The 57,671-nt window shown below is 44.3% G+C and carries 47 protein-coding genes and 1 tRNA gene (1 of these 48 running past the window's edge); 35 read left to right on the top strand and 13 right to left on the bottom strand.

Features of this window, described 5'->3' with window-relative positions; genetic code table 11:
• Positions 1–298: 298 nt before the first annotated feature.
• Positions 299–382 (bottom strand) — tRNA-Leu (locus NCI00_RS15315).
• A gap of 84 nt (positions 383–466) precedes the next feature.
• The gene (locus NCI00_RS15320) at positions 467–1,711 is read right to left on the bottom strand and encodes an ABC transporter permease (protein WP_253528943.1); all 1,245 of its coding nucleotides are present in this window, start codon (positions 1,709–1,711) and stop codon (positions 467–469) included.
• Positions 1,712–1,871: 160 nt separating this feature from the next.
• On the opposite strand from NCI00_RS15320, the gene NCI00_RS15325 reads away from it, so the two are divergent.
• Positions 1,872–3,134, top strand: coding sequence for an asparagine synthetase B (locus tag NCI00_RS15325; RefSeq protein ID WP_114461277.1), 1,263 nt, complete (start codon positions 1,872–1,874; stop codon positions 3,132–3,134).
• A 98-nt stretch (positions 3,135–3,232) separates the two neighbouring features.
• Here NCI00_RS15325 and NCI00_RS15330 read toward each other — a convergent pair whose 3' ends face one another.
• Positions 3,233–4,048, bottom strand: coding sequence for a 3'-5' exonuclease (locus tag NCI00_RS15330; RefSeq protein ID WP_253528944.1), 816 nt, complete (start codon positions 4,046–4,048; stop codon positions 3,233–3,235).
• 316 nt (positions 4,049–4,364) lie between these two features.
• On the opposite strand from NCI00_RS15330, the gene NCI00_RS15335 reads away from it, so the two are divergent.
• The 7 genes from NCI00_RS15335 to NCI00_RS15365 all read left to right on the top strand — a co-directional run bounded on the left by NCI00_RS15335 (position 4,365) and on the right by NCI00_RS15365 (position 10,211).
• Positions 4,365–5,066: an ABC transporter ATP-binding protein gene (locus NCI00_RS15335; protein WP_253528946.1), complete on the top strand. Its 702-nt coding sequence runs from the start codon at positions 4,365–4,367 to the stop codon at positions 5,064–5,066.
• A gap of 5 nt (positions 5,067–5,071) precedes the next feature.
• Complete coding sequence (locus NCI00_RS15340; RefSeq protein ID WP_253528948.1) at positions 5,072–5,887, top strand: hypothetical protein; 816 nt, start codon at positions 5,072–5,074, stop codon at positions 5,885–5,887.
• 5 nt (positions 5,888–5,892) lie between these two features.
• The gene (locus NCI00_RS15345; RefSeq protein WP_253528951.1) at positions 5,893–6,702 is read left to right on the top strand and encodes a hypothetical protein; all 810 of its coding nucleotides are present in this window, start codon (positions 5,893–5,895) and stop codon (positions 6,700–6,702) included.
• A 5-nt stretch (positions 6,703–6,707) separates the two neighbouring features.
• On the top strand, positions 6,708–7,070 hold the full coding sequence (locus NCI00_RS15350) for a GntR family transcriptional regulator (RefSeq protein WP_114461282.1): 363 nt from the start codon (positions 6,708–6,710) through the stop codon (positions 7,068–7,070).
• A gap of 17 nt (positions 7,071–7,087) precedes the next feature.
• Positions 7,088–7,744 (top strand): hypothetical protein, encoded by a 657-nt coding sequence (locus NCI00_RS15355; RefSeq protein WP_253528953.1) that lies wholly within the window; start codon positions 7,088–7,090, stop codon positions 7,742–7,744.
• Between the two features lie 23 nt (positions 7,745–7,767).
• The gene (locus tag NCI00_RS15360; RefSeq protein ID WP_253528956.1) at positions 7,768–8,439 is read left to right on the top strand and encodes a hypothetical protein; all 672 of its coding nucleotides are present in this window, start codon (positions 7,768–7,770) and stop codon (positions 8,437–8,439) included.
• A 128-nt stretch (positions 8,440–8,567) separates the two neighbouring features.
• Entirely contained in the window at positions 8,568–10,211 is a 1,644-nt protein-coding gene (locus tag NCI00_RS15365) for a GMC family oxidoreductase (protein WP_253528959.1), read from the top strand.
• Positions 10,212–10,325: 114 nt separating this feature from the next.
• Here the strand turns inward: NCI00_RS15365 and NCI00_RS15370 are convergent, their stop codons facing one another.
• Positions 10,326–11,480, bottom strand: a complete 1,155-nt coding sequence (locus NCI00_RS15370; protein WP_253528960.1) for a 2-isopropylmalate synthase — start codon at positions 11,478–11,480, stop codon at positions 10,326–10,328.
• A gap of 414 nt (positions 11,481–11,894) precedes the next feature.
• Between NCI00_RS15370 and NCI00_RS15375 the strand changes: the two genes are divergently transcribed.
• From NCI00_RS15375 to NCI00_RS15400, 6 genes are all read left to right on the top strand, one after another.
• A complete protein-coding gene (locus NCI00_RS15375; protein ID WP_253529403.1) occupies positions 11,895–12,740 on the top strand; it encodes a glycerophosphodiester phosphodiesterase family protein in 846 nt (281 codons plus the stop codon).
• Between the two features lie 78 nt (positions 12,741–12,818).
• Positions 12,819–14,348 carry a GH3 auxin-responsive promoter family protein gene (locus tag NCI00_RS15380; RefSeq protein WP_510186810.1) on the top strand — a complete coding sequence of 510 codons (1,530 nt, stop codon included), beginning with the start codon at positions 12,819–12,821 and terminating at the stop codon, positions 14,346–14,348.
• Between the two features lie 378 nt (positions 14,349–14,726).
• Positions 14,727–15,308: a LemA family protein gene (locus NCI00_RS15385; RefSeq protein WP_114069078.1), complete on the top strand. Its 582-nt coding sequence runs from the start codon at positions 14,727–14,729 to the stop codon at positions 15,306–15,308.
• A 73-nt stretch (positions 15,309–15,381) separates the two neighbouring features.
• Positions 15,382–15,816, top strand: coding sequence for a TPM domain-containing protein (locus NCI00_RS15390; RefSeq protein WP_166560171.1), 435 nt, complete (start codon positions 15,382–15,384; stop codon positions 15,814–15,816).
• Between the two features lie 72 nt (positions 15,817–15,888).
• Positions 15,889–16,647 (top strand): TPM domain-containing protein, encoded by a 759-nt coding sequence (locus NCI00_RS15395; RefSeq protein ID WP_253528962.1) that lies wholly within the window; start codon positions 15,889–15,891, stop codon positions 16,645–16,647.
• Between the two features lie 140 nt (positions 16,648–16,787).
• Positions 16,788–17,213, top strand: coding sequence for an NUDIX hydrolase (locus tag NCI00_RS15400; protein ID WP_253528963.1), 426 nt, complete (start codon positions 16,788–16,790; stop codon positions 17,211–17,213).
• Here the strand turns inward: NCI00_RS15400 and NCI00_RS15405 are convergent.
• Positions 17,195–18,574 (bottom strand): high affinity choline transporter 1, encoded by a 1,380-nt coding sequence (locus NCI00_RS15405; protein WP_253528964.1) that lies wholly within the window; start codon positions 18,572–18,574, stop codon positions 17,195–17,197. The two genes, NCI00_RS15400 and NCI00_RS15405, sit on opposite strands and share 19 nt — an antisense overlap.
• Before the next feature lie 128 nt (positions 18,575–18,702).
• Between NCI00_RS15405 and NCI00_RS15410 the strand changes: the two genes are divergently transcribed.
• From NCI00_RS15410 to NCI00_RS15420, 3 genes are all read left to right on the top strand, one after another.
• Complete coding sequence (locus tag NCI00_RS15410) at positions 18,703–19,434, top strand: esterase family protein (RefSeq protein WP_253528965.1); 732 nt, start codon at positions 18,703–18,705, stop codon at positions 19,432–19,434.
• A gap of 111 nt (positions 19,435–19,545) precedes the next feature.
• Complete coding sequence (locus tag NCI00_RS15415; RefSeq protein ID WP_253528966.1) at positions 19,546–21,288, top strand: T9SS type B sorting domain-containing protein; 1,743 nt, start codon at positions 19,546–19,548, stop codon at positions 21,286–21,288.
• Entirely contained in the window at positions 21,285–22,313 is a 1,029-nt protein-coding gene (locus NCI00_RS15420) for an acyltransferase family protein (protein ID WP_253528968.1), read from the top strand. The genes NCI00_RS15415 and NCI00_RS15420 overlap by 4 nt, the downstream gene beginning before the upstream one ends.
• A gap of 45 nt (positions 22,314–22,358) precedes the next feature.
• Here NCI00_RS15420 and porU2 read toward each other — a convergent pair whose 3' ends face one another.
• Positions 22,359–27,296: a putative type IX secretion system sortase PorU2 gene (porU2, locus tag NCI00_RS15425; protein ID WP_253528971.1), complete on the bottom strand. Its 4,938-nt coding sequence runs from the start codon at positions 27,294–27,296 to the stop codon at positions 22,359–22,361.
• A gap of 914 nt (positions 27,297–28,210) precedes the next feature.
• On the opposite strand from porU2, the gene NCI00_RS15430 reads away from it, so the two are divergent.
• A complete protein-coding gene (locus NCI00_RS15430; protein WP_253528973.1) occupies positions 28,211–30,295 on the top strand; it encodes a LysM peptidoglycan-binding domain-containing protein in 2,085 nt (694 codons plus the stop codon).
• Positions 30,296–30,575: 280 nt separating this feature from the next.
• Positions 30,576–31,754, top strand: coding sequence for an acetyl-CoA C-acyltransferase (locus NCI00_RS15435; protein ID WP_166560163.1), 1,179 nt, complete (start codon positions 30,576–30,578; stop codon positions 31,752–31,754).
• Positions 31,755–31,833: 79 nt separating this feature from the next.
• On the opposite strand, the gene NCI00_RS15440 is transcribed toward NCI00_RS15435, so the two are convergent.
• Together NCI00_RS15440 and NCI00_RS15445 are read right to left on the bottom strand one after the other, a co-directional pair.
• Complete coding sequence (locus NCI00_RS15440; RefSeq protein ID WP_253528975.1) at positions 31,834–32,217, bottom strand: RidA family protein; 384 nt, start codon at positions 32,215–32,217, stop codon at positions 31,834–31,836.
• Between the two features lie 33 nt (positions 32,218–32,250).
• Positions 32,251–32,970 carry a pyridoxine 5'-phosphate synthase gene (locus tag NCI00_RS15445; RefSeq protein ID WP_253528977.1) on the bottom strand — a complete coding sequence of 240 codons (720 nt, stop codon included), beginning with the start codon at positions 32,968–32,970 and terminating at the stop codon, positions 32,251–32,253.
• Between the two features lie 220 nt (positions 32,971–33,190).
• On the opposite strand from NCI00_RS15445, the gene NCI00_RS15450 reads away from it, so the two are divergent.
• The 3 genes from NCI00_RS15450 (at position 33,191) to NCI00_RS15460 (ending at position 36,223) form a co-directional block, all read left to right on the top strand.
• Positions 33,191–33,901 carry an esterase family protein gene (locus tag NCI00_RS15450; RefSeq protein WP_253528979.1) on the top strand — a complete coding sequence of 237 codons (711 nt, stop codon included), beginning with the start codon at positions 33,191–33,193 and terminating at the stop codon, positions 33,899–33,901.
• 72 nt (positions 33,902–33,973) lie between these two features.
• Entirely contained in the window at positions 33,974–35,044 is a 1,071-nt protein-coding gene (locus NCI00_RS15455) for an ATP-grasp domain-containing protein (protein WP_253528980.1), read from the top strand.
• Between the two features lie 81 nt (positions 35,045–35,125).
• Positions 35,126–36,223 (top strand): carboxylate-amine ligase, encoded by a 1,098-nt coding sequence (locus NCI00_RS15460; protein ID WP_114069089.1) that lies wholly within the window; start codon positions 35,126–35,128, stop codon positions 36,221–36,223.
• Between the two features lie 86 nt (positions 36,224–36,309).
• On the opposite strand, the gene NCI00_RS15465 is transcribed toward NCI00_RS15460, so the two are convergent.
• A complete protein-coding gene (locus tag NCI00_RS15465; RefSeq protein ID WP_253528982.1) occupies positions 36,310–37,332 on the bottom strand; it encodes an acyl-CoA reductase in 1,023 nt (340 codons plus the stop codon).
• Between the two features lie 133 nt (positions 37,333–37,465).
• Here NCI00_RS15465 and NCI00_RS15470 point away from each other — a divergent pair, with 133 nt between their 5' ends.
• From NCI00_RS15470 to NCI00_RS15505, 8 genes are all read left to right on the top strand, one after another.
• A complete protein-coding gene (locus tag NCI00_RS15470) occupies positions 37,466–37,813 on the top strand; it encodes a 4Fe-4S binding protein (protein WP_166560157.1) in 348 nt (115 codons plus the stop codon).
• Positions 37,814–38,224: 411 nt separating this feature from the next.
• Positions 38,225–39,466: a porin gene (locus NCI00_RS15475; protein ID WP_253528985.1), complete on the top strand. Its 1,242-nt coding sequence runs from the start codon at positions 38,225–38,227 to the stop codon at positions 39,464–39,466.
• A gap of 114 nt (positions 39,467–39,580) precedes the next feature.
• Positions 39,581–40,903: an ammonium transporter gene (locus NCI00_RS15480; protein WP_114461303.1), complete on the top strand. Its 1,323-nt coding sequence runs from the start codon at positions 39,581–39,583 to the stop codon at positions 40,901–40,903.
• A gap of 422 nt (positions 40,904–41,325) precedes the next feature.
• Positions 41,326–43,695, top strand: coding sequence for a DUF11 domain-containing protein (locus NCI00_RS15485; RefSeq protein ID WP_253528988.1), 2,370 nt, complete (start codon positions 41,326–41,328; stop codon positions 43,693–43,695).
• A gap of 191 nt (positions 43,696–43,886) precedes the next feature.
• Complete coding sequence (locus NCI00_RS15490) at positions 43,887–45,044, top strand: helix-turn-helix domain-containing protein (protein ID WP_253528990.1); 1,158 nt, start codon at positions 43,887–43,889, stop codon at positions 45,042–45,044.
• Between the two features lie 155 nt (positions 45,045–45,199).
• The gene (locus tag NCI00_RS15495) at positions 45,200–46,162 is read left to right on the top strand and encodes a helix-turn-helix domain-containing protein (RefSeq protein ID WP_253528992.1); all 963 of its coding nucleotides are present in this window, start codon (positions 45,200–45,202) and stop codon (positions 46,160–46,162) included.
• 44 nt (positions 46,163–46,206) lie between these two features.
• A complete protein-coding gene (locus NCI00_RS15500) occupies positions 46,207–46,644 on the top strand; it encodes a transposase family protein (RefSeq protein ID WP_166560151.1) in 438 nt (145 codons plus the stop codon).
• 122 nt (positions 46,645–46,766) lie between these two features.
• The gene (locus NCI00_RS15505; RefSeq protein WP_253528994.1) at positions 46,767–48,149 is read left to right on the top strand and encodes an L-serine ammonia-lyase; all 1,383 of its coding nucleotides are present in this window, start codon (positions 46,767–46,769) and stop codon (positions 48,147–48,149) included.
• A gap of 13 nt (positions 48,150–48,162) precedes the next feature.
• Here the strand turns inward: NCI00_RS15505 and NCI00_RS15510 are convergent, their stop codons facing one another.
• A complete protein-coding gene (locus tag NCI00_RS15510) occupies positions 48,163–49,608 on the bottom strand; it encodes a hypothetical protein (protein WP_253528997.1) in 1,446 nt (481 codons plus the stop codon).
• A gap of 106 nt (positions 49,609–49,714) precedes the next feature.
• Positions 49,715–51,241, bottom strand: coding sequence for a glutamine-hydrolyzing GMP synthase (gene guaA / locus NCI00_RS15515; RefSeq protein ID WP_253528999.1), 1,527 nt, complete (start codon positions 51,239–51,241; stop codon positions 49,715–49,717).
• Between the two features lie 93 nt (positions 51,242–51,334).
• Between guaA and NCI00_RS15520 the strand changes: the two genes are divergently transcribed.
• Entirely contained in the window at positions 51,335–51,895 is a 561-nt protein-coding gene (locus tag NCI00_RS15520) for a Uma2 family endonuclease (protein ID WP_253529001.1), read from the top strand.
• Here NCI00_RS15520 and NCI00_RS15525 read toward each other — a convergent pair.
• Both NCI00_RS15525 and NCI00_RS15530 read right to left on the bottom strand, forming a co-directional pair.
• Positions 51,892–52,653: a LytR/AlgR family response regulator transcription factor gene (locus tag NCI00_RS15525; protein ID WP_253529002.1), complete on the bottom strand. Its 762-nt coding sequence runs from the start codon at positions 52,651–52,653 to the stop codon at positions 51,892–51,894. The genes NCI00_RS15520 and NCI00_RS15525 overlap by 4 nt on opposite strands.
• Before the next feature lie 3 nt (positions 52,654–52,656).
• Positions 52,657–54,651 (bottom strand): histidine kinase, encoded by a 1,995-nt coding sequence (locus tag NCI00_RS15530; RefSeq protein WP_253529003.1) that lies wholly within the window; start codon positions 54,649–54,651, stop codon positions 52,657–52,659.
• A gap of 273 nt (positions 54,652–54,924) precedes the next feature.
• Here NCI00_RS15530 and NCI00_RS15535 point away from each other — a divergent pair, with 273 nt between their 5' ends.
• The 4 genes in view from NCI00_RS15535 to NCI00_RS15550 are tightly spaced (at most 55 nt apart) and all read left to right on the top strand, a layout consistent with a single transcriptional unit that may run on beyond the window.
• A complete protein-coding gene (locus tag NCI00_RS15535; protein ID WP_253529004.1) occupies positions 54,925–56,301 on the top strand; it encodes an OmpA family protein in 1,377 nt (458 codons plus the stop codon).
• A 12-nt stretch (positions 56,302–56,313) separates the two neighbouring features.
• Entirely contained in the window at positions 56,314–56,577 is a 264-nt protein-coding gene (locus NCI00_RS15540) for a hypothetical protein (RefSeq protein ID WP_166560143.1), read from the top strand.
• Between the two features lie 15 nt (positions 56,578–56,592).
• Entirely contained in the window at positions 56,593–57,303 is a 711-nt protein-coding gene (locus NCI00_RS15545) for a hypothetical protein (RefSeq protein ID WP_253529005.1), read from the top strand.
• Between the two features lie 55 nt (positions 57,304–57,358).
• Positions 57,359–57,671, top strand: partial view of a hypothetical protein gene (locus NCI00_RS15550; RefSeq protein WP_253529006.1) — the start only. Its footprint extends 362 nt past the window's final position; only the first 313 of its 675 coding nucleotides appear in the window; the start codon lies at positions 57,359–57,361; its stop codon lies off the right edge, out of view.

The following is a 57,671-nucleotide window of genomic DNA, read 5'->3' on the forward strand; positions in this document are numbered from 1 at the left end:
GAGTAATTCGTAGTAGGATACGATAAAATCAGGTAAGAGGTACTCTAATAAAGGCAGAAAACTTTCCAAAACAGATAGGGTTGATTAAAACACAAACCTAAAAAAATCCAACGCTCTCCACAACTTTTGGTTTTGATCCCTTTTGGTTTTGATCCAAAAAAATCCAACGCTCTCCACAACTTTTGGTTTTGATCCTAATAAAGCAATTTGAAAAAAGGAATAATCCGAACTATTTCGGTCCGATTTTGGTGGAAAATCAAAAAAGGCTTGCAAGTTTTCACTTACAAGCCTTTAAGAGTACCCAGGGCCGGAGTCGAACCGGCACGGGTGTGACCCCATTGGTGTTTGAGACCAACGCGTCTACCGATTCCGCCACCTGGGCATCTGATTGGAAACGGGACTGCAAAAGTAGCGTCTACAGATTAATATGCAAATTTTTGGATGATTTTTTTTGATAAAAATATCGTTACTCATAACGTAATGCTTCTATAGGGTCTAAGCGTGAGGCTTTTATGGCTGGATAAATTCCTGAAATAATTCCTACAATGATGCAGACCAAAATGCCCATGAGCATCCAAAACCACGGAACAATAAAACTTGCATTGGCACTGATTAGCTTCGCAATCAGGTTTCCGATGCCGATTCCGAGGATTAAGCCGCCGATTCCGCCCAAAATACATACCACAATGGCTTCAATCAAAAATTGAATCCTGATGAGGCGCGGTGTGGCTCCCAGTGATTTCCGAATCCCTATTTCGCGCGTACGCTCCGTAACCGATACTAGCATGATGTTCATTAAAGCAATGGCGGCACCCAATAACGTGATGATGCCGATGCCAAACCCTCCCATGCGTAAATAGCCCGAAATATCAGCGAAATTCTTGGCGATGGCATCAGCGCTTTCAATTTCAAACGAATCAGCTTTACCAATACGGTCTTTTCGGATACGGCGCATAATACCGCGCGCTTCTTCAATGATGAGCTCTTGTGCTTCGCCGCTGTTGACGGAGGTAGTGATGTCGAAGGTGAGCTGCTGATTGGCGGCCAGTGCCCTTCCGTTTTCTAGTGGTATTAAAAGGATGCGGTCGTCGCCGCCGCCAGTGAGCGAGCCTTTTTTGTCAAGAACACCCACCACGCGGTATTGATTGCCCCGTACAACCACCTCCTGATTGATGGGGTCAATTTTGCCTTCAAATAATTTTTGCGCAATTTCTGAGCCGAGAATAACCACGTTGAGCCCATTGTCTAAGTCGGTTTGCGAGAGGTTACGACCTCCGATTAACTTATAGCCTTTGATGGTCAAATAATTTTCATCAATGCCTACAATGCGGGTATTGGGATTGGTTTTTTGGGAGCGGAACTTTACCTGCGCTGCTCCCCCCACGTTGGAAGAAATGGAAACGGTGGCGTTGTAGGTATCCCTAATTTCTTTTTTGTACTGAAGCGCTTGCCGGTAGTTGATAGCGGGAAAATCTTTTTCGCTACGCCCAGCAGAACGTCGGCGGAAGGGCCGAGGCCCCATGATGTCAAAGGTATTGGCCCCCAAATCTGCGAAACTGTTGTTAACTGAGCTTTGCATGCCATCAATAGCGGTCAAAATGCCCACCAAAGAGGTGATTCCAATGGCGATGATAAGGGCAGTCAGGACGGTTCGAAGCATGTTGGATTGAATCGAACGGAGGCCTTCGCGGATGTTTTCGAGGAGGTTCATTTTTTATAAGTCAAAAGTAGCAACGAGCACTAAAAAGCCAGCGGCAAAAAATATTTTCATGCAGGCTTCCGAATTAAGGCTGCTCTCCACTTTTCTGCACGTTTTTTGTAGTATATTCGTTTATACAAAAGTCAACATCAAAAAGTAAATCCACAAACCGATGAAACGGTGCATCCTACCACTTATCATTTTTTTTGGCTTAGTTCAGGGAGCATGGGCTTCTAAAGTCTTTATTCCGATGGATGAAGCCCAAAAAAATCACTTGAAAGCTTACGGATTGGCTTATTGGGTACTCCGTTCGTACGATACAGAAATCGATTGGCTGCTCAATTACCGGGGCGGGAGTTTTATGCTGGATTGGAATCAGCGCGTAGTCAATGAGCTGGTCATCAGGGGCATAAGTTACGATGTTATCTCTGATGCACAAAGTGCGGCCATTTTGAACGAAGTGGCGCAGCCCGATGCTAATATGGACAACGTAAAACTCCATAAAGCACCCAAAGTGGCGGTCTATTCGCCCAAAACAAAACAACCTTGGGACGATGCCGTAACGCTCGTGATGACCTACGCCGAAATTCCCTACGAAATCGTGTACGATGACGATGTAATGCAGGGCAAACTGGCCGAATATGACTGGCTTCACCTCCATCACGAAGATTTTACGGGCCAATACGGAAAGTTTTTTCATTTCAGGGATTATCCTTGGTATCGTGCCCAAAAACGCGAAGCCGAAGATATTGCGGCCAAATGGGGCTTCTCAAAAGTGTCTAAACTCAAATTGGCGGTGGCCAAAAAAGTGCAAGAGTATGTAGCAGGAGGAGGGTATATGTTTGCCATGTGCAATGCCACTGATACTTACGATGTGGCCTTGGCCGCCCAAAATACTGACATCGCCGACGTACTTTACGACGGAGATGGGACTGACCCAGGAGCGCAGAAAAAACTGGATTTTACGCAAACATTTGCCTTCCAGAACTTTCAAGTGGTGACTAATCCGTACGAAATTGAATTTTCGACCGTCGACAGCCAACCCAATGACCGGGGCTTGACCGAGGCCAATGATTATTTTACGTTGTTTCAATTTTCGGCAAAGTGGGACCCCGTACCTACCATGCTAACCCAAAACCACCAGCAAATTATTAAAGGGTTTATGGGACAAACAACGGCCTTTAAAAAGCAATTTATCAAGCCCGAAGTCATTATTTTGGCGGAAAATCGCGCGGCAAGTGAGGCCAGATACATTCACAGTACGTTTGGCAAAGGTTTTTTCACCTTTTACGGTGGTCATGACCCCGAAGATTATCGTCACGAAATCAATGAGGAGCCGACTGACTTAAACCTTCACCCCAATTCGGCGGGCTATCGGTTGATTCTGAATAATATTCTGTTCCCAGCGGCCAAGAAGAAAAAGCTGAAAACTTAGTTTGCAACAATTAGTTTACAGTAGGCAGTTTACAGTTATCAAAATTAAATTTTGCTGTAAGTTGCCTACTGTTTTTTTTACTGCTTACTGCCAACTGTTTACTTTTTTCCAAAAGCCATGCGCATTTTGATTTCGGTAAGTTTGCGCTTGGTGTCCAACGGAAAATCGCTTTTCATCATCCAATCATAATAAGCGGGTTCTTGCGTGAGCACGTCCACCACACGTTTACCGCTGTGTTTTCCGAAATTGATAATCTCTTCTCCTTTGGCATTATAGGCCATTCGGTTGGCAAAATCAACGATTTTAGACGCCGTCAGATTGTGGAGGGCTTCCATATCGTTCTGAATAGGCTCATATAATTCACCGTTTTCATTCTTAATCTTAACGCCTTCGTAGCGGGCGACTTGCGCGCACAGTACCTCAAATGTGGCCATGGTATCGGCATAAGCGCTGTGGGCGTTTTGCAAATCTTTGTTACAATAAAATTTATAGGCAGCCGCCAGATTGCGCGGCTCCATCATGTGAAAAATCCGTTGGGCATCCACGAGTTTCCGGTTCTTGATGTCGAAGTCTACGTCGGCCCGCAGAAATTCCTCCACCAGCATCGGCACATCAAAACGGTTGGAGTTGAATCCAGCCAAGTCGCAGCCCGTCAGAAATTGCGCCAGCGTTTTGGCAAAGTTCTTGAATGTAGGGCAATCCTTTACATCTTCATCATAAATGCCATGAATCAGACTTGATTCAATCGGAATCGGAATGCCTGGATTCACGCGAAAGGTCTTGCTTTCTATCTCACCGTTGAGCAAGGCTTTGACCACGCTGATTTCTACAATGCGGTCTTTTTGGATATTGATACCGGTGGTTTCTAAGTCGAAAACCGCCAGAGGCTTTTTGAGTTTGAGGTTGTGTGCCATTCAAGAATTGGAATTGAACCGCAAAATTAGCATTTATTCCACTGGAATGTCCTCTTTTTCTGAGTAAGACGGAATATTGAACGATATTCCGTCAAAGATTTCAATGTCTTTGTATTCATAAATGACCTTGACTACAATCATCCTTTATCCATCAACCACTGAGAAACGGAGGTGCACAGAGTAAGTAAATTGCCTCCGTGTCTCTCCCTTTCTCTGTAGTTAAAAAAATGTTGCCTCAAAACTTGGTTTTTATTTTTCTTTCTCCCACTTTTGTAGTGTACTATTTGTCTAGTACACTAATAAAAACAATATAGCCATGATACAATTCAATCATGTTCATTTTGGATACGGGTCTCAAAAGTTGTTTACTGAACTCTCATTGAACCTCGAAGCGGGGCATATTTATGGGCTTTTGGGCGAGAACGGCGCTGGCAAAACCACGCTTTTAAAAATGATTGCGGGTCTGGTTTTTCCTAAAGGCGGGACGGTAGTTACGCTTGGCCACGAGCCGCGCAAACGGCAGCCTTCGCTGATGCAGCAGTTGTATTTTGTGGCCGAAGATGCGTTTGTGCCCGACACTACAGCCCGCCGGTTGGCGGATACCTACGGGGTATTCTATCCCTTGTTTAACGATGCACAGTTTTTTAATTATCTCCAACAATTTGGGGTGAATCCCGACCAAAAACTGGAAAAGGTATCTTTTGGGCAACGAAAAAAAGCCCTCATCAGCTTTGCCTTGGCTACCAATGTGCCGCTGCTGTTGATGGACGAGCCGACCAACGGCTTAGACATCCCGTCAAAAAGCACCTTTCGGAAGTTGGTGGCAGGGGCGGCTTCAGATGAGCGCTGTATCATCATTTCTACGCATCAAGTACGCGATTTAGAAAGTTTGATTGATACGGTATTGGTGTTGCACAATGGCAAAATTAAGTACCGAGAAGACCTCAATGTACTCGCCGAAGAGAGTACTTCTCAGCCTGATTTAGAAGCATTGTTTCAGGATATAATTCAAAAATAACAGCCATGAACAACACATTTGACATTCGTCGTTTTGGGTGGTATGCCCGCAAGGAATTCCGTGAAAATTGGAAAGCGTATGCGTTGGGTTTAGTAGCAGTGTTGGCTGTACTTGGGTATTTTATTTATCAGGAATGGGGGTATTTGCACAGCCCCTTTTTCGACAAAGGCGATTATAAAGTAAATATATTTCGTTCTTTGGCAATCATGATTGGGTTAATGACTTGGTTTGCGGGGAGTTATACTTTAAAAGCCTTTGCTGAACAAAAGCGGGCGCTTGCGACTTTGACATTACCCGTTTCTTCCTTTGAGCAATTACTATATGCGTGGACAATGACTGTCCCCTTTTCGATAGGAGTCTGTTATGTTCTTTGGAAAACTGTTTGGTCAATGGCATTGCCTTATTTTCTGAAGGATACCCCAGGCTTGGTGTTTGAAAAGGATTCTGTGTTTTTGGTCACAAATCCCTACTTTTCGGTTTTCTATTTGGGTGGTTCAGCTGCCTTTATGTGGGGTGCAGTTAGCCTTGGGCGGTTAAATTTTTTGAAAACATTGGGCATTTTAATTGGTATCATCCTTTTGATATTTGAGTGGGGGCAAGGCAGGTTTTTTAAAGCCATTTTTCCAAATGCTTACGGGTTTCGCACCTTTGGCCCAGTCCCTTGGGTAAGACCTATCTTAACGATAGAGTCGACGAAAGGTGTTTTTACCAACGATATTCATTCTTCATTTGAGGGTATACATCAATTTTGGTGGATAGGGTGCGTCCCCTTGTTGCTCTACGTGATTGTCTTCCTAAAAATCAAAGAAAAAGAAGTTTAACAGCCATGAACAACACATTTAACATTCATCGTTTTGGGTGGTATGCCCGTGTAGAATTCCGTGAAAATTGGAAAGCGTATGCGCTTTTTCCGCTTGTTATTTTAGTTATACAATTGGGGGCTATTTATCAGTTATGTGGGCCTTTACGTGATTACGCCTACTATAAACAACTCACAGGATATATGTTGCGTCCATATCCGTCGCTCTTATTTTCGGCGGGTATAACACTTTGGTTAGTAGGTAGTTTTAGCTTTCGATACCTTGCTACTCCTCAGAAATCTTTGTTTGCACTTACCTTGCCTGTTTCCGCATTTGAGCGTTTTTGCTTTGCATGGATTGTTACCGTCCCTGTCAGCTTATTGTTGGTGTATTTATTTTGGCATTTCAGTTGGGGAATAGCGACTCCGATTATCAAAGTGATATATCCAAAAGCATTTGTGGAATACAATAAATATTACGGCGTAGGTATTTATAGCTCGGTTTTTATTTTTGTTTATACCGCCGCTTTTATGCTTGGGGCAGTGGTTTTCGGACGATTTAGTTTACTTAAAACCTTGAGTTTCGTACTTGGAATAAGCGTGGTATTGTATTTTATAAAACTCAATTTATTACAGATACTTATTCCCGATACAACGAAAATGTTTTTTTCACCAGCTCCGTATTGGGGTACATTTTTAAATATTGAGACTGCTTCTGGGTTAAATCTTTGGCCCCGGTCCACGATGCAACTTCCGTATTTTGTTTGGTGGGTATACTGTTTGCCGATGGTATTGTGGGTAATTACGTTTTTGAAACTCAAAGAAAAAGAAATTTAAGTATCATGAATTTTCATAATCAAACTGCCATCTATTTGCAAATCGCCGAGTACATAGGTGAGCAAATACTGGTGCAAAACTGGAAGCCTGATGATAAAGTGCCTTCAATCAGGGAGTTGGCGGTGCAGTTGGAGGTAAACCCCAATACTGTTCAGCGTACCTATGATTTTCTACAAACCCGTGAAGTGATTTATACGAAGCGTGGCCTTGGTTACTTCGTTACGCCAGCCGCCGAACAGAACTATTTGGATTGGCGACGAGAGACTTTTATTCAAAACGAATTGCCGATTTTTTTCAAGCAAATGCGCTTGCTCAGAATGGATTTTGACGAACTCGAAAAACGATACGAAGCTCTTTTGGCCCAATAATATAAAACGCTGAAAACATGAAACTTTCCAACGGAATTCTCATCACTGCCCTCGTCGTTACGATTCTTTTACAGGTATTGCTTGCCTTTGGGTATGGTGAAGCGTATAAACTTGAATTACTGAATCAATATCGTATTCAGCCCTTTGGAGCTAATTTTGCCAACAATTTTTTTACAACAATTGTGACAGACAGAGTTGAATTTACGCTCCAAAATCACCCAACGCAGCAGGGATACAAAGTACGGTACAGCGACGAGGATGATATGAAGCTCATTGAATTCAGAGCGCAGAATGACACACTCTATATTACCAATCTGAAACGGACGATGAATGTTTCGTTTGACTTGTATTTTGTAAAAACTCCCAATATTATTTGCCGAAACAGTTCTGTAGTCATGAAGTCTGTTACTGCTGATACGTTAGATATAATGATTCGATCGCTAAGCTTTCTTTTTATGGAAGGATGCAACATACAGCAGCTTAAAGCAGAAGCACGTAACAAATCTAACCTTATGATCAAATCTAGATCAACAATCAAGAATCTGGACCTAACGTTGAAAGATGAGGCAACACTCTATGAAGAAGAATCCCAGATTAATAATGTCAACTACGGTGAAATTGGCGATAAAACACATGTCAGCTTTAACGCAAGACCCTATAAATTGCGGAAATAAAAATTTACTTCACCTATTTTATCATGAAATTATCTAATATTCTGTTTGCAATTTTTTGCGCTGGTACATTGGCTGTGCAGGTACTAGTCAACTTGGGTTTCAAAAAAGGCTACGAAGAACACCTTTTGTTTGTAAAAAATCAGGTGTTTCCCATCAACGATTTTCCTCTTGAAAACATCAAAGTTGTCATTGCCAAAGGGGTTCGTTTTACCCTGTATGTTACTCCAAATCAGCAAGGGTTCAAACAGGATGTTCGGCCTGAGGGGATTACTTTTAAGGCCCAAGGGGATACACTTTTTATTTCTTCAAAAGATGGGAAACACCATAAGCGAAACTACTTTGAAACCTACTTTCACAGGGTTCCAACCCTTATTCTTGTGAATGCCAATGCAAATATTATTGCCAATACTGAGGAAGAGCTAAACACCCGTATTGAAAAAAACAGTCAGCTTTTGATAGAACAAAGCAGTTTTAGAAAAATCAATGCCGAAGTGAATGATAAATCTATGTTGAGTTTCAACGCTGATGCTACGGTAAATTTACTTGAAGTAAAACTGAACGACAGCGCTGTTTTACGGGATAATAATGCCAAAATTACCAAGATTGTCCCAACCTATATTTCTGATAAAGCATCCTTGTCTCTTTCTGGAAAAGCGCTAAGAGCTTTGGATTCTCTGCCGTCCAACGCCTTTTGATTTACGCAAAGGCGCAGGGGCGCAAAGAACTAATCTGTACGGTCTTTTCCCCTTAACGCCTTTGCGTGATTACTATATAATTTGCTGAAAAAATAGTACATTTCCTGCAAAATAAACCCTTGACGGAAATGACCTTCGATTACATCATCATCGGTGCGGGCTCGGCGGGATGCGTGCTGGCCAATCGCCTTTCCGAAGACCCCGACAATCACGTATTGTTGCTGGAAGCGGGCGGCCCCGATAAAAAAATGGAAATCCATATTCCAGCCGCTTACTCCAAACTCAACCGCACGAATGTGGATTGGGGCTTTGAGACGGAACCCCAGCCGCAGGTATTGAACCGTAAGATGTACCTTCCAAGGGGCAAAACGCTGGGAGGGAGCAGTTCAACCAATGCCATGGCCTACGTGCGCGGCAACCGCGCTGATTATGACGAATGGGCGGCGCTGGGCAACCAAGGTTGGGACTATGACTCGTTGTTGCCTTATTTTAAAAAGTCAGAACACAACGAACAAATTGATAATCAATATCATGGCAAAGGTGGTTTACTCAACGTGACCTACGCGCAGGTGTTTCGTACGCCCGTTGCTGATGCGTTTGTGAAAGCCTGTGGTGAAAAAGGTATTCCCGAAAATCACGATTGCAACGGGGCCGAACAAACAGGGGCGGGGTTGCTTCAGTTTACCATCAAAAATCAAAAACGATGCAGTACGGCAGTAGCGTTTCTGCGGCCCATTTTGCACCGCCCTAACCTGAAAATCATTACGCAAGCGCACACCCAACGGATTTTGATTGAAAATGACCGCGCAGTAGGGGTCGAATTTCTGACTGCCAAAAACACAACCGAAAAAGCCTATGCCGACAAAGAGGTTATTCTCTCGGCAGGGGCTTTTCAGTCGCCGCAACTGTTGATGCTTTCTGGAATAGGCGAAAGCGAGGCCTTGAAGCGCCACAGGATTGAGGTGAAAAAGAACCTGCCGGGTGTGGGCAAAAACCTTCAGGATCATTTGTTTACGGGCGTAAGTGCGCTTTCGACCGTACCTACCGCCAACGATGCCCTCAAGCCCCTAAACCAAATCAAAGGTTTAATCAACTATTTGTTGTTTAAAAAAGGGCCGTTGACCATCAGCCCACTTGAAGCGGCTGCATTTATGAAAATCAATGAGGGCACCGACCCTGTCGACTTACAACTTCATTTTGCCCCCGTCCATTTTGGCAATGATGGAAAAGCGGATTTTTATAACCCTGATACGTTTCCGCACGTAAGCGGTTATACGGTATTGCCAACGCTCCTAAAACCCAAAAGTATAGGATACGTAGGGCTGCGTTCGGCCAATCCCCTTGATGCACCGCTCATTGATCCACGTTTTTTGACCGCAGAAGAGGACTTGCATACGCTGTTGAAAGGAACCAAAAAAGCGCTTGAAATCATGGAGGCCACGGCCTTTGCGGGGTGTCGGAAGGAAATAATTCTGCCGCTTCATCGTAGTTCAGATGATGAGTTGATATTGCACATCAAAACCGTTTTGGAAACCGTATACCATCCCGTCGGTACCTGTAAAATGGGCACGGACGAAATGGCCGTGGTAGACCCTCAGTTGCGGGTCAAAGGAATTGAAGGGCTTCGCGTGGCTGATGCGTCTATTATGCCGCGCATCATTGCGGGAAATACCAACGCGACTTGCATCATGATTGGGGAAAAAGCTGCCGATATGATTCTGGGAACAAATGCCGTAAAAGGACGAACAATTATCGGAGAATTAAGGGATTAATTATTGAGACTTTCGCCAACTCGTTGTTTTCAACAGTCCTAAAAAAACAAAACCGCAAAGTTCTTTTGCGGTTTTTCTGTTTAATATTTTAGATTTTTCGGTTGAGAATGAAGGCTATGCCACGACAGCTTCGCGGGCCAATTCAACCAAATCTTTATCGTTTACTTCTTTTTTGATGTCTGCCACGTCAAGGAATCGCTTGTACAGCTCGTCCAATACGGGTTTTTCAAAGACAAAGCCCAACAATTCCAAACGGTGCTTGAGGGCATGACGACCGCTGCGAGCGGTCAATACAATCATCGATTTGTCGACACCGACGTCGGTGGGGCTCATGATTTCGTAGTTGAGCGTATGTTTAAGGAAGCCATCTTGGTGAATACCCGACGAGTGTGCAAAAGCATTACGGCCCACAATCGCTTTGTTTGCCTGCACGGGCATCCGCATCATTTTTGATACCATTTGGCTGGTAGGGTACAGCAATTGGGTGTTGATGCCCGTTTCGTAGCCCAATTCCTTGTGCACTCTAAGCGCCATAACTACTTCTTCGAGTGACGTGTTGCCGGCGCGTTCTCCGATACCGTTCATGGTTACTTCTACCTGACGAGCACCGTTCATTACACCAGCGAGGGTGTTGGCGGTGGCTAGACCAAGGTCATTGTGGCAGTGAATGGAGATGGTAGCTTGGTGGGCGTTGGAGGCGTGCTCAAAAATATATTTGATGCGCTCACCGTATTGATGAGGCAGGCAATACCCCGTTGTATCAGGAATATTGACCACCGTAGCGCCCGCTTTAATGACCGATTCTACCAGATGAGCCAAAAACGCCAAATCGGCGCGGCCGGCATCTTCGCAGTAGAATTCTACGTCTTCTACGTAGCTCTTGGCGTGCTTTACGGCGGCAATTGCCTGCTCTACGATTTTTTCGCGGGTACTGTTAAATTTATGTTGAATGTGAATATCCGAAGAGCCGAGTCCGGTGTGGATACGTTTGTACTTTGCGTAGGCGAGTGCTTCCCCAGCGGCGTCAATATCACCTTTTACGGCGCGGGATAAGGCACAAATAACGGGTCCGCGAACGGCCTTTGAAATTTCTACGACTGAGCGAAAATCACCGGGGCTCGAAATCGGAAAACCCGCTTCGATTACGTCAACACCCAGCTTTTCGAGTTCCTTGGCGACAACAATCTTTTCATCGGTGGTCAATTGGCAACCCGGCACTTGCTCGCCGTCGCGCAATGTAGTGTCGAAAATTTGAACTCTCTGGCTCATTGTTAGTAAAGAGGGATTGATTATTGAGTTGTACTTTTTGGGTTAAACTTCGCCAAAATTAATGTAATTTCATAAAAAACCCTTTCTCGGAGGAGAAAGGGTTTGTATTTCACAAAATATCCCCTTCTCACACCGTTTTGGTGAGTGGAAGTCGATTGAGTGAAATAGTATATTTTATGGTCATTTTGTGTTGCGAATTTTCGCTGAACGCGTATTTCTTCTACAAAAGTAGCGGAATAATTTTTTCATCCAAAAAGTTTTTGAAAAAAATCTCCACTTGATTTATGGAAAAAAATACCCAGAAGTACTGTTTTACTTTTCGATAGATTTATGATAAATAATTAGCTTTGCAGAGCACATGAAAAAAATCAGATGAAAAATCATTTTTTGGGAATCCTTTATTTTGTGTTATGTATGCAAACTTCTTTTGCCCAAACAGCTGATTTTAATTGGCAAGGCCACCGTGGTAGCCGGGGACTGATGCCCGAAAACACCATCCCTGCGTTTTTGAAAGCCCTTGATTTAAAGGTGAATACGCTTGAGTTAGACGTTGTTGTCTCCAAAGACCGCCAAGTAGTAGTCTCGCATGATCCGTACTTTCACCCCGATTTTTCTATTGACCCCTATGGAAAGCCCGTCCCGAAAGGGGAGAAAATAAATCTGTACGAGCTGAGTTATGATGAAATAAAACGGTACGATGTGGGAAGCAACGGCAACCCGAATTTTCCGCAACAAACGAAGCTGAAAGTGTACAAGCCACTCCTGCGCGAGATGATCGAGGCCGTCGAAACCTACCGAATCAAAAATAACCTGCCGCCGTTTTGGTATAATATTGAAATCAAAAGTGAAGAAAAAGAATACGATAAATCGCAGCCTCAACCAGCCGTTTTTTCGGATTTAGTGTACCACGAAATCAGTAAATTGTTGCCTGCTGACCGAGTGATTTTGCAAAGTTTTGATTTCAATGTATTGAAGCATTGGAAGAAACAAATTGACGCGGGCGTTTATCAAAAAGTGACTTTGGCCGCTTTGGTGAGCAATTTGAGGGGAATTGAAAAGAATTTGGAGGATTTGGGCTTTACGCCTGATGTATACAGTCCTTATTTTCAATTATTAAGCAAGGAAAAAGTACAGCAACTTCATGTGCTTGGCATGAAAGTAATTCCCTGGACCGTGAATACAGCCGAAGAAATGAAGCGGATAAAAGCCATGGGAGTGGATGGAATCATTACGGATTATCCTGACCGGATTCCACACTAACAAACGGGATATATTTTGGGATGAAGTGATTCATTCAGTTCTTTTCTTTATGTTTGACACAACAAATCAGATTGTTACGTGCCACTTCTGAACGATATACTCCTTTTTTTTATGAAACGCCGTGCCGAACGCATCGAGCATTTCAAAGCACATCCTATTGAAGTCCAACATCAGGTTTTTCATGAACTCATTGAAGCCGCGCGTTATACCGACTGGGGAATTAAATACCGTTATGATAGCATTCAAAACATCAAACAGTACCAGGAACGTGTCCCTATTTCGACGTATGAGGACTTTTATCCGTCCATCGAGCGGGTTTTGCGCGGCGAGCAGAACGTGCTTTGGCCGTCGGATGTAGAGTGGTTTTCCAAATCATCGGGAACGACCAATTCACGGAGTAAGTATTTGCCAATTACGCCAGAGTCGTTGGAAGACTGCCACTACCGAGGAGGCAAAGATGTGATGACACTGTATGCCCAAAATCGCCCCAATTCCCTCGTATTTGAAGGAAAGGGGCTTTCTATTGGGGGGAGCTTACACGCAAATCCGTTCCACGAAGAAGGAGGTATGGTGGGAGATGTGTCGGCGGTGATTATGCGCAATTTGCCCACTTGGGCCGAGTACCTGCGCACACCGCCTATTGAAGTGGCCTTGATGGATAAATGGGAGGAGAAACTGGTAAAAATGGCCGACCTCTGTGCGCAAGAAAACGTAACCAGTATATTGGGTGTTCCTACTTGGACGATTGTGTTGCTAGACCGGATTATGGAAGAGCGGGGCGCAAAAAACATGTTAGAGGTGTGGCCCAATTTTGAGGTTTTTATCCACGGAGCCGTGGCCTTTCAGCCGTATCGGGAGTTGTTTATGAAGAAATATTTTCCTAGCGACAAGGTGACGTATATGGAAACCTACAACGCGTCGGAAGGTTTTTTTGCGCTTCAGGATGACTTGGCCCACCCGGGCGAAATGCTGCTGATGCTTGATTACGGGATTTTTTATGAATTTGTACCCGTAGAAGAATGGGATAAACCGCATCCGCGTGCTTTGACCCTCGAAGAAGTAGAAGTAGATAAAAATTACGCTTTGATTATTTCTACCAACAGTGGACTGTGGCGGTATCAGATTGGCGACACCATTAAATTTACGTCCAAAAGCCCCTTCAGAATCAAAATAAGCGGTCGTACCAAGCATTTTATCAACGCCTTCGGGGAGGAGCTCATCATCGAAAATGCGGATTCGGCCATCACGTACGCTTGTGAGCAAACAGGGGCCGTCATCAACGATTATACCGCTGGACCTGTGTATATGAACGACGGAACGAAAGGGCGTCACGAGTGGATCATCGAATTCAGCCGGATGCCTTCCGACTGGGAGGGTTTTTGTGCATTGCTAGATTCCCGCCTTCGCGAATCAAATTCGGATTATGATGCTAAACGCTATATGGATTTGGCGTTATTGACACCTTTGGTTCACAGTGTACCGTCGGGGACGTTCTATCAATGGATGGGAAAACGTGGCAAATTGGGTGGTCAAAACAAAGTACCTCGCCTGAGCAATTCCCGCGAATACCTCGAAGGGATTCTGGAAATGATTTATGAAACCCCGTAGCGGCGGGACATCATTTCAAGCGAAAAATGTAAAACTGAGAAACTGCAAAATATAAAAATTAAAAAAATATGGGGTGAGGCGGTAGGGGGGGGGCTTGCCTCCGCCCGACATCGTCTCCGCCCTGCGTATGGTAGCACATCATTTCAACTGAAAAATGTAAAACCGAGAAACTGCAAAATATAAAAATTAAAAAAATATGGGGTGAGGCCGCAGCGGCGGGCCGCTTGCCTCTGCTGAAAATTGAAACAAAAATTCGCCCAGTATAGAAACAAAAAAAGGCATAGCTGAAACGAAAAATAACCGCTTATGTAAATGTTTCAACAAAACGCTTAGATTTGGACAAACTTTGCATCCGTTAACTAAAATGTAAACATTACCATGTCAAAAACCACAATAATTGTCGTCGTTGTTATTCTTCTTTTTGGTGCATACGGTTGTAGTACCTACAATGGCCTCGTGGGTAAGGATGAAACCGTCAACAGTGCCTGGGCCAAAGTTCAGACGCAATATCAACGTCGTGCTGATTTGATTCCTAACTTGGTCAATACCGTAAAAGGAGCCGCAGATTTTGAAAAAAGTACCCTTTCTGCCGTGATGGAAGCCCGCTCAAAGGCTACTTCTATTAACTTGACTGCCGATCAGCTTACGCCCGAAAATATTCAGAAATTTCAGGCCGCTCAAGACCAATTGAGTGGAACGCTGTCGCGCCTTTTGGCCGTTTCCGAAAATTATCCCAATCTGAAAGCAAATCAAAACTTTCTGGATTTGCAGGCGCAGTTGGAAGGCACCGAAAACCGCATCAGCATAGCCCGTAATGATTTTAATGATGTAGTGAAGGAATACAACCAATCGGTGCGTACTTTCCCCGCTGCGTTGTTTGCAGGCATGTTTGGATTCCAGCAAAAAGGCTATTTTGAGGCATCTCAGTCCTCGCAAACAGCCCCAACGGTAAAATTCTAACTGGTAGGTAGTAATGAGTATTAAGTATATTTTTTCTACTTAATACTCATTACTATTTACTCAATACTTAATCATGCAAAACCTCCCTTTTTCCAAAACTGACCAAGAGCGAATTGTCGCGGCTATCCGTAATGCTGAAATGGCAACTTCTGGAGAAGTACGTGTTCATATTGAACAATCTTGTCCCGAAACCGACGTGATGGAACGGGCGAAGCAGGTGTTTGCGCAATTGGGAATGCATAAAACGGCATTGAAAAACGGCGTTTTGTTCTATCTAGCTTTTGGCGACCGCAAATTTGCTGTACTAGGAGACAAAGAAATTGACAAACGGGTTCCTGCGGGATTTTGGGATGCTATCCGCGACCAAATGCGTGCCCATTTTGTAAAAGAGGCTTTTTCGGAAGGGCTCAGTGCTGGAATAGAACAAGCGGGGCAACAGCTTAAAAAGTACTTTCCTCGCCAGGATAACGACACCAATGAGCTTTCAGATGATATTTCTTTTGGATAAACTTCAAGGTATGTTTTGAATTAAGAAATGATTAAATCCCTAACCCTTAGCTCCATAACGTTAATTACCCCAATGCGTCAACTCCTTTTTATTCTATATTTTTCGTTTTTAGCCGTCGGTCTTTGGGCACAGGATATTCCTGAACCCATGTCGCCGAAGCGATTGGTCAATGATTATGTGGGTATGCTCAACGGGACCGAGCTTAATACCCTTGAACAAAAACTTCGGACTTACAATGACTCAACTTCTACCCAAATTACGGTGGTGGTGGTGAAAACGACGGGCGATTATCCCGCTGGCGATTATGCCTTTGAATTGGGCCGCCGCTGGGGGGTAGGACAAAAGGACAAAGACAATGGCATAGTGTTGCTATGGGCTACGCAAGACCGCAAGATTTTTATTGCTACGGGGCGGGGCATGGAAGGGGCTATCCCAGACGTGATTGCCAAACGAATCATTCGGGAAGTAATTACGCCTGAATTTAAGGCTGAAATGTACTATCGCGGCCTAGACCGTGGCACCGACGAAATTATTAAATATGCTACTGGTGAGTTCAAAGCCGACCCCTCTGACGGCGAAGATGGATTTCCGTTGGGGGTGATTATCTTCCTGATTATCGTTTTTGTTATTATCATCATTATCTTCTCCCGTTCTAACCGCGGCGGTGGTGGAATGGGTAACCGTGGCGGCGGCTGGATTCCGTACACAACTTACTCGGGCTGGGGAAGCTCCTCCGGGAATTGGGGTGGTGGTAGCAGTGGCGGCGGTAGCAGCTTTGGCGGATTTGGCGGCGGTGATTTCGGCGGCGGTGGTGCTGGCGGAGATTATTAATCCGTTGAATGGAAAAATAGGCGCGAAATTTGATACATATTTAGAAAAACAGTAAAATTGAACAGTGAGGTAAAAATTAATTTTACCGTCCAAAAGCTGTTTTTCTTAACTTCCTTTTTTCTTTTTCGGTGCCAAACTATATGAAAGTACGTCCTTCTGCTTTGATTATTGAGAACAACCACGTTTTATTATTGCGCTACAATTACAGTGGACACGATGTGTTTGCGTTACCGGGCGGAAATCCCGACCCGGGCGAAACGCTGACGCAAGCCGTTGAAAGAGAGCTGAGTGAAGAGCTTGGTATTGAAACCGAAATCGAAGAAATGCTCATGGCAGGAGAAGTGTTGCTATCGCCCGCTAAAGAAGATGTGCTTCATTGTATTTTTAGGGCCCAAATCGTAGGAGGAATTCCCATCCTTAATCCTGCCCAAACAACAGCCCTTGAAGTGGTATGGCAACCCGTTGCTGCTTTGGCGCAGCTTAATCTTTATCCTAACGTTGGTTCTTACATCGCTTCCATGACGGGCGGATACGTTGGAAAAATAGATCAGTCTTTTTTCGGATAAGCGTACGAGCCTCCAATCATCCCGACCAAACTGGCCGATGTTCCGTAGAGCAGGGCAGGAAAAGTAGTGTGCCATACAAACTCACACACAATCCAAACGCTCAATCCCAGAATCATTGAAGCCAAACTTCCGGCAGCGCTGGCTCGTTTCCAGTGCAATCCAAACGTTAGCGGTACAAAGAGCGAAACCAAGCTAAAAGCGGAGGATTCACTCACCAATTCGAAAATATCCTGTCTTGATTGGGCCATCCAAATGCAGGCAAGTGTCACCAAAACTACGCCGATTCGCATCGTGGTCAGGAGCTGTCGGTCGTTAAGTTTGGGGAAATAAGGTTTGACAATATTTTCACCCAATACCGCCGCTGGGGCTAGGATGGCCCCGCTGCTCGTACTCAACAAGGCTGAAATCAACGCCCCAAAAAATAAAATCTGTATCCAAAGTGGAGTGTGTTTTAGCACCATATTGGGAATAATCAATGCGGTATTTTCCTGCATCAATTCAGGATATAACGTTTTGGCCGCCAAGGCAATAAATAGCGGTAATAAGGCTACCGTCAGGTACATACATCCTGCCAGTATCGAAGATTTTACGGCCGTATCGGCATCTTTAGAGGCCATTACACGTTGAAAAATATCCTGCTGCGGAATGGAGCCAAGGCCGATGGTAATCCAAGCCGCCAAATATTCAGCATAGCTTTGAAATGTTACTTCTTTGGGCGTAAACCGAAAAAAATCGGCTGGTTGTTGGCTCGTTACAGGCGAGATTCCACCCGTTTTGGTAAATAGAATAACGGCCAAAATAATAAGCCCTATAATGAGAATGATGTTGTGTAAAAAATCTGTGATTGATACCGACCACATTCCACCCATAAAGGTATAAACCATGACCAAGAGCGCACCCACCCAAATACCAGTGCTCAAAGGCAAACCAAAAATAACCTGACCTACGATGCCCATTGCCACAAACTGGGCGGCAATCCAACCAAAATACGAAGGAATAATCATGACGGCCGACACAAACTCGGAAGTGCGCCCAAAACGCACCAGAAAGAAATCGCAAAAGGTGATGATGTTCCAGCGATAAAATGTTCGGGCAAAGAAAACACCGACCAACACTAAACACAACGCTGCCCCAAACGGCTCTTCCATAACGGCTAGAAAACCTCCTTCCAAAAATTCTGAAGGGGCGCCCATCATGGTTTCGGAACCAAACCACGTCGCAAATGTGACCATCGTTGCCATCACCAAGGGGAGCTTACGGCCTGCCAGTACAAAATCTTCGGTGGTATGAATACGGCGAGAAGCCCATACGCCTACTGCTATATTGAGGGAGAGATAAAGACAAATAGCAAAAATGAGCATGTAAAGAATGGGTTTGGAAGTTGCCAAAAATAAAGGGTTTTACGAACTTTGGCAAAGTTCATTTGTAGATTACGCTTTTTGATAAACCCTTTCTCATAATTAGTTCTTCAATTAATCAAAAAATCAATATGCATCGCGAATTAGACGGTTGGCACAGTCCGGCACTTAATAAACACATGGAAATTGCCACGTATGGGCATTATGGGTTTGCCCTCTTGATGATTCCTACGGCGGCATCAGATTACCTTGAATACGAGCGCTGTCGGCTCATCGAGAGCATTGGTAAGTCTATCAATGAAGGAAAAGTGAAGGTGTTTTCGGTCAATAGCATCAATACCGAAAGCTGGATGAACCCGCACATGAATGGCCGTGATAAAGGCATTCGTCACCAGCAGTTCAATGAATACATTTACAACGAAGTAATTCCGTACATCAAAAGTAAAGTTGGGCCAGATACTCCGATTATTGCGGCGGGGGCATCTTTTGGCGCCCTTCACTCGGCCAATCTTTATTTTCGTCGGCCCGACCTCCTCAATGGGGTGATTGCGATGAGTGGTTGCTATGACCTGACTGCCTATACCAAAGGGCATTACGACGACAATGTGTATTTTAATTCACCAGTGCATTATTTACGCAATCTCAAAGACGAGGCGTATCTGTCAAAATACCGCTCTGACGGGCACATTCATATCGTAACGGGCTCGGGGAGTTATGAGGATCCAGATTCGTCGCGTTATTTGTCCGACATTCTTCATTCAAAAGGCGTCAGTCATGAATTGGATGTGTGGGGACAGGATATTCCGCACGATTGGCCTTCGTGGCAAAAAATGCTGCCATACTATTTAGAAACAAGATTTTGAGCTAACTTTAAGGAGTGAAAACTCTCACCCGCCGCGTTCCTTAAAATAAATGCAACATCCCGATTTCATCGTGCGTAATTTATTCTACTCTGATAAACTCTATAGCATCTAATGAAAAGGGCATTGATATTGATTAGTCTTTTGGTTTTTATCAAAGCCCGGGTGCTGGGGCAGCAAGTGGACTGCGGCAACATCGGTTTTGAGTCAGGGACTACCTTGGGGTGGGAATTGACCAACGGCGTTGTACGGATTTCAAACGCAAAACTCGCCTACCAAAACGAAACGACGGGTTCGATAAACGCAAGACACTATATTACAAGCATCAGCGACGGATTTGACCCTAAGATTACCAACGAAAAAATTCCGATGGTGGCTCCGGGAAGTACACATTCTATCCGTATCGGTACCAACTATTCTATGGGTGGCGGCTCGTTTGACCGCATCAAAACGTCTTTTCTCGTCACCCCCGAAAATACGCTTTTTCAATATCAGTTTGCACTTGTGCTGCAAAATGATAATCGACACGTTGACGCCCAAAAATCAGGATTTGACATTAATATCACTGATAGTAACGGAGAGCCTCTGTCTTGTAATTCTTTTGGGGTTCAGTTGCAAAACGCAGGTACAAGCGAAGGATTCAAAACCCAAGGCGACATTGAATATAAAAACTGGACCACGGGAGCCATTGATTTGCGCAATTATATAGGGCGAATCATTAAGATTGAAGTAACCGCCCACGGCTGCACGGGTAGGGAGCATTTTGGGTATGCGTATTTTGATGCCCAATGTGTAAAATCAGAGGTAAAAGTAAACACGCTTTGCCCTGATGCACAGGGATACATGACGTTGAATGCGCCCGATGGATTTGGGAGCTATCTCTGGAGTAATGGCGAAAAGACGGCGAATGCGCGTGTAAAAGCCAATCTGGGAGAAGTGTATACGGTCAAAATTTCCCCGTTGGATAAACTGGACGAAAGCTGTCAATTGCAACTGGATTATAAGATAAAATACTACCAAGCCGATACCTCCATCTCCCGAACGATTTGTGAAGGCGAAGAAGTCAAAGTAGACGGTGAAAGCTTTAAAACGACGGGCATTCACGTAAAAAGAATTTTACGGACCAACGTATGCGATAGCACCGTGCGGCTGAATCTGACGGTGATTCCTGCGGCTAATCATACCCAAACCGTGACCATTTGCCTTGGGCAAAGCCTTAGAGTTGGGGATTCGGTATACACAAAACCGGGTACGTATCTGACGGCGGTGGCGCGGACTTCAGGCTGCGACAGCATGGTAACTACCCGTTTGATTGTTGAAGAAATGCAGGTTCAAATCATAGGAAATTCGTCTATTACCCAAGGCGACAGCACACGGCTCGAGGTACAGGTAGAGCCGGCAGGCGCATTCAGTGTGCAGTGGAGTCCGTCGTTGGGGCTTGCGTGTGCTAGTTGCCCTTCCACTTGGGTACATCCTTTGAAATCAACTCAATATACGGTGGCGGTCAAGAACGCAAGCCAGGCGTGTCAGCAATCCGAAAAAGTTAATGTATTTGTCTTGCCCTGTAATATTTACATTCCCGATATTTTTTCTCCTAACAATGACCAACAAAACGATGTCTTTTACGTGTACGGTAACTCCTGCGTTAAACAAATAAAAGAAATGGCGATTTATAACCGTTGGGGTGAAATCGTTTTTCGGAATGAAAATTTTACCTTCGCCGACCCCAAGCAGGGGTGGGATGGACGTTATTTAGGTGAAATTGCGGAAGGGGGAGTTTACGTTTATAAAATCGCCGTTGCCTTCACAAACGGTGAAACCAGCCACTATACAGGCTCAGTTTTGTTGGTGCGATGACCTCTTCTCACGTTCCTTCTCTGACGGGTTTACGCGCTTTTGCGGCTTTGTTGGTTTATATTCATCACTATAATCCGTTTCCTGAATCCTCCTTTTTATATCAGTTGGCGCGAGAAGGCTACGTGGGCGTGACGGTATTTTTTGTACTCAGTGGTTTTCTAATTACGTTGAATTACGTCGACAAGCTAAACTCTACTGCCGAACGAAAACGCTTTTATCTGCTGCGTTTTGCACGAATTATGCCCCTATATTGGCTGTTATTGACGGGGCTTTATGGGCTTCAGTGGTTTACAAAAGGAAATGAAACGGCTTCTTTTTTTGCGCAATTTTCTAATTTTTTACTTCTCAAAGGGCTGATTCCATCGTTGGTTTTTAGCGGTATTCCCCAAAGTTGGTCGTTGACGGTTGAACTATGTTTTTACCTCCTTGCGCCGTGGTGGATTTCTCTGGTGGCTAGGTGTCGGTGGTTAGGAGTGGCTTTGTTGTATTCTTCCTTTATTTTGGGGCTGTTTGTGTTGTACAAAAATCACTTATCGTTTGGGAGTTTCTATACGATTTTTGGTCGTTTCTTTGAATTTGGCGTTGGGATTTATGCGGCGCTGTGGCTACAAAAAAATCAGAGCCCACCGGCCTTTCGGTTCAAAACCATCATAGCGGTTGGGGGAGCAATTGGGGCGGTAATCGGCTACGTTTTAGCGGTTTATTATGGACAATTCTCGGTTTTTTATACCGAGTGGCTTCTGTATAATCTCTTGCTACCAGTTGTTATTGGCTTTGGGTTAGTGGGTCTTTCTACCGAAAAAACCTTCATTAACCGCGTATTATCCTATTCATTGACTCAGACTTTGGGTAAATCCTCTTACGTATTTTATCTGATTCATATTGGGCCTGTCGCAGTAGTGCTACAACGTTATGTTTCCAACAACGGCTTGTTGTTGTTGATTTTGCTGTGGATTGTGGCGTATGGACTGTACCGATGGGTAGAACGGCCTCTGTACTTCTTGATTATTGACGCAAAGGCGTAGAGACGCTAAACTTTGCTTCTTAGCGCCTTGGCGTGAAACAATGCATTACCGCAACAACACCAACTTACCGGTCGTTTTCACGCCTTCGCCCAAAGTAAGTTCTTTGCCGTCTTTTTTGACTGTAACTCGGTAAACATAAGTGCCCATCGCCAATCCTGCGGTGGTATTCCAAATCCATTCGTTGGCTCCTACGCGAGGTGTAAGACTTACCTCTTTGACAATCCGGCCTGCTATATCAGCAACGACAATGGTGGCTTCGGTAGGAGCTTCTTTGCCTGAAATGGTAAATGCAAAACGTAGAAAATCTTGAAAAGGATTTGGGTTGGCCTCAACGCTTATAATCCTTTGTTCATTAATAACCCTAAAGGTAATTTGATACAGGTCTGTACGGTTGTTGGTGGCATCAGCTCCCTGTACTTGCAACGTGTACAGTCCGTCGGGAAGCGTGCCGGGGCGGTATTCGATACGTACTACATTTTGGTTGTCGGCAGGGGTGAATCTAAGGGCAGGATTTGTAAAACTGATGCGCTGGAAGGTACTTTGACCTGGGCGCTGGAGAGACAAATCAATGCCAACCGTGTCGCGCTTAAACAGAAACTTATTTTCGTCTTTAAGCTGCACCACAATCAGGGGATTGGCCGAAATCACTTCTCCGTCCTTGATGCGCTGGTCGTCGAAGGCCACATCCAGTACAGGCGCCAATCGGTCTGCAATTACGGTGTAAGGAAGATTGACGACGTTGTTGGCATAGCTTTGTTCGGGTTGCCGGCGTGGGTTAAAATTGACCAGTAAACGATTATCACCGCCACGGCCCAAGGTCGGGAGCGATACCGTAAAAGAAGTTTCTTGATTGGGGGCGAGTTTAGCTAGTTTTTTTTCGGTGATTTGAGGTGTGCCGCTGGGGCCGAAAATCGTTTGCTGTACCACCACGGAATCTTGAAAAGCCACGTTGGAAACGTTTTTGAAAGCTACATTCACCGTCAATATTTCTCCTTCCTGTCGCTCAATCACGCCGCTGAGATTAGAAGTAGCGCTCCCCTCGGCCACGGGCGTATACGTGACGAGCCAATGGCGAAGCTGGGCGGGAGTAGTAATATTGACTTCAGGATTTGTTAAACGCAACCGTAACCGTAAGAAAGGATAACGGCGAGCGTCGATGGTTTTTAAGTCTAATGACTTATTGGCTGATTGATTGACCAACAAGGGTGTTTCTTTTCCGTTCAAATCCACACCTAACACCGTTAGGGTTGATTGTTGGGTATTGACAATGGATTGTTGGTTGGTAAGAGAGGCCCAACTACTGGCTGGGCCAATGAGTGAGGATGTAATTTGTCCAGTTGATTTGGTGCTTTTTAAGGTAAATCCATCCAAGGTCAGTGTCTTAATGCTAGGCGCTATATCGTTGGGGTCGGTGGACAATTCTAGGGCGGGTTTGTTGGCCCCCTTTTGAAGAATGAGCAGATTTGGGCTACGCAAAATAGTTTCGTTGACACCCAAAGCTTTCAATTTAGCGATTTCGGAGGCGGGCCATTGGTCAAAACGCACAGCACCGACCGACATAAGCACAATCCAATCGCCGTTGGGGACGGCATCAATCCATTTGCTGAACAGTTGATTGTTAATGATTTCGGGCTGACGAAGCGTATTCATGACGTAAGGCGGGTTGCCGCAATTTCGACTTGGCATGACCGAATACGCCTGAAGATTGTCGCGGTGCAGGGCCGTTACGACGATGTTTGCTTCGGCATTGGCTCCTTGAAAGGTGCTACAATTGCTTTGGGCCACAAATAAAATGTCGCTGATAGTGAGCTGATTCACCTGATGCCCCTGATTAAACCCTCCTACCGAACTTCCTGCCACCACCGCCTTTATGGGCACCGCAATGGGAGTGTAGTTCCAGGTGGGTTGTGACGTCAGAGAAAGGTTAATGTCGAGTGGGGTAGCTTTGGTAAACTGTGCGGCTTGCCGCTGAGTCCAGCCTTCGCCTGCGTTTTGGATATAAGTGAAAGAACTTTCACTCCATACGTTGTCGGTTCCAGCGGGGCGGTCGGCGTAGCGGATGCGCCAAAAATAAGTGAGGCTGTCGCGGGAAAGTAACGCTACTTTCCAACTAGGCAGTAGGGGTGCTGTGACATTTTGTGAGCGTTTAAAAGGGCTATCAAAACGAGCGGTGGTGTCGAGTTCAATGGTATAATTTCGGCTGGCGTTGTCGATGTGTTGTGCCAACAACTGTACCGTCGGTATTCCGTTTTCTATCGAAGAAATAATGGCATATTCTGCGGGCATGAGCGGGTACGCACCAGCCACGGGCAGGGCGATTTCGACTGCTGCCATATTATTCGACTTGTTCATTTCGACAAGTGTATTGGTAGGGTCCAACGCCACTTCAAAACGATTGAGTCCATTTTGGTTACGGTCGCTTGGGATGTGAAACAGCAATGTGTCCTGATAAGCCACGGAGGGAAAAGTAGCCTCAAATACTTGCACGGCTCCGTCGCGGGTAGTACGGGTGAGGCGCACGGGAAGTTTTTCGTTGCGGTAAAGTCCCAAATTTGAAACCACCACCCGTACTTCCAATGAATCGCTCAAAGGCCCAATTGCGCTTCCGTTTTTACCTTTTACGCTGATTCCCTGACTTATTACGGCATAATCGGGTTGTTTGGTTGGAAACAATACTATGGCGGGGTCGCCTTGCAAGGTCATTTGTTGCGCATCTGCCTGATAAATAGGGTCATTGGGGAGTTTGGCTAATGTTTTGCGCATGATTTGTTGGTGCACTTCCCCAAACGGACGGCTCAGATTGGTGCTGTCGCCGAGAAGGGTTTCGTAAAAAGTGCTGGCAAAGTCACGGAGCGAGTGAACAAAGGCATAGTTGGAATGGGCCAAAAATAGAATGGCGCCTCGGTCTTTGGCACCTACCCAATCAATGGGAAAAGTATTGGAACCGAAGGTGAAATTACCCAATACACAGCCATTGGCATAGACCAACGGATAGCGTCCTTTGTTGCGAAATCCTAAGACATCATCCGAAACATGCCCAATGTTGATATCAGTTACCTGCAAACTAGAATGGCCAAAAAGCGTAATGATGCCTGCCCCTTCATTGACTTCATTGGCGATACCAACGTACTCAACTGCTTCGTCTGTTTTTTTGGTGATGGTCGTGACGCGTGCGCCTAAATATTGGCGTTGGGCTTTTTGTTTAAAGCTATTCATGATTTGCAAAAACTGACCTTGCTCAAACAACGTAGTACCGCCGCTGAGGTGAAGTACATTTTTACGCCAGAGAGCGTTCATGGGCGTAGCTTCATGTTCCCGTATTTTTTCCAGATAATTCAGTACGGTTTGCGGGCTGTCGGTCCAAAGTCGCCCCGTGGGAATGGCGGCAAGGAGTTGGGGTTGCCCTTTGAGTCCGTGCGAAAAAAGATTATCTGAACCCGGCCACCCAAACGTCGGCACCATATCTGTTTGGTGGCGGGTAGGTCGTGTTCGGTTAAAATCGACCTGCTCGGTGCGGCCAATAATGAATAAAAAGCGAGGATTGCCTTTGTCGGCCATAAACTGAATAAAACGGCGAATAGCCAACGGACTGAATTCGCCGTAGTTAAATTGATTCACTAAGAAATCCGTATCCACGGTCAGGGTGTCATAACGCCCACCTGCGGTGGATGACCGATAGCTACCGAATTGCTTGGCTGCACTTGCCAGATTGCGATGCGTGACGATGAGATAATTGGCTTTGGTAGCGTCTATATTCCGAAAACCAACGCGTTGAATACTTGGTACGGAGAGAACCGTGCGCGTAGCAAAAAGTGTTTTGGCGGTGTTTGTCCCGCGAACAACGGCCTTTAGGGTAGCATTCTCAAGCGTGGTGCCGATGCGAGTGATGTTCTTTTTATCCGTGATGTCAAACAAACGAACGTCGTTTGCAGAGTTGGGGATTTCAAGGTAAGATTTGCCAACGGTACTTGGGTTAAGGTAAAAATATTTCTGGGTTTTATTCTGTAAATCAAAACGTTGTGGATAGCGTAAGCGGTAATACGTGATGCTGTATACATCTTCTGCTTGCTCAGGAAAAGTGCCGCGTGAAGTGGTAGAAATAGAAATTCGGTTGCTGTCGAGCGATACATCCGAAAACGCAATTTCTCTTTGCACCAAGAGTGCATTTTGGTGGTTAAACCGTACGGTATCCACCAACCGATTGGCTACGGGGCTGCTTCCCACCTTAATTTCCACAAAATGCAGGCGATGGTCGCGCCCCATCAAATGAAGTTCGAGTTGGGGTTTAAAATTGGTACGAACGGGGTTTTCTAGTTGAATTCGTTTGGAAACGACCGCGTTTTTGTAAAGTTCAGGCCCTGACCAACCTTCACCAAAGTCATAATACGAATGTTGAGCGCCCTGCGATGTCCCCAACGGGTACATCAGCCCTTCCGACATACCTACGTAGTTGTAGCTTGCAATGTTAGAAATCAACAAATCTTCGCGGTGAAATGCCTCGGGCGATAGGTTAGACGTATTCTGTTCCTGATACGAAGCCATGCGCTTTCCGGGCTGCCCATCCAAACGCCATGTGATAAAATAAGCCGTAGTGTCGGTGTACAAATTATAGATTTTGTGGGGTTGGGCACTGTGCGGAATGTACAGCAAAGAGTCTTGGGTGCCGTCGTTTCCTTCTCCGTAAAACTCCAGATAATCAGCTTCATCCCATTTTCCATCGGCCTCTCCCTGTATCCAAATAGCCTGCTCTTCACCCCGGAAAAACAGCTGCAGCGAAATTGGATTGGTTGTTCCTACTGGAAACCCCGCTTGGCGTAATTCGGCCGTTGAGATTTTATAAATCCCTTTTTGAGCGACTGGAATCTTAAAATACGTTTGCTGATAATTAATCCATTCGTTGCCATAGGTGATTTGGGCGTGGGTGGATAAAACGAAATGGGTGAAAAAGAATACGCTGATAACAGCCGCTAACCTAACTCGCATCTGATTGTATGTTACGGATTTACCTATGCCGGTAGAAACGGATGCAATTTACTCCGGAAATAGTAAAAATCCTGTAAGTGGAGAGGAGGATTTTAGAGATGTTAACGAAAGGGATGGGTTGTATTGAGTTGATAATGAACAATCAAGCTCTAAAAAGAGAGATTTGGCCGAAATGCTTTATCATCTCTTTGGGTAATTTTAAAAAGCTTTTACAAAATTTTTGTAAACTATATTAGACAAGAAAACTAACTGATTCTTAAAAACAAAAGAGTTTGTTTTAAGAATATTTTTGGTATAAATATTGGCAATTATTTTTTTAGGGATAAAAATATTCATTTTGATTGCAGGTTAAGGGTTAATAATATTCCGAATTACTAAGAAAGGTATTTGTAATGGTATCTTAATGGATAACATAAGTATAAAATGTGTAAAATAAATGAACTAAAATGTTATAAATAGTACGATACGGTATTTGACATTTAATCTCTGAAATTAGGTTCAATAATCACTTGGTTGTTGGGCCTTTTAAAGGTAGATAGAAAACAGGCTTAGTTTATGGAAAGAGCTTTTTTAAAATGTCTTATTTGCTATTTAGAATATATCTAATGTTGCTAGATTTGCTTTGTATATATTGTTAAAACGACTATTTTGACAAAAAACAACGCTTTATTTGCCATAACTAGGGTTTGTATTAAGTTAGATTTTTGCTTGCCGAAATTTGCTTTTACGTTATTTGTAAATAGCAATAAAAAGTTTTTATTTTTTTTATTGTTATTTAAGTTATCCTTATTAAGGATTTTTACTAAAATTGTGATAGGCATTTTTTGTAATAAATACCAAGACTATTAATTACTGTTTTTTTCACCTACCACAATTAGATTTTTGAGTGTATAACCTGTAATATGTACGTTCCAATGAGAAAGGCTCTATTTTTTTTATGTTTTTTTATCCCATTTGCCCTAATGGTAAATGCGCAATTGGTATATATTCCATCGGTTCCAGAAAAAGTAACTTTTGCGGATATAAATATTAATTTTGATGATAATGCACGAGCATTAATACAAAAACAAATCAAAGAAATAATCGGGAAGAGACAGAGTTGGAATAAAACGCTTGAACAAATTGCGGTTTACAAGCCTATAATTGAAAATGTACTACTTGAGGAAGAGTTGCCCGTAGAATTTATATACCTAGCAATTCATCAAAGTAAATTGCTGTTTCATACTAATATGAAAACGACTACGGCGGGGCCTTGGCAGTTGACGGCTAAAATTGCCATGGACCATGGTCTTAGTATTAATAATCAGATTGATGAAAGAATGAATGTGGTCAGTTCTACGTACGCAACAGCCGCCTATTTAAAAGAAATAAATAATGTCTTTGATAATTGGCTTTCAACACTATTTTATTTTTATGTAGGCAATGGTCAAATAAATAAATTTGACCTGCCAGATTGGACAGATAAAAAAAATATATACCTAAATGATGAAACAAACCCCTATATTCTTGCCTTTTTTGCCTGTAAAATTGCGGTAGATTATTCGCTTATTTCTTATGAAAATTCTACGAATTTAACTTTATTAGAATACCCAAATTGTGGAGGGAAAAATTTAAAGGATATTGCGAGAGAATTTGGTGTTGAAGAAAAATCTTTACGCGACTTTAACAGTTGGATACTGGGTGATTATATTCCGATTGAAAAAGCATATTCAGTAGTGATACCTGCTTTACCATCTCAAATTTATAGTATCAAGAGCAAAATTGAACAGGACGTTCAATTAAACCCTGAAAACGGCGATTTAGGGTTTCCAGTCATTAAAAAATATGGAAATTCAAACGGAATTGCCCCCGTGCGGTGGGAGATTAATGGATTGCCAGGCATTAGAGCCTATGCTGGTGATACGCCCACTTCTTTGGCCCGTAAAGCAGGTATAGATTTGGAAGATTTTCTTGAGTATAATGAGCTGAAAGTGACAGACCCCGTTTTGTCAAAGCAGGTGTATTATTTAGCATCAAAACATAAAAAAGCCGCTGTGCCTTTTCATATCGTCAGTGAAGATGAGACAATACATAGCATAGCGCGAAAATACGGTATACGAATGAAGAATATTTTGGTTTATAACCGAATGGCTGCCCCCCAAAAACTTCAAACTGGCCGTGTGCTGTGGCTAAGAGAAAAACGCCCTAAGGATTTTCCCATCGAGATTGTCAGTTTGCCCTCAATAAATGCAAAAAGTATTCCCCTTGAAAAAACTCCTGCGTTGTTTGAAAATAAAAACCAGGAAATACAGCCCGCCGATATCGTCCAAGTAAAGTTAAACGAACGCAAATTTGAAGCTGATAGTGAGCAAGTTTTGGAAGATAGCAAAGGGGTACTACCCAAAGCGCAGACCAGCACAAGAGAAGAAATTGTACCTGAGACAGAAACAAATAGAGTCGGTGCGCAGATGACTAAATCGAGAACTGTGCATCATCCAAACCTAATCGCTGATGATAAGCACACTTACGATTTGGTTATACCAGATGTAGGAAGTAAAGACGCTAATGTTCCCTCAGATGAATCTGGCTCCGAAATGAGTGCAGAAGAATTAGATTCGGAAGCGTATTTTGACAATTCAAGCAGAATTACACACATCGTAAAGAAAGGGCAAACTTTGTTCAGTATTGCTCAAATTTATGGCATAACGGTAAAAGATTTATTGTTTTATAATAATCTAAAAACTTCGAATCGTTTGGTGGTTGGACAGCCGCTTGTCCTTTATTTAGACACTCAACAAAATATTAATAATGCGGACAAACAACCCATCAAGGCTAAAAAAGAGGAAATTAATGTGCAGCCTTCTGCTTTTACTTGGTATCATGAAGTAAAGAATGGGGAGACTATGTACCGGATTTCAGTATTGTATAATGTAAGTATTAAACAAATTCAGGAATGGAACAACTTGGTTGATACTGTTATTAGAGTTGGACAAAAAATCAAAATTATTAAAAAAGCCTAATTGAATTAATTCAATTGTATATTTCCCCCTCTCCTAAAAGAGAGGGGTTTTTTGTTAGGAATGAGTTAAATTGGCTAAAAAACAAAACGCTTGAGTCATTTTCTTACATTCGTTTCCCGTTTTTATTGCACATTAGTAACTTGAGTATTTCCAAATAAGGTTAGAGTTTAAGGGCATCAGTGGCTTGGTTAAAATAATTTGTTATGCTTGCAGAGTATTTTTTGCAAAAAAAATGTTTGTTTTGTAGTGAATAATTTAAATTGAGAAACAACCTTAAACCATGAACGCATATATTGTAGCCGGATACCGGTCGGCGGTGGGCAAAGCCCCCAAAGGTACTTTCCGTTTTACACGCCCCGATGACCTCGGAGCCGAAGTAATCAAACACATGATGGCACAATTGCCAGCCTTGGACCCTGCTCGCGTAGACGACCTCATCGTAGGCAATGCCGTGCCAGAAGCGGAGCAGGGAATGCAGATTGCCCGCTATATTTCGCTATTGGCCTTGCCCAAAAGCGTGCCAGGTTTTACCATCAACCGTTATTGTGGCTCAGGAGTAGAGGCCATCGCCCTTGCGGCGGCCAAAATCCACGCTGGTTTTGCCGATTGTATTGTGGCGGGTGGGGTAGAGTCTATGTCGATGGTACCTACAACGGGTTGGAAAATGGCGCTTAACTATGAAATCGCCAAAGAACACGCCGACTACTACATTGGTATGGGACTGACGGCGGAGCAGGTAGCCAATCAATTTAAAATCAGTCGAGAAGACCAAGATGCTTTTGCGTTGGCATCGCACCAAAAAGCGCTTGCCGCGCAGGCTGCGGGCAAATTTGATAGTCAGATTGTGCCAATTACCGTCAAAGAGACTTATTTTGACGTCAATAGCGGCAAAAAGAAAAACAAAGAATACGTAGTCACCCAAGATGAAGGGCCTCGTGCAGATACCACCTTGGAAGCACTGGCTCGCTTGAAGCCTGTTTTTGCGGCGGGTGGTAGTGTTACGGCAGGAAATTCGTCCCAAACTTCCGACGGAGCGGCTTTTGTGGTCGTGATGTCAGAAAAGATGGTCAATGAGCTGAACCTCAAACCCGTGGCCCGTATGATGTCGTACGCATCGGCGGGTGTGGAGCCGCGTATTATGGGCATTGGGCCCGTGGCGGCGATTCCTATTGCGCTCAAACAAGCTGGATTGCAGTTAGCCGATATTGACCAAATCGAGTTAAACGAAGCCTTTGCGGCACAATCATTGGCGGTCATTCGGGAGTTGGGCATTGACCCGACCAAGTTAAATCCAAATGGCGGAGCCATTGCGTTGGGGCACGCGTTGGGTTCAACGGGTGCGCGTTTGTCGGTGCAGTTGTTCAATGAAATGCGCCTCCGCAATCAAAAATACGGCATGGTTACGGCCTGCGTGGGCGGTGGACAAGGCGTAGCAGGAATTTATGAATTCCTGAATTAATGTATTCAGCCTTGGAAAGTTTTAGACGGATTATCAATTTCTCGGCCTAAAACTTTCCAAGGCTGACCTTGTGATTGTATTAGTCATTTACCGCAATCACCGAGATTTCTACGTTGACGTCTTTTGGTAAACGTGCCACTTCGACGGTCTCGCGGGCGGGGTACTGATCCGTAAAAAACTGCCCATATACTTCGTTGACCTTGGCGAAGTTGTTCATATCCTTCAAAAAAATGCCCGTCTTAACGACATTGGAGAAGTCGAGTCCTGCCTCATTCAAAATGGCTTTGATGTTGAGCATTACCTGACGAGCTTCGTCTTCAATCGTTCCGTTGACCAACGCGCCCGTGGCAGGGTCCATGGGGATTTGGCCAGAAACATACAGCGTATCTCCAACCATTACAGCTTGGGAATAAGGGCCAATCGGCGCGGGAGCGGCGTTGGTAAAGATTATTTTTTTGGACATGACTTTTGGGTTTGAAATGAAAGACAATAGATGTTAGACGTCCAATTCACGCAAATACATCTGGATGGTATTTTCTAGCCCATAATAAAGGGCGTCGCAGATGAGCGCGTGGCCGATGGAGACTTCGTCCAAATGCGGAATTTGTTCTTTTAAATAACGTAAATTTTCGAGGCTCAAATCGTGGCCTGCATTCAATCCCAGCCGCACTTCCTGCGCTACTTTGGCGGCTTTTACGTAAGGTGCTACGGCTTTTTCGCGATTTTCGGGGTACTCCGTGGCGTATGGCTCGGTGTATAGTTCAACGCGGTCAGCGCCGCAAATTTTGGCCCCTTCTACCATTGCCTCGATAGGGTCTACAAACACAGAAACCCGAATGCCAGCACCTTTAAAAATCTGTACCAAGTCGGTAAGGCGGTCGCGGTGCGTGATGGTATCCCAGCCTGCGTTGGAGGTGATGGCCCCTAGCGCGTCGGGAACGAGCGTCACTTGGGCGGGGCGGGTGGCGAGTACGAGTTCAATGAATTTAAGCTCGGTAGGATTTCCTTCAATGTTGAACTCGGTCGTTACTACTTGTTTCAAATCCAGTACGTCTTGGTAACGAATGTGGCGTTCGTCGGGACGTGGGTGTACCGTAATGCCTTGAGCACCAAATGCTTCGCAATCGAGGGCGGTTTTGACAACGTTGGGATTGTTGCCTCCGCGTGAATTGCGCAGAGTGGCTATTTTGTTGATATTTACGCTGAGGCGAGTCATTTTTGATCGAATATTTTAGTGCCGTTGGGCGTTGAAATGAGGGAGTAAAGCCGTATTTTAAAGTATGCTTATGCCCGTTATTCTAACTTTCAACGCATCATAATGGTTTCAAAAGTATTCGGAAATAGTCTTTTACACAATTTTTGGGACAGAATCTTGTTATTCTCACTTTTTGTCTATATTTCGACAAATTATTACCACGTTAAACACTTTATCAATCTTGAAAGAAACCTATCAAAAATGGTATTCGCCCACGTTGGGCCGGGATATTGAAATGCTCGTGATAGGGCATTGGGGGTATCCCATTCTCCTGTTCCCGACGTCGATGGGCAGGTACTACCAAAACAAAGAGTTTGGGCTAACTGATTCGGTACGAGGGTTTGTTGACGCAGGGAAAATAAAACTGTACCTAATCGACGGAATCGACGAAGATAGTTGGTACGCCAAGCATTTACCGCCGGCGGTCCGGGCGCATAATCATTCCGTCTATGACCGTTTTCTGAACGACGAGCTGGTGCCTTCGATTCGCCGTGAAGCCAATGTGGACAAAATCGCGGTGGCGGGATGTAGCTTTGGGGGCTATCATGCACTCAATTTTGCTTTCAAACACCCCGATAAAGTGGCTTATATGATTAGCATGAGCGGGGCTTTTGACATCCGCAGTTTTGTAGAAGGCCACCACGATGATACCGTTTACTTCAATAATCCCGTTGATTTTATCCACAACGAAGAAGCATGGAAGTTCCATCACATGAAAATTGTGCTAGGGACTTCGGAATGGGATATTTGCCTTGATGCCAATATCCAGATGTCTAATCTTCTGAAAAACAAAGGGATTCCGCACTGGTTGGATATTCGAGGCTGGGACAAACACGATTGGCCACTTTGGAACAGGATGTTTCCCGAATACGTGTCTCAAATGGGGCTATAAATCAGTCTATTTTGCAAATAATTGTCATCTAAAAATCACACTAACCGCGCCGGGGCATCCGGTGATTCATTTATGAAAAAAATAGGAATACTTCATGGAATGGAAAATACATTCCCCCAAGCTTTTGTTGAACGGGTCAACCAATTGGATGGTAAAAATATTATTGCGGAACCGGTACTAATTGATCGGGTAGTACAGGGAGAAGCCACTGACTACGCCGTCATTATCGACCGTATTTCGCAAGACGTGCCTTTTTATCGGGCGTTTCTTAAAAATGCCGCGCTTTGCGGCACCGCGGTTATCAACAACCCGTTTTGGTGGAGCGCCGACGAGAAGTTTTTCAATAATGCTTTGGCCGTGAAACTAGGTGTGCCAGTGCCAAATACGGTATTGATGCCTTCCAAAGAACGTCCGACCGATACTTCAGAAACTTCATTTCGTAACCTGAAAATGCCGATGGCTTGGGGAGAAATGTTTGAATACGTGGGTTTTCCAGCCTACATGAAACCCCACGCGGGCGGAGGGTGGAAAAGCGTCTATAAAATCCATGACATGGAAGATTTGTGGAATAAACACGCCGAAACCGAACAGTTGGTGATGATGCTGCAAAGTGAGGTTACCTTTGAAGATTATTATCGTTGCTATTGTTTGGGTGGTAAATACGTCCACATTATGCCGTATGAGCCGCGCAATCCGCATCATCTTCGCTACGCTACGCAGCCCAAAACCACGGGTGAGGCCCATAAAAAACTCATTGCCACGATTACTGATTATGTATTGCGTCTCAACAAAGCCCTCGGCTATGATTTTAATACCGTAGAATTTGCCGTACATGATGGCATTCCGTACGCCATTGATTTTTGTAATCCTGCACCCGATGCCGATATTCATTCAGTAGGACAGGAAAACTTTGATTGGATTGTAGAAAACGCCGCTAAAATGGCCATCGAAAAAGCAAAAGCGCACAAAGAAGGCAAAACAAACCTTACTTGGGGTAGCTTTGTGCGCACTTCGGCCATGAACTTGCCGATTGCAAATTTGGCCAAGGGCGACGTCGAACCCACCGAAGAGGCTCCCAAAAAAGCTGCGCCCAAAAAGGCAAAAGACGAAGAACCAGCTAAAAAAGCGCCCAAGAAAAAATAAGTTTATTGTTTGCCGTTGGTACGGCGGTGCTAGGCTCATCGGCGTACCAACCGCAAACGGCATCCTGTAAACTCATCTGCTATGCCCCTTTTTACACTCGGAATTGAGGAAGAATTTCAGACAATAGACCCTGAAACCCGTGGGCTGCGCTCCCACATGTCGAAGATTGTAGAGGATGGTAAAATCATTCTTAAAGAGCGCGTTACGGCCGAAATGCACCAGTCGGTCGTGGAAGTAGGAACCAATATTTGTACCAATATTCAGGAGGCGCGTCAGGAGGTGACGTACTTGCGGAAGATGATTATTGATTTGGCAGCGCAGCAAAATCTTAAGATTGCGGCGGCGGGTACGCACCCTTTTTCCGATTGGCAGGACGAGCTGATTACGCCCAATCCGCGCTACGATAAGCTCATCGAAGAAATGCGTGACGTGGCACGCGGCAACTTGATTTTTGGGTTGCACGTTCACATCGGTATTCCTGACCGGGACACGGGGGTCAAACTTATCAATTCATTGACGTACTTTTTGCCGCATATTTATGCACTTTCTACCAATTCGCCTTTTTGGTGCGGACGCAATACGGGTTTTAAATCGTATCGCTCAAAAGTATTTGACAAGTTTCCCCGAACAGGTATTCCCGAATATTTTGAAACGGCGCACGATTACGACGACTACGTAAACCTACTCGTTAAAACGGGGTGCATCGACAACGGCAAAAAGATTTGGTGGGACCTGCGCCTGCATCCTTTCTATAATACCATCGAATACCGCGTCTGCGATATTCCGATGCGGGCCGATGAAACCATCTGTTTGGCGGCGCTCATGCAGGCGTTGGTGGTGAAGATTTATAAGTTGATGAGCAAAAACCTCAACTTTCAGCATTACCGAAAAATCCTTATCAACGAAAACAAGTGGCGGGCGGCTCGGTATGGGATTCACGGCAAACTCATTGATTTTGGCCGCAAAGAAGAAGTTCCTTATTATAACTTGGCACAAGAGCTGCTTGAGTTTGTGGATGACGTGGTCGACGACCTTGGTAGTCGCAAAGAGGTAGAATACATTCACAAAATTCTGGAAATGGGCACTGGAGCCGACCGTCAGTTGGCGGTATGGGAAGCCACGCAGGATTTTACCCGGGTGGTGGATTACATTGTGCAAGAAACTGCCTATGGATTGTAAGGAAGGAATTGGCCTTCAGAATGAGAGAATAAAAAGTTTTCGGCCATTCGGGTTCTTTTTAAAAAGGAGCCGAATGGCCGAAATAATTATAAGCTGGTCAAAAAGGCCATCGTATCTACTCCATCGGCGTAGTCATACAAAGACGGTTTTTGAGCTTCCCCCAATGGAAGACTTGACGGAAAGTGGCCTTCTTTGGACACAATGCACTGGATTTTTTCGGAATGAGCTTCCAACTTTGATTTTAGGTCGTTGGCATCGGTGTAGTATTCAAAAAACAGTACCGAGATAGGCGAAACCAACGAGTCGGTTTCCCGGATCATCAAAAAACCATTGTCGAGGTGCGGCTCCCGGTTGACGAGATACACCGATTTGTTGTATTCATAATTATTGAAATACTTATGATGGTTTCTAAAAAAGTCGAGTTGCGGCTCGATGGCTTCATAGAATTTAGAAAAATCATAGCCTGTGGGAACAAAGATTTTGGAGACATTGCGGCAGCCGAGGCCAAAATAGCAGTAAACATCTCTTCCCAATCCCATCAATTCTTCGTTTGTTTCTTCGCCCGTCAAAATTCCGACCGATGTACGGTTGCGACGAATAAGGTGCGGTTTCTTGGAAAAATAGTATTCAAAATAGCGGGCGGTGTTGTCGCTGCCCGTGGCAATGTAGGCATCAGCGGCGTTTAAACGTTCGGCAAGGGTGATGCGTTGAGCCAAGGCGGGCGCTATTTCAGTCAATTTTTCAATCAAAAACAGCATCAAGACACGGTCGTCGGTGCTGAGTTTGGCCATAAGGTGATGACCGCTGAGGAGTACGCTCAGTAAATCATGAAAACCCACGGCGGGAATATTTCCAGCCATGACCACCCCGATTTTTTTTGGGATAAAATCGGGGTGCCCTGACTGTAATTGATAGGTACTGAGCCAAGTTCGAAGTTTTTCTTCGTTGAGGTATTCTTCTCCGATGGCCTTCAGTGCATGGGTGACAAAGTCAGGAATGAACCAATGATTTTGTGAATATGCCTTAAAGACAACGTCTTCTATGGCGTTGGAGGTGAGGATTTTGCCCAGCTCAACAAAGGGTGCTATGTGTTCGGTGCTATTATTCATTGAAATATTTATGGGAAAAGTACAAAAAATCAAAGAATTATGATTTTTATGACCCAACCGAAACTTTAAATAATTAAATTTGTTTTTTGATTACAAGTGCAAATATCCCAAAACTAAACGATACAGTGCAATTATGGCAATCATGATTACTGACGAATGCATCAACTGCGGTGCATGCGAGCCGGAATGTCCGAATACTGCAATATACGAAGGTGGCGTAGAATGGACATACGCAGGTGGTACTCATTTGGAAGAAGTTGACTATGGTGATGGTACCGTTGTGGACGCCAAAGTAAAACAAGCACCCATTTCAAACGAATTTTACTACATTGTTACTGATAAGTGTACTGAATGTATGGGTTTTCATGAGGAGCCGCAATGCGCCGCTGTTTGTCCCGTAGATTGTTGTGTGGCCGATCCAGAAAATGTAGAAGATGAAGAAACATTGCTTGCCAAGAAAGCGTGGATGCACGGTGAATAACCCAATGTCTTTTAAATAAGAGGAAAGTTCCTTCAATCTAAGCCCCTGAGATTTCTCAGGGGCTTTTTTTGTGCGCTTTATGCCGATTTTGATTTAATATTTTAAGGATGTTTTGTATGGCCAAGTTGAAATAAAATATAATTATTCAAATGTTTTGTTTACATATTGTTGAAGTGGTGGGCAAATAATATTTTGAGATTATTTAATAATGCAGAATAAAACTAAAAGTTGTATTTTTTTAATATTAAATTAAATTTATCAATAATATTAAGTATAAAACTACGGAAATATTAAATTTTTATGAAAAATTACTTAAAAAACGAACCAAAAATTTGGATTTTTATAAAAATAAGTCAAAGTTTGTATCGGAAAACAAAACCACTCAATACCCACCTTAAACAAAATAATATTATGAAAAAATTTAATTTACTTGTTTTATGTTTGTTTGCGACCTTTTTGGCTTTTCCTAAGGGAAATGCAGGTGGAAAAACAGATGGTAAGAAAGAAGAAAGTAAATCAGAAGCTAAAGTAGAAACCAAAACAGAAGGAGAAGAAGAGAAAAAAGGCACTTTTACTTTTTCGGGTTATATTGATTCCTACTACATTGGCAATTTCAACAAGCCAGCTTCACGTTCAAACTTGGGTGCTTATTATGCCCGGGCATTTGATCAAAAATCAGGACAGTTCTCTTTGGGTTTGGTGCAAACCAAAATGCAGTATAGCAATGATAAGTCGGATGTGGTGGTAGATTTGGCATTCGGACCAAACGCCGACCTCGGAAACTACGGTAACGTACTGGGTGCGTTGGGCAGCAACACAAACACGGCTTTAGCCATTAAGCAAGCTTACTTTAACTGGAAAGCTTCAAGCAAATTTACGCTCACGGCGGGTCAGTTTGGTACCCACATCGGTTATGAAGTAATTGATGCGCCCGTTAACTTCAACTATTCATTGTCAAATCTTTTCAATAACGGTCCATTCTACCACATTGGAGTAAAAGCTAACTATGCTTTTTCTGATAAAGTATCGTTGATGTTGGGTCTTGTCAACAACGTTGACAATTTGAATGATAACAACCGCAAAAAAGGCCTTATCTCTCAATTGTTTATCAATCCTGCTAAAGGCTGGAACGTATACCTTAACTTCATCAACAGCAACGAAGCCAGCCCTGATGACAACGGCAACACTCCTGATGCGCACTACAGAGTGTTGGATTTGACCACTTCTTATCAGGCTACTGACAAGCTCTTGGTTGGATTGAACGCTGCTTATGGTTCACAAAAAGGTGATTATCAAGGCGCAGGTGGCCCAACTACAGCGCAAACATGGGGCGGTGCTGCGGGTTACTTCAACGTTGCGGCCAGCGATATATTCAGTATCGGAGCGCGTTATGAGTATTTTGACAACAGCAGCGGTGTTCGTGCCCTGCTTAACAAAAAAGGAGAAGGTACTTCCGTAAATTCATTGACTTTGACCGGTAACTTCACTTTGGCCGATGGTCACTTGCTCATCAAACCTGAGTTCCGTTTGGATGCTTACAAGAAGGTGAGCGGCACTAGCGAAGCAAAAAATCAGCAATTTGAGGATGAAAACGGTGATTTTACCAAGAGTTCACAATCAACCCTTGGATTGGCTTTCATCTATAAGTTTTAGTACACTCGGTAAATCGTAACAGGTAGTCAGTATAGATTGTCGGTCAATCTGCTGACTACCCGCTACCAATTCCTACTTAATAAAACGTACAACCAAAACCAGTCAAGTAACTTTATGAAAAAGTACATCCCACTCGTAATTTTGTTGGGCGTGAGCCTTTTGGGGATTCTGATGCCTGCCATCCCTACCCAAATTGTGACCGAAGGTCTCAACTCAGGTGACATCGCCTGGATGCTCGTTGCTACGGCATTCGTTCTCCTAATGACTCCCGGCTTAGCGTATTTCTACGGAGGTATGGTAAACCACAAAAACGTGATTTCGACCATGTTGCAGAGCTTTATTGCCATGGGCGTAATCAGCATTGTTTGGGTAGTTGTTGGTTTTAGCCTTGCATTCGGTGATTCAATCGGAGGTTGGGTTGGAAATCCGCTGACATTCTTTATGTTCAAAGGTGTATTGGATGGCAAGCCTTGGTCACTGGCTCCTACCATTCCATTGGCATTGTTTGCATTTTTCCAGTTGAAATTCGCCGTTATTACTCCTGCGCTCGTTACGGGTTCGTTGGCTGAGCGTATCAAATTCCGTTCTTACATTCTTTTCATGGTGCTTTTCAGCATTTTCGTTTATGCACCTTTGGCGCACTGGACTTGGCACCCTGATGGTTTCCTTTTCAAATTAGGCGTATTAGATTTTGCCGGTGGTACCGTTGTACACATGTCGGCTGGTTGGGCTGCTTTGGCGGGTGCTTTGTACTTGAAGCGTCGTCGGTCACACGTAGAAGCTAATTTCTTACCTCCAGCCAATATTCCTTATGTATTGTTAGGTACAGGTTTGCTTTGGTTCGGATGGTTTGGTTTCAACGCTGGTTCGGCGGTAGGGTCAGGTCCATTGGCCGTTTCAGCCTTGGCTGCTACCAACACCGCTGCGGCTGCTGCTGGTTTGGCTTGGGTTCTTTTTGATACTGCCAAAGGCAAAAAACCTTCCGCTTTAGGATTTTCAATCGGTGCGGTAGTTGGTTTGGTGGCCATTACCCCTGCTTGTGGTTTCGTAACCATTCCTCAGTCTATCTTTATCGGAGCTATTTCTTCAATGGTATCAAACTATTTGGCTCACCTTCGTACCAAAACTACCTTGGATGACACGCTTGACGTATTCCCTTGCCACGGTGTAGGCGGTATGATGGGTATGTTGATGACAGGTATCTTTGCTTCTAAGGGTGTAAACTCGGCCGTTGTTGATGAAGGTTTGGCGTATGGCACGTTTACGTTGTTCAAAAACCACTTGATTGCTTTGGTATTGGTTTCCGTCTTTGCGTTCGTGATGTCATACATTATCCTGAAAGTAACTGACCTTATTGAGCCGCTTCGCGTATCTGAAGAAGACGAAAAAGTTGGTTTGGATATCAGCCAGCACGATGAGTTTTTAGTTGAAGCTTAGTAATTCTCGCGGTTCATATCATCTAAATAATGACAATGAACTAGGGATGAATAAATATACCAACAAGACCACAGAGGGTTAGCCCTATTGACTGTGGTTTTGTTGTACTCGTTGAAGCTATCGGCTCTGCTGGTAGCTTCATTTTTTTTTGTTCTTTTGCCTAAAAGGTGTATTTTGATTCTTATCAGTTGTTTTTGAAATAACTCCTACTTTTTGGCACGAAAACAATCTAATACCGCAAAAATGCTCCAATACCTATTTTTTATCCTTAAACTTTCCTATACGCTTTTTAGCCATTCCTAAAAGTTTCATTCCTTTTTATTTCTTCTGAATCGGCCGAGATATTGATATTAGAGAACATAACAACGAACCTAAATTTTGGTGTCGTTCTTAAATAATCTCTTAAACAAATTCAATTATCTATGGTCACGTTTTACAAAAACTCGCGCTTTGTTGTCATGCTGGCAGGACTGCTGCTAGCCTTTACAACCGTGTTTGCCCAACAGCAAACCCTCGAAAACAACCAAATTTGTATGGACCCCATCGCTGGTCGTGGGGCGTTTATCAATGCCGTGAATACTGGCTTGTGCGTTGGCTGTACTGCTGCAAGCGGTGCCAACATCATTGATGGCAACTTAACCAACTTTGCTACGTTAACCACGGGAATCAGCTTGCTAGGCTCTGGTTCGGCCGTTTCGGTAAAAGATTCTCTCCAGTATTATCCCGCTGGCAACACCGTTGGTTTTGTGGTGGGAAGTGGCAGTACCCTTTTGGACGTAAACCTCCTCAACAACATCCAAATCAGAACCTACCGCAACGGAACCCTTGTGCAAACGGCCACGTTCAACAGCGGTGCGGGACTTTTGAAGGCAACGGCCTTTGGAGGAACTACGGGTAAGCAAATCCTGAGCTTCACTACAACGGGCGATTTTGACGAAGTACAACTTTTTGCGGCAAGTGGTCTCTTAGGTTTGCTTTCTTCTTTGGATGTATACTACGCATTTGAAGGTCCTGCTTCTTGTCCACTAGACTGTGTCAATGCCTTGGTAGGTGCTGATGCTTCGGGGGTTACTACAGGTTCTACAACGACTGGTCTAGGAGTATGTCTTGGGGGGGGGGTATCCAATCCTAACAACGCAATTGATGCTGATTCGACAAATGCGGCCCAGATAAGTCTGGTAGCTGGGATTAACTGTGCACGTTATTTGCAGGTTGCCTTGGCTAATACAGTCAGTCCTACTCCTGGTGATGTATACGCAGGTTTTGTGGTACAACAGGGTTCGGGTCTTTTGGATGTCAATGTACTGGGTAATATTACCATCACTACTTATTTGGGTAGTAACACAACTCCACTTCAGACAATCTCAGGAGGCTCTTTGCTTACGGCTTCATTATTGGGCGGTACGCGTGTACAACTTGGGTTCAAAGTAACGCAGCCCTTTGATAAAATCAGAATTTCAGGTGGTGGCTTATTATCAGTAGCTTATGACCTAAATGTCTACTATGCTTTTGTGAAAACAGACAGCGATGCCGATGGTATGTTGGATTGTATGGACAAATGTTCTGGAAATGACTTGTTGGACACCGACGGCGACGGTATTCCTAACTTCTGCGATGAAAATATGGCTGACTTGAACGTGTTAAAAACCGTAAACAACGACAGCGTAGCCGCAGGTACCGATGTTACATTTACCGTAACGGTAAACCGCCAAGCGGATGCAACGGGATTTGAAGCCCCTACTGGTTTAAAAATCAAAGATTTACTTCCAGTGGGCCTTACCTACGTAAGCCATACGGCTCCAACGGGAACTTTCTATGACCCAATCACTGGAATTTGGAATGTGGGTAGTGCGTTGAGCGGAGCTACGACGAGCCTTGCCCTGAGCATTACGGCGAGTGCGGATTCTAGCGGTGTTTTATCAAATATTGCAGAAGTGCTTTCCGTCAATGAAGGTGACCCGGATTCAACCCCAGGCAACGGTACTGCTGGGGCGGGAGATGACGACATTGCGAGTGCTTGCGTATCTGTACCCGTCTTTTTGTGCCCTGGTTCATCCATTTCATTGTCGGCGCCATCAGGTTCTACTGCTTATCAGTGGTATCGTAATGGTACATTGATTCCTGGAGCTACTGATTCTACTTATGTTGTTACGGAGTCTGGAAGTTATACTTTCACGAGCTCGTCGGTGGGTGTCTGTGTTTCGGGTAACTGTTGCCCAGTGGTTGTTATTTACAGAACATTGGTGGCCAATGCAGGGGCAGATCCCGCTCCAGTTTGCGAAGGTACCACAGTTGAGTTGACTGGAAGCGGCGCTGGCGTAGGAGGAACTTACCTTTGGAGCACAGGAGCCACTACGGCTACTATCTCAGTGACACCAACGACTACTACCACTTACTACCTGACCGTTACTTCGGTAGATGGATGTGTTGATACCGATACCGTAGTAGTGACTGTAAATCCAAAACCTTTGCTTGGCTCAGTAATCGCATTGTGTAACAACGCAGGTACAACCGACAATCCAACTGACGATACCTTCACCTTTACGCTGAACCCTGAAGGTGGTAGCAACACAACGTATACTGTTAGCGGCGCTGTAACAGCTGGTCCGTTCAACTACGGAACGCCTCAAGTTTTCGGGCCTTTCCTTGCTAGCTCAGGCAACAAAGTAATTACCATTACGGATGCAAATACATGCTCGACAACCATAACGGTGGTAGCTCCAGTAGGTGGCTGTTCAAACTGTCCTCCAACGCCTGTCTGCGTACCTGTAACGGTGAAAAAGCTTCAATAGCTTAAAGAAGCTGTTTGATACAACAACAACAGCACTATTTAATTTCTAAGTATAAAATAGCCTTCTATCCCAAGAAGGCTATTTTTTTTATACCAATAAAATTATTTTATTTGTAATATAATCCATAAAGTAGTATATGCTCGTATATATTGTCGAGCATTGTTTTGTTACAAACATAATCATCCTTACTGATGATTTACAGTTTACATCTTTTGGTCGTTTTTATTAGCCTAATCTGTATGTGTCTGTGTATCAGGACAAACACGGGTGTTCATTTGCGTTATTTGGGTGGTTTGTTCCTGCTTATTTCAATTGCTGAATTTTTACAGTTTACCATACCAGAACAACTGCGGGCATCCTCTTTTTTTTTGGTAGTGCCCGAAACCTTGAGGTTGGTCATTCCGGTGATGGTGGTGGGGTATGTTCGGGCATCGCTTGGATTCAAGAATCATCTTTATTCTAAGTGGCTTTTGATTCCCGCTTTTTTACATTTAAAGGTGTTTTCTTATTTATACGCAGCGGGTGAGGTCTCGGCTTCCGATTTTACCAATGGGACATTTCAGATGAGTGCTTCGGTGGCGGTAGGAATTTTCAGTGCCCTTGCTGGATTGTTTCTTTTTCAGTTTTTGTCAAAAAATTATGCCCGTTTGTCCCGTTCTATGCATCCAACTACCTCAATTTGGTTGAAAAGCATCGTTGGGTTCTTATTGTTTCAATCTGTAATGGCATTTTCGGGGGTAGGAATTCGGTCTTTTTGGGGTGAGAATTCAGCTCAGTTTAAGATTTATGAATTAGTTGGGCAAATAAGTCTCCTGATTTGGTGTTTGGGCACGATTTTTTTAATGATAAAATCACCTTTTGTATTGGAGGAGTTTGTGCCCGATGTTCACGTCTCGTATTGGGAGGAGGAGCGCATGGTGGGTCCAGAAACTAAAGTGGATAACCAAAACCATTATGAGCAAATTTCTTCTAAAAAGGAAATACCCGCAGATATACGGACAAAATATATAGAAAAAATTCGGGAAGAATTGGAGGTAAATGAGTTGTTTCTCGATTCTAAGCTTACACTTGGTAGCTTAGCCAAGAAAATAGACATCAGTCCCCATCAACTTTCTTACATCATCAACAGTGAATGGAAAATGAATTTCAATGAGTTTGTTAATTCATACAGGATTAACAAAGCTCAAACACTTTTAAAAGATATTGAATATCAAAGTGCCACCATTTTTGCCATTGGAATAGACTCTGGGTTTAATTCTGAATCATCCTTCTATACAGCATTCAAAAAAGCGACGGGGCATTCCCCAAAACGATACAGAGAGACATTAAAATTGACTTCAGAATTATAATTTAGGAGTGTTTTAGCGAAAAAAGAGCCTTTATTTGTTCGACATAATTTATCTGACCTAAAGAATAGGATAAATTAAGTGGCAAAATTGATTTGTTAAATTCGTATTCCAATTTTATGGAGATCAAATTAAGTCTTAAACCATCTAAACAATGGATGGCAGAAGTTGCTGAACAATTTGGCGTAGAGGCAGAATCTCCCACTGAATTTTACCATACAGACGGAAATTCTTTTATTAAATTAGACGCCATGCTTTTTGACAGAGAAGTGTCGGTTTTACTTGGAGAGTTATGTTGGTATAAACCACTGAATACATTAAAGGAGTCGCTTGGTACAAATGATTATTGGACCCTTACGTTTGTACAATCGGAGGATGCGCACACGCATTATTTGTTGGATAACAAAACAAGGCAGAAAACGCAGATGCAAAAATCAATGGTATTGTACAGTTCTAAAATGACGGTAGATACGCATTGGCCCGTTGGGAAACACTCCCGATTTGTGGCAATCAGTTTTCATCGCGATTGGCTGTATGATAAGCTTGGCATTAATGCTGCTGGTCAGGAAAACTATTCGCCTTTTATCAAATTATTGACTTCTGAAGCAGGAGTTTATTTGCAGGGGGCTTCTTTTTTTGACCAAACAGTGACGCTGGATAAACTTTTTGATGACACCTCTTCATTTACCAGAAGACTAGTGGCTCAGGCTCAATGCTATAAATTAATTGCTGATTTTATCGCTCAAGTAGGCCGTAATGAGTCTACTTTTCAACAAAATAGAATCAATCAACATGATTTGAAGCAAATTGAAGAGATTGAAAGCCGTTACTTTATGGTCAACAAACCACTTCCAAATCTGGAATTTTTGGCAAGTGAGGCAAATATGAGCTTGTCAAAATTTAAGAAATGTTTTAAGCAGGTGTATGGTTTCCCTCCGTATGAGTACCATCTTAATCAAAAATTGGAAGTAGCAAAAAATCAGCTGCTAGAGAATAAATGGACGATTTCGGAGATTGCATCTAACTTAGGATATACCAGCGCGGCTAACTTTGACAAAGCATTTAAGAAAAAGTACATGGTGAGTCCAACAAAAATGTTAAAAAAAAACAATTCAATTTAATATCCACTTCTTTCTACATTAACTAATATTATATGGTTTGGGTAATGATTCAAAGGTTCGAAGACCTTCAAGCTGATGAAAAAAATCTTCGCAGGCTTACAGGATTGAGAAAAAATGAGTTTAAAATGCTCTACAATCCTTTCCATGAAGTATGGCAGTCTTATTTTTCAGAGTATACTTTTGACGGCAGCCCGCGCTTGCGGCGTCAAATTTCTACCCGGAAAAACAGCCTCTTTAGCGATACACAGGATGCATTGCTTTTTGTGCTGATTTATTTAAAGGGTGGGGTACCTCAAGAACAATTAGCGGCCAGTTTTGGCATGGACCAACCCAAGGTCAGCAAATATCTTTCGCTTACCCAACGGATACTGCTTAAGGCGATTGAAAAAAATCCCAGCATCATCTCTCGACGCAAGCAAAAGAAATTGTGGGAGGCAATCGCGGCCAGAATGAACAACCAGGTAGCCGAGCCCGCCTATTGATTGAGATAGTGCTCGTTCTGATTTAAGATTATTTAATAAACGCTCAATTTTGTTGCGCGATAGTGTTCAAGAATAGCTATTTTTGAACACTATCGCGTTTTTTTTGCTAAAATAACCCGTTTATGTCTTCCAAAAACGCAATTACTACTTCATTATTTGACCTATTTAAAGTGGGGCCTGGGCCGTCGAGTTCGCATACGATAGGCCCTATGAAGGCGGCGTATCTTTTTTTACAACAACTGATACAACTACCAGCCGAACAGGCGCAACGTGGCAAACTGCTCCAAATCAACCTCTATGGCTCATTGAGTGCCACGGGCAAAGGCCACGGTACCGACCGCGCCATTGTGGGAGGCCTATTGGGCTGGCAACCTCATACGTGCGACCCAAAAGAGCTGACTGGGCTCATGAAAAAGAAAGAAGACACTTACGAAATTCAGTTTCAGGGAATGAAGGTGCCTGTTTCGGAAAGCAGTATTGTTTATCATAAAGGAAAAACTTCATTTCCACACCCCAATACCATGATTTTGAGACTCTTGGATGAAGATGGGAAAACGGTCGTCGAAGGAGAGTTTTATTCCGTAGGTGGAGGGTTTATTCAACAAAAGGGCCATGAACCCGAAGGAACAAAGCATCGTTTGCCAGCGTATCCGTATTCAACGATGGAGGAATTGCAGGCGCATTTACGCGCAGGCAACCTCACCCTATCGCAGCTCATGATTGAAAATGAAAAGGCGTTGACGGGCCTTTCTGAAAAAGAAATTGTTCGGAAAATAGACCAAATTTTGGATTTTATGCACAAAGCTGTCAAGCGGGGAGTACGGGCCAAGGGTATTTTGCCTGGTTCGATTCGACTTCAGCGAAAAGCCCCTTTGCTTTATGAGCGGGCTAAACAACACGCCTCCACGACCGACAGTTTTTTGATTTTTCTGAATTCCTATTGTTTGGCAGCCTCCGAAGAAAATGCGGCCGGCAGTATTGTCGTTACGGCCCCCACATCGGGGGCGTCGGGGGTTTTTCCGGGGCTTACTTACCTGATGAAATACCACTTTCACTACTCTCCCCAAAAAATGCGTGATGGAATGTTGGCGGCTGGAGCCATTGGTTTTTTGGTAAAACACAACGCTAGTATTTCAGGGGCTGAAATGGGCTGTATGGGCGAAATCGGAACGGCCTCGGCCATGGGCGCAGCCATGCTCACGTACGCTGCTGGTGGGAGCATTGAGCAGGTAGAAGCGGCGGCTGAAATTGGCATCGAGCACCATCTCGGTATGACCTGCGACCCCATCGGTGGCTATGTGCAGATTCCGTGCATTGAGCGCAATGCCATGGGGGCGGCCAAAGCTTACAATGCCTACCTTCTGGCCATGACCATCGACCCTGGAATGCAAAAAATCTCTTTCGATAGCGTCATAAAAGTAATGAGAGCCACTGGCCGTGATATGTCAAAAAAATACAAAGAAACCTCAGAAGCGGGCTTAGCCTTGAGCGTGACCGAGTGCTGACGGATGGGTTTGTTTAGCGTTTGTCGCCATCGCCTACTTTAGGCTGAACGTTAAGTTGATAAATTCCCTTCCACTGGGTAGAATGGTATCGCTTGCCGAGTTCGGGAAGACGCTTGAAGAGGCGTGGCATTAGATTTTCTTTGTCGATGACGTAGGTAGGAGGGTCAGCGGTAAAATTGTCAAAGATACTGATAACACTTTCGTAGCTGTCCAAATTTTCAAAGTCATTGCGGGCCAATTCCCAATTAATATAGGCTGTAGCGGGGTAATTGTCGCGGTATTCTCCTTCGTCTTCCCCGATGACAAGCACTTTCTGCTGACGAATCGAGGCGGGCAACAGGGCACTTTTGATTTTCAGGTTATCTAGGCGTGCCGAACTGGTCAGGGTAATGGGGTCGGTGAGGAAAGAGGCCTGATACCGAAAAAACAAAGTAGTCAGAAATACAACCATAAAAAGAACTTCGGCCAGCCAGCGGCGCTTCATCAGCATAAAGAAATTGACAGCAAAAAATGCCACGGGAGGAATGAAAATAATGAATTGCATGGGGGCAATAAACGGCATCAACCCGATAGAAAGTAAAGCGGTAATTACCCACAAACCCATTATTTGCTGGCATCGACCCTGATAATTGATAAAACGAGGATACCCAATGGTTTGAAAAAAGCCTAATCCACCTACCAAAAAAGCGCCCCCCATGGTACCGATGACCCCCAAAAAATCCTGTAAATTATACCGTCGCGCTTCAAAGGCCGACGTGAGCAGGTTTTGACTTAAATCGTCGAGCGCACCACGAAAGAAGAAGAAAAGTGCCGAAAGTGCAATTGGGAAAATATACCCGAAAAGCGCCAACGTATGTTGTCTGAAATTAGCCCCTGTGTAGAGAAGCATCGAGAAAAAAGCCCACAGTAGAAATAGGCCCATGGGCAAATAAAACAGCGTGGCCACGCTCAGGTAAAAACCCAGTTCAAATACTTCGTCAGTGACTCCTTCGCGTTGCATTTGACGGATAAGCGTGCCAAAGGCCAATAAAATAAACGTGGTGGCCATCAAAACGGGCGACAATATACTGCAATCAAACGAGACGTTGATAAAGAGCAGGTACAGCACCCCAGGAACGTAATTGCGCTCCGTAAAAAGCTGACGTTGATTGGAGATATAATTGAAGTAAATGGCCTGCAAAAGAATCAGAATATTGGCAATGCTGCGGTGAGCAGCGGGAGAGCGACCAAAAAGCTCGTCGATGCCCCAATAGGCCGCCGCCGAGAGAGGACTGAGATTGTCCCATACGTCGCGGTAAAGCATGAATCCTTGCCCCATTTTTTCACCTACTAGCATCCATTGGAGTTCAGAAACCAACAGGTCAGGGGCATTGATATAAAACGGAAATTGAAACATCACCAAAACGATGATGAGGCTCAAAATCTGATAAGGAGCATTAACTCTGAAAAAACTTAGCATCGCAGTAGGCAGTTTACAGTCTACAGTAGGCAGTTTGCAGTCTACTATAATACACTCAATCTCTAAGTGCGTGTTTGCAGACTGCCTACTGTGAACTGCTTACTTTTTATTCCCATTCAATCGTAGCGGGAGGTTTTGACGAAATATCATACACCACGCGGTTAACACCTTTAACTCGGTTAATGATTTCGTTGGAAACATCTGCCAAAAAATCGTAAGGTAAGTGTGCCCAGTCGGCAGTCATCCCATCGACCGATGTCACGGCCCGTAGTGCCACTACGCGCTCATAGGTGCGCTCATCACCCATTACTCCTACGCTTTGGATAGGAAGCAACATAGCGCCCGCCTGCCATACTTGATCGTATAAGCCACGGGTTTTGAGACCGTTGATAAATATAGCGTCAACTTCCTGTAAAATGGCTACTTTTTCGGCGGTAATATCACCCAAAATCCGAATAGCAAGCCCTGGACCGGGAAAAGGATGGCGTTTCAAAATGGTTTCTGGAAGCTCTAAAGTGCGGCCTACGGCCCTTACTTCGTCTTTAAAAAGCGTATTGAGTGGCTCCACGATTTTTAGCTTCATATAATCGGGCAAACCTCCTACGTTGTGGTGTGATTTGATGGTTGCCGAAGGCCCTTTGACCGAAACCGACTCAATCACATCGGGGTAAATGGTGCCTTGGCCGAGCCATTTTACATCTTCAATCAAATGGGCTTCTTGGTCAAAAATATCAATGAAGGCCTTACCGATGGCCTTGCGCTTGGCTTCGGGGTCGGTGAGGCCCGCTAGTACGCCATAAAAATGCGCTTTGGCATCTACGCCTTTGATATTCAGCCCCATATCTAAGTATGAGTGCAGTACGCTTTCGTATTCGTCTTTGCGTAACAGACCGTTATCTACAAAAATACAGTATAGATTTTTTCCGATTGCGTGGTGGACCAACGACGCCGCCACCGTCGAGTCAACACCGCCTGAGAGGGCCATCACCACTTTGTCATTGCCAAGCCGGGCTTTGAGGTCGGCGATGGTGCTTTCCACAAACGAGGCCGCTGTCCAATCTTGCGCACAGCCGCAAATGTCTACCACAAAGTTTTTGAGAATATTTTTTCCTTCTACTGAGTGTGTCACTTCGGGGTGGAACTGAATTCCGTAGGTTTGCTCGCCCTCGATATGAAAAGCTGCCACCTTGACGGAGTCGGTTTCGCCGATGATTTTGAACGATTCAGGAACCGAAACGATGGTATCACCATGTGACATCCACACTTGGGTAATCGGGGAGACCGTATCCAACAGCGCTGAATGTGAATGATGCGTGAGCATGGCCCGGCCATACTCGCGGTGTTTGGAGGCTTTGACTTCGCCGCCCAGCGTGTGGGCGAGCAGTTGCGCTCCGTAGCACACCCCCAATAAGGGTACTTTGCCCCTGAATAAGCTCATATCTACCCGTGGCGAGCCTTCGTCTCGCACAGAATAGGGGCTTCCCGAAAGGATAACTCCCTTAATATCAGGCGTAATTTCGGGGATTTTATTGAAGGGATGGATTTCGCAGTAAATATTAAGTTCGCGGACGCGTCGAGCGATGAGTTGGGTAAATTGCGAACCGAAATCAAGAATCAGAATTTGTTCGGACATAGACGTGTTTCTAAGGTGCAAAGGTAAAAAAAAGGATGTACAATGCCTTATGGGTTGAAATTTCTTTGTATTTTCGCTAAAAATAGACCCGTTATGGTGCCTGCAATTTCATCTTCTTTTACCGCTGAGGAATACCTCTCCTTCGAACGGGCAAGTCAGCATCGGCATGAATTTATTTACAATACCCTCATTGAAAGGGCTGGAGCTACCAAAATTCACAATTATATTACTATAGCGTTATTTGGTTTACTTTGCAATCTACTGAGAGGAACCGATTTTGAAGTTTTAGGCAGTGATATGCGCGTTTTTAATCCTCAGAACGGCAGCTATTTTTACCCAGATATTGTGATAAGCGACGGCGAAGCAAAAACAATAGAAAATGATAACCTGATTAATCCGGTTTTGGTGATTGAAGTGGCTTCTACTTCCACGGCGGTGTTTGACAAAACCGATAAATTCATTGCGTATCGCAGCATTGAAACGCTGAAAGAATATGTACTGGTTTCTACACAACTGCCTCAAATGGAAGTGTTTCGCAAAAATGACAAAGGAGAATGGAGCGTAGAAACCGTGCATGGATTAGACAAAACGGCTCACTTTCAGTCGGTTGATGTATCAGTTTTACTGAAAGATGTTTTTGAAAAAGTATTTTAAACTCCGCCCCTGCCCGGCACATTAAACTGCTCCACCAGCCAATCGCGCTTTTGCTTCGTAACGGGCACCTGAGCCCCGTCAGACATCAACAGATATCCGCCTTCCTGTTTTACGATTTTTCGTAAAAAATGCGGATTGATGAGGTGTGAATGATGCACCCTCACAAACCCGTTGGGCTCCAATGCCTGTTCGATTTCTTTGAGCGTACGACAAATAACGAGTTTTCGACCGTCGGTCAGGTGAAAATGCGTGTAGCTTGTGTCGGCCATGCAGCGAACAATCTGACTTATTTCGATGATTTCGTGGCCTTCGTTGGTCGGAAGCGCCATGCGCTGTGGCGGTGTCTTGGGGGCTAAATGTTCGTGAAAGGTTTGTATTTGAGGGAGTTGTAGCTGCTTGATTTTCTTCTGTTGCCAGCTGACAAGCGCATCTTTCAGCTCACTTTCTTCGATGGGTTTGAGCAGATAATTCAACGCACTGACTCGAAATGCCCGCAGGGCGTATTGGTCGTAAGCTGTGGTGAAAATAACGTCAAAGTGAAATTCATCAAACTGTTGTAGCAAATCAAAGCCATTGAGGCGTGGCATTTCAATGTCTAAAAACAAAATGTCAAATGACGTAACGCGCATAAACTCCACTGCCGCTTCGGGTTGGTTAAACTTCGCCAAAATCTGTACGCCCATATTGAGGCGTTTGAGTTTCATTTCCAGCACTTCGGTGGCGGGTTTTTCGTCGTCAATCAAAATGGCGCGTATCATGGCTTAGGTTTCATTAGTAGGTTCATCCAATAAATTGTATACAATTCGAACCAACGTTCCCGTTTCTTTTTCGCGCTGTAAATCATTAATTTCGATGGAAAGTTGATTCGGATAATTTCGGTTAAAGAGCGCAATGCGCTGCTGCGTAATGTCCATACCGTACGATTTTCGTTTTACTGAGGAGCGGCTCCGCATCTCCGCCGATTTTTTTCGGCCAATCCCGTTGTCTTCGATTTCAAACTCAACCCGATGCCCATCGACCAGTCGAACGCGTATTTGTAAATTTTTAGTGGGTTTATCAGAAGGCATTAGGCCGTGCCAGATGGCATTCTCGACAAACGGTTGTAACAACAACGGCGGAATGATGAGGCGTTGGGTATCCACGGTTTCGGCTACTTCGATGGAATACGTAAAACCCTCGCCCAAGCGCGTAGCTTCAATGTCTAGATAATACCGCAGTGCGGTCAGTTCTTCTTCCAATAAAATAGATTCTTCGCGCGAGTGGTTGAGAATCATCCGCAATAATTTGGAAAATTTTGCCAAGTAGCTCGTCGCTTTGTGTTCGTCATTGGATAAAATCAAATATTCCAAGGAATTGAGGCTGTTGAACAAAAAATGCGGATTCATTTGGCTGCGCAAGGCCAGCATTTCGGTTTCGGCCATGCGCTTTTCATAAAATGATTTGTGCTGAAGTTCTTCATAATAAGCTAGTTGGCTTTCGGTTTTTTCTTTTTCCAACAAACGGTAACGGTGAGCAAGGGCCAACGAAAGCACGATGATTTCGGCCACCACGGCAAACGACAGCGTTAATAAATCATCCACATTAGCGGGAAGTTTGACGCCTTTCAGAATCACTTCTCCTGCCCTTAGCCATGCTAATATTCCAAACAATCCCAACATAGAATTGGCCCAAATCACGTACGGAACCATCGGCGAGCGCACACTTCGACTCATCCAAATCAGCGTAAAGATATAAATCGGTAAAGCAATGAACCGACCACCCCAAAACGAAAATTGCTGGAAGCCACCGTCGTTTGTCAATAACATAACCGTGATGTAGACAAACCCATAGCCCGTCAGCAAAAGCGCCAAGCGGCGAAACCACCGCTGCATGAGTGGATGGTTTTTGGCGAGGTCGAGTAGTTCGGTCATAAACAACAAATACGCCCCGATGCCCCACCAAAGCAGCGATTCCATCAGATGACTTTTGAGCAGGGGCCATTCGCCAAGGCTGTGACCAATAGGCGTATAAGCGCGAGTTTTGAGCAACGAAAACAAAAAACCGCACAAGATATAGGCCCAATAATAGGCGTAAATTCGTTGGCGATATTTGAGATACAACAATCCTACAAACAACACAGCAAGCGCCAACGCGCCCTGAATCCAGCTTCGGTATTGAAATTCGGGCAGGTTGCGGCGGTATTCATGCAGGGTCTTTTTTAGGTAAAAGGACTCTTTTTCGAGCTGTAAGCGAAACGATGGCTTCGGGGATTGGGTGCCCGTCCAAAAAGGCAAAATACCAGTATAGTTAGAAAGTTGGGCCAGTAGGTCAAAGGTCGCGCCTTTGGGGAAAATCACGGGAATATAGCGGTCATCTTCGGGAAGCGCCCATTGGGAGGAAGGCGTCATGTAGCCACTCCTATGCGCGCTTATTTGGCCATTGTAGGCCACGTAAAAAACAACGATTTGGTTGGCTGAATGTACATTGATATAGATGGTTTGGGCAGTATCGGTATCGTTATGGACCCGAAAATGCAGCCAATGGATGCGCTCGGTGTAGGTGGGAGACTGGGGCGTTAGGCGTTGCCAGTTGGAAAACTGATTGGTAAAAAAATGCGATGAAATCTGTCGTTTTTCGCGTAGGGGAGTAGTGGTAAACACGGCCTTTTCAAAGAGCATTCGATGCTCTTTGAATTCACTCAAACGTAGGGTGTCGGGCTGGGCTTTGGCATAAAACGCAATCAAAATGCCAACCAGAAATAAAAGGCGGCCAACCATTAGCAGGCGGTGTTTTAGTTTTTTTCAAAGAAAACAAATTTTTTGTCAATTCTGGCGCTTCATCTGACGGCTCGGGCATTTGAGTGTATCAAAAACGAATCTGACTTTATAGGCTTGTCTTTGTGGTTTCAGCGGTGGGTTATTGACTCAAATCACCGCTTCATTGACCCAAATCCCGCATGGGTGAAATGAAGCGCCCGTGTTTTGGTTAAAAGTGGCAAGTTTGGACGTTTAAATTAAGTCATTTTTACTTATTCAACGGTCAAAATAAAGATGATTACTAACGTACTCCACCACTTCTATTTTAAGGTTTTTTGCTTCACCATCATGGTTGCGATTTTCTTTGACGCTTCTGCTTTTGCCCAAATACGGGTCGAAAATCCCAAACGCACCACCGAACGCAGCGTAGAAGGCCGCGTCAACAGCCGCATTGACCAAGGTATCAACAAAGGATTGGATAAGGTGGAAGAAGGAATCGGCAATATTTTTAAAAAGAAAGACAAGAAACAGAAATCAGAATCTGGAAATGAGGAGCGGGATAACAACGAAAACCAGCAGGAGGCGTCGGAGGGAAATCAAACTTCAACAAACAGCTCAAGATCGAATATACCCCTCTCAAAGACAACCGAACCCAAAAACCTAAAAGCCTATTCTAAATTTGATTTTGTAGCGGGCGAAAAAGTAGTCGCTATCGAAGATTTTAGCCAGGATGCCGTGGGTGATTTTCCCGCCAAGTGGAATACCAACGCCAGCGGTGAAGTGGTAACGCTTGACGGTCAGAGCGCCAAATTTTTACAATTTGCCAATAATGGTATTTTCTATCCCGAATTCGTCAAAGAGCTTCCCGAAAACTTCACAATGGAATTTGATATGGTGGTATCAGAAGATATGAGCACCAACATGACGGGGCTGAAAGTGGTTTTTCCCGAAATAAAAGAACGCAAGTTGACCTTCGACCAAGATTTTGGTACCGCACCTCAGGCAGGCGTTGATATTCATCCTACTTCAACGCAGGAAGGAGGCAGCACCAGCGTATGGGTGTTTGACAAAGCCAACGAGAAAATTTTAGAAAATACCAATCCACTTGCGTGGAAAGCCAATGAAGTCAACCGAATTTCGATTTGGAAACAAAAGACGCGCTTGCGGATTTACGTCAACGAAAACAAGATTTGGGATATTCCGAAAGCGTTTGATAATACGCTCAAATATTCAATGCTTTTTGCTACCCATATTTTTGAAGGTACGGCCTACTTAGCCAACCTCCGCGTTGCCGTCGGTGCGCCCGACACCCGCTCCAAGCTCATCACCGAAGGCAAATTTAGTACCACGGGTATTTTGTTTGATGTCAATTCCGACAAAATAAAGCCTGAATCGTACGGCGTTTTGAAGGAACTGGGCACGGTATTGAAAGAAAACGCGACGGTGAAAGTGCGTATCATCGGTCATACCGATTCCGACGGTGAGGATGCCAAAAACCTCGATTTATCGAAACGCCGTGCGGCCTCTGTTAAAAATGCACTTCAATCAGAATTTGGCATTGAAGCTACCCGCATGGAAACCGACGGCAAGGGCGAAAGCCAGCCCGCCGCGCCCAACACAACATCAGAAGGAAAAGCCAATAACCGTCGCGTAGAATTTATCAAACTTTAAACAATGAGTGTTATGAAAAAAATAATCGTTTTCGTTTGTCTTTTGGCCACGCTCTCGTGCCGAAAAAGCAACGTATTGGACCCCGCCCAGAATTGCGGCAAAGAATTGGAGCAATACACAACAGCCCTTGAAGAATTTTCAAAAGATCCCACCAACAAAGCCAAGTGCGAAGCGGTAAAAAAATCGCTGACTGGTATCATTAACTCTTGCAGTATTTATACGGCTGCCCAACGAAAAATTTACGAAGATCAGCTCAAAGACACTACCTGCGATTAATGCTTTTTAAGAATAATGATGAAAAACCAAGGGACTGTTTTTAACCCAAAAATGATGCTCGTGCTGTTTTTTGCCTTTTTTTCGAAGGTGTGCATCGCCCAAGTGACGTTGGCCTATTGTACGCTCAACGGAGGCTGTAAGTTTTATCAAACCCAGTTGAGTTATAAGCAAGTAGATCTCATGATGAACTACCTCGGGGTCTTTGAAGAAAAAAAAGGAATCGTTGTGTTTTTTAAAAACAAATCGGGTGAAAATATATACTACGCTGATAACAAGCGCTCTGTGAGGGAGTTGCATGCTTATTTTGGCGGAAAAGGAGAGCCATTCATTGCGAAAGGCGCGGTCTCGTCTCCGTTTGGAGACGCAACCATTCAACCCAACGACGGCGATTGGAAGGTGAGTACCACCCCCCCCGTTGTGAAGAATTGCCCTGCGGGCTTAGACGCACAAGCGAGCAAGCTGAACATTGTCAAAAGCGGCAAAAAGGTGTTCAAAAGGCCTTTTCAAATGCAAGAATTGCTCCCGCCGGGTTCGGTTGGACTAAATACGGAGCCAAATGCGTACCGGGGATTGATTCTCATAGAAAACCAACCGACTTTCAAAACCATTTATGAGGTTAAAGTCAAAAATCCAAACCTCATGGAAGGGGAGTTGAATTATTCGATTGCTATACCTAGCCAGCCTACATGTATTGTTAAAATAGACTTTACTTATACTCGGCAATAGGTTGATATTGATGGGGTTGGAGAGGTAAAAATTGTTATTGTAAATCAAAAAAGAAATGAGAATCTACTCAATTATCAGTTTATTGATGGTTTGTTCTGTCCATATTCAAGCCCAAAACTGCCTGCTGACTTACCAAGACAAATACGACCAATTGCTGCCGCTGGAAATGATAAAAAAGCATTTTTGGGGAGATATGAGCAAAGCCAAAAAAGAATACACGGTCAACAAAACCCCAAAATACCGCAACCATGACACCTATGCGTACAGTTGGCCCAGCGACCGCACCCGCACCATGAAACTAATGGGAAAAGAGATGACCGTGCCCGTCAGCAATCGCATCGGACTGACGTGGGTGGGCGACGATATGT

The sequence above is a fragment of the Runella salmonicolor genome (assembly GCF_024158025.1).
GTDB lineage: Bacteria > Bacteroidota > Bacteroidia > Cytophagales > Spirosomataceae > Runella > Runella salmonicolor.

What these genes read in the sequence shown, in the direction of transcription:
- NCI00_RS15325 (WP_114461277.1), top strand. Translation starts at nt 1,872, where the DNA reads ATGAAACGGTGCATCCTACCACTTATCATTTTTTTTGGCTTAGTTCAG.
- NCI00_RS15335 (WP_253528946.1), top strand. Translation starts at nt 4,365, where the DNA reads ATGATACAATTCAATCATGTTCATTTTGGATACGGGTCTCAAAAGTTG.
- NCI00_RS15320 (WP_253528943.1), bottom strand. Translation starts at nt 1,711, where the DNA reads ATGAACCTCCTCGAAAACATCCGCGAAGGCCTCCGTTCGATTCAATCC.
- NCI00_RS15355 (WP_253528953.1), top strand. Translation starts at nt 7,088, where the DNA reads ATGAAACTTTCCAACGGAATTCTCATCACTGCCCTCGTCGTTACGATT.
- NCI00_RS15330 (WP_253528944.1), bottom strand. Translation starts at nt 4,048, where the DNA reads ATGGCACACAACCTCAAACTCAAAAAGCCTCTGGCGGTTTTCGACTTA.
- NCI00_RS15465 (WP_253528982.1), bottom strand. Translation starts at nt 37,332, where the DNA reads ATGAATAATAGCACCGAACACATAGCACCCTTTGTTGAGCTGGGCAAA.
- NCI00_RS15460 (WP_114069089.1), top strand. Translation starts at nt 35,126, where the DNA reads ATGCCCCTTTTTACACTCGGAATTGAGGAAGAATTTCAGACAATAGAC.
- NCI00_RS15495 (WP_253528992.1), top strand. Translation starts at nt 45,200, where the DNA reads ATGGCAGAAGTTGCTGAACAATTTGGCGTAGAGGCAGAATCTCCCACT.
- NCI00_RS15520 (WP_253529001.1), top strand. Translation starts at nt 51,335, where the DNA reads ATGGTGCCTGCAATTTCATCTTCTTTTACCGCTGAGGAATACCTCTCC.
- NCI00_RS15440 (WP_253528975.1), bottom strand. Translation starts at nt 32,217, where the DNA reads ATGTCCAAAAAAATAATCTTTACCAACGCCGCTCCCGCGCCGATTGGC.
- NCI00_RS15370 (WP_253528960.1), bottom strand. Translation starts at nt 11,480, where the DNA reads ATGAGCCAGAGAGTTCAAATTTTCGACACTACATTGCGCGACGGCGAG.
- NCI00_RS15545 (WP_253529005.1), top strand. Translation starts at nt 56,593, where the DNA reads ATGATGAAAAACCAAGGGACTGTTTTTAACCCAAAAATGATGCTCGTG.
- NCI00_RS15340 (WP_253528948.1), top strand. Translation starts at nt 5,072, where the DNA reads ATGAACAACACATTTGACATTCGTCGTTTTGGGTGGTATGCCCGCAAG.
- NCI00_RS15455 (WP_253528980.1), top strand. Translation starts at nt 33,974, where the DNA reads ATGAAAAAAATAGGAATACTTCATGGAATGGAAAATACATTCCCCCAA.
- NCI00_RS15480 (WP_114461303.1), top strand. Translation starts at nt 39,581, where the DNA reads ATGAAAAAGTACATCCCACTCGTAATTTTGTTGGGCGTGAGCCTTTTG.
- NCI00_RS15385 (WP_114069078.1), top strand. Translation starts at nt 14,727, where the DNA reads ATGTCAAAAACCACAATAATTGTCGTCGTTGTTATTCTTCTTTTTGGT.
- NCI00_RS15510 (WP_253528997.1), bottom strand. Translation starts at nt 49,608, where the DNA reads ATGCTAAGTTTTTTCAGAGTTAATGCTCCTTATCAGATTTTGAGCCTC.
- NCI00_RS15530 (WP_253529003.1), bottom strand. Translation starts at nt 54,651, where the DNA reads ATGGTTGGCCGCCTTTTATTTCTGGTTGGCATTTTGATTGCGTTTTAT.
- NCI00_RS15375 (WP_253529403.1), top strand. Translation starts at nt 11,895, where the DNA reads ATGCAAACTTCTTTTGCCCAAACAGCTGATTTTAATTGGCAAGGCCAC.
- NCI00_RS15435 (WP_166560163.1), top strand. Translation starts at nt 30,576, where the DNA reads ATGAACGCATATATTGTAGCCGGATACCGGTCGGCGGTGGGCAAAGCC.
- NCI00_RS15445 (WP_253528977.1), bottom strand. Translation starts at nt 32,970, where the DNA reads ATGACTCGCCTCAGCGTAAATATCAACAAAATAGCCACTCTGCGCAAT.
- NCI00_RS15470 (WP_166560157.1), top strand. Translation starts at nt 37,466, where the DNA reads ATGGCAATCATGATTACTGACGAATGCATCAACTGCGGTGCATGCGAG.
- NCI00_RS15405 (WP_253528964.1), bottom strand. Translation starts at nt 18,574, where the DNA reads ATGCTCATTTTTGCTATTTGTCTTTATCTCTCCCTCAATATAGCAGTA.
- NCI00_RS15430 (WP_253528973.1), top strand. Translation starts at nt 28,211, where the DNA reads ATGAGAAAGGCTCTATTTTTTTTATGTTTTTTTATCCCATTTGCCCTA.
- NCI00_RS15490 (WP_253528990.1), top strand. Translation starts at nt 43,887, where the DNA reads ATGATTTACAGTTTACATCTTTTGGTCGTTTTTATTAGCCTAATCTGT.
- NCI00_RS15345 (WP_253528951.1), top strand. Translation starts at nt 5,893, where the DNA reads ATGAACAACACATTTAACATTCATCGTTTTGGGTGGTATGCCCGTGTA.
- NCI00_RS15365 (WP_253528959.1), top strand. Translation starts at nt 8,568, where the DNA reads ATGACCTTCGATTACATCATCATCGGTGCGGGCTCGGCGGGATGCGTG.
- NCI00_RS15505 (WP_253528994.1), top strand. Translation starts at nt 46,767, where the DNA reads ATGTCTTCCAAAAACGCAATTACTACTTCATTATTTGACCTATTTAAA.
- guaA (WP_253528999.1), bottom strand. Translation starts at nt 51,241, where the DNA reads ATGTCCGAACAAATTCTGATTCTTGATTTCGGTTCGCAATTTACCCAA.
- NCI00_RS15390 (WP_166560171.1), top strand. Translation starts at nt 15,382, where the DNA reads ATGCAAAACCTCCCTTTTTCCAAAACTGACCAAGAGCGAATTGTCGCG.
- porU2 (WP_253528971.1), bottom strand. Translation starts at nt 27,296, where the DNA reads ATGCGAGTTAGGTTAGCGGCTGTTATCAGCGTATTCTTTTTCACCCAT.
- NCI00_RS15420 (WP_253528968.1), top strand. Translation starts at nt 21,285, where the DNA reads ATGACCTCTTCTCACGTTCCTTCTCTGACGGGTTTACGCGCTTTTGCG.
- NCI00_RS15540 (WP_166560143.1), top strand. Translation starts at nt 56,314, where the DNA reads ATGAAAAAAATAATCGTTTTCGTTTGTCTTTTGGCCACGCTCTCGTGC.
- NCI00_RS15500 (WP_166560151.1), top strand. Translation starts at nt 46,207, where the DNA reads ATGATTCAAAGGTTCGAAGACCTTCAAGCTGATGAAAAAAATCTTCGC.
- NCI00_RS15410 (WP_253528965.1), top strand. Translation starts at nt 18,703, where the DNA reads ATGCATCGCGAATTAGACGGTTGGCACAGTCCGGCACTTAATAAACAC.
- NCI00_RS15360 (WP_253528956.1), top strand. Translation starts at nt 7,768, where the DNA reads ATGAAATTATCTAATATTCTGTTTGCAATTTTTTGCGCTGGTACATTG.
- NCI00_RS15400 (WP_253528963.1), top strand. Translation starts at nt 16,788, where the DNA reads ATGAAAGTACGTCCTTCTGCTTTGATTATTGAGAACAACCACGTTTTA.
- NCI00_RS15475 (WP_253528985.1), top strand. Translation starts at nt 38,225, where the DNA reads ATGAAAAAATTTAATTTACTTGTTTTATGTTTGTTTGCGACCTTTTTG.
- NCI00_RS15395 (WP_253528962.1), top strand. Translation starts at nt 15,889, where the DNA reads ATGCGTCAACTCCTTTTTATTCTATATTTTTCGTTTTTAGCCGTCGGT.
- NCI00_RS15350 (WP_114461282.1), top strand. Translation starts at nt 6,708, where the DNA reads ATGAATTTTCATAATCAAACTGCCATCTATTTGCAAATCGCCGAGTAC.
- NCI00_RS15415 (WP_253528966.1), top strand. Translation starts at nt 19,546, where the DNA reads ATGAAAAGGGCATTGATATTGATTAGTCTTTTGGTTTTTATCAAAGCC.
- NCI00_RS15525 (WP_253529002.1), bottom strand. Translation starts at nt 52,653, where the DNA reads ATGATACGCGCCATTTTGATTGACGACGAAAAACCCGCCACCGAAGTG.
- NCI00_RS15535 (WP_253529004.1), top strand. Translation starts at nt 54,925, where the DNA reads ATGATTACTAACGTACTCCACCACTTCTATTTTAAGGTTTTTTGCTTC.
- NCI00_RS15485 (WP_253528988.1), top strand. Translation starts at nt 41,326, where the DNA reads ATGGTCACGTTTTACAAAAACTCGCGCTTTGTTGTCATGCTGGCAGGA.